The organism is Micromonospora sp. C41, from assembly GCF_018070485.1.
Classification (GTDB): domain Bacteria; phylum Actinomycetota; class Actinomycetes; order Mycobacteriales; family Micromonosporaceae; genus Micromonospora; species Micromonospora chalcea.
In genome coordinates, this window is the sequence record NZ_JAGPXP010000017.1 from 1 (window position 1) to 56,833 (window position 56,833).

Here is a 56,833-nt window from a genome sequence, read left to right on the forward strand (position 1 = left end):
GGCGCGGCGGTGGCGCGGATGCGGGTCACCCCGGCGATGCTCAACGGGCACGCGATCGGGCACGGCGGCTTCGTGTTCCTGCTCGCCGACACCGCGTTCGCGCTCGCCTGCAACAGCCACGGCCCGGGAGAGCCGGTGCGCGGCCACCCGCGCCACCAGCGGCTCGACCGTCCACCCGCCCGGCGCGACGGGCCGCAGCAGTCCGGCCGCGGCCAGGGCGCGCAGCGCCGGCGTGGCCCGGCCGGCGGGCCAGCCGAGCATCGCCTCCACCGTCGCGGCGGCGACCGGGCCGCCGGGGGCGGCGGCGGCCATCAGCACCGCCCGGTGCGTGCCGTCCAGCCGGTCCAGCCGGGCGTCCACCAGCCGCCGCGCGGCCGAGGGCACACCGGCCGGCTCGTCCGCCGGGTCGGTCAGGGCGTACGCGGTCGCGACGGCCGGATTGCCGCCGGCCAGGGGGAGCAGCCGCGCGGCGAGCGCGGCCGGCCGGCCGGTGTGGCCGAGCAGGTGCCGCAGCAGCCGTCCGGTCTCCAGCGGACTCAGCGGGCGCAGCGGGATCCGCCGGGTCCCCGGGGCGGGCAGCGGGTCGGCCGACCCGGAGCCGTACGTGGTGACCACCGCGAGCGGCAGCCCGCGGTCGCTCGCCGCGACGTGGAGCTGGCGCAGGAACCGGCGCAGCGCCGGCGCGGCCCGGTCCAGGTCGTCGACGGCCACCACCACGGGCGCGTCGGCGGCCAGGCCGAGCAGCGCCTCCCGGCAGGCCACCACGGCCCGCGCCGCCGTGGTGTCGTCGTGCGGCGCGGCCAGGAACGCGGCCAGCGCCCCGCCGCCCGGACCGTCGACGGCCACGCCCGGCAGTGGGCGCGGCGCCTCGGCCCGGGTGCGGAGCAGGTCGGCCAGGGGCGCCAGCTCGCCGGCCGGGTACGGCGGGCAGTACGCCACCCGCCGGAGTACCGGGACACCGTCCACCTGGGACACCGCGCGGATCACCTCGTGCAGCAGCCGGCTGCGGCCGCTGCCGGGCGGCCCGACCAGCGAGATCCACCGGGGACGCCGCTGCCGGAGCGCGGCGGTCACCTCCTCGGCCGCGGTGGCCAGCTCACGCCGTCGCCCGACCAGCGGGGCGCGATGCCGCGCCGGCCGGCGCCCGGCGGCCCCGGTCACCCGCCACACGTCCAGCGGCAGCGACTTGCCGGCGAGCGTCATGGTGGCCAGTGGACGCTGCTCGACCAGGCCGGCCACCGCGTCGCGGGTGACCGGGCAGACCACCACGCCACCGGGCGGCGCGTGCTCCTGGAGCCGGGCCGCGGTGGTGATGACCGCGCCGCTCGCCGCGCCGTGGCCGCCGTCGCGGGCGCCGGCCAGGTCGAGCAGCACCTCGCCGGTCGCCACGCCGACCCGCACGCGCAGCCGGACGCCGCCCGGCCGCCGCCGGTCCAGCGCGGCCTGGATGTCCAGCCCGGCCCGCACCGCCCGGTACGCGTCGAAGCCGTCCGAAGCGGACGCGCCGAACAGCGCCATCACCGCGTCGCCGACGTACTTCTCCACCACGCCCCGCCAGCGGCGCAGCACCGACGCGACGGTGCCGAAGTAGGCGCGTTGCAAGGCCCGCAGGTCCTCCGGGTCGAGCCGCTCGACCAGGCGGGTCGAGCCGACGATGTCGACGAAGAGGACGGTCACCGTGCGGCGTTCCTCCGGCACCGGCGGGCAGGCCGCGACGACGGCTTCCCGACTCCCCACGGGCGTGGTGATCAACATCGCACCCACCCTTTCCCTGGTCCGGTGCCTGACGACCTCCGAAGACTTTCACCACCGGGTTCTCGGGGGATCGGTAGGACGACGTATGTCGGCCACCCGCAACCATTAGTCGTGTAGTCGACGCGAGGAGTACGAGTCCGACCCCGAGGCCGTAGAACGGTGCGGGGCCCTGTGACTAGGCTGCGTCCCATGGCCAGCGAAGTGGACACCGCACCGCTCGTCGGCCGCACCGGCACCATGGCGACGCTGCGGTCGGCGCTCTACGACGACCTGCGGCCCGGGCAGACCGGGGCGGTGTTCCTCACCGGTGAGAGCGGAGTGGGCAAGACCCGCCTGCTGAGCGAGGTCGGTGACCAGCTGCGGCAGGCCGGGGCCCTGGTGCTGACCGGCGCCTGCCTGGACATCGGCGACGCCTCGCCGCTGCACCCGGTACGCCAGGCGTTGCGCCGGCTCGACGCCGAGCAGGGCGAGGCGCGTACCGCGTCGGCGATCCGCGGGCTGTTGCAGGTCTTCGACGAGGAGACGCCCGGCCCGGACGGCGCCGGGGCGCTGCTGGAGCGCGTCGCCCAGGGCCTGCACCTGGTGGCCGGCGGGCGGCCGCTGGTGCTCGTCCTCGACGATCTGCAGTGGGTCGACCGCAGCACCCGGCAGCTCCTGCTCTACCTGCTCGCCGGTCTGGGCGACCTGCAGCTCTCCGTGCTGGCCGCGATCCGGGCCGAGTCGCTGCGCGGCGCGCACCCGCTGCGCCGGGTCCTCACCGAACTGCGCCGGCTGCGCTCGGTGCAGGTGGTCGATCTGCTGCCGCTGGACCGGGCCGCCACCGACGAGCTGGCCGCCGCCGTGGTCGGGGCGCCGCTGCCGCCGGAGGCCGCCGACCAGCTCTGGCGGCGCAGCGGCGGCAACCCGTTCGTGGCCGAGGAACTGGCCCGCGACCGGCGCGACGGCCGCGACGGCATCTCCGACACCGTGCGCGAGGTGTTCCTGGACCGGGTCGACGCGCTGCCGCAGCCCGCGCACGCCGTGGTGCACGCGGTGGCAGTGGGCGTCGAACCGGTCGAGCACTGGCTGCTGGCCCAGGTGGTCCGGCTGCCCGAGGAGGAGCTGCTCGACGCGGTCCGCGAGGCGGTGGCGCACCGCCTGCTGGTCGGCGCCGACGACGGCTACCGGCTGCGCCACCGGCTGGTCGCCGAGGTACTGGCGAGCGAGCTGCTGCCGGCCGAGCGGGCCGCGCTGCACCGCCGCTTCGCCGAGGCGCTCACCGCCGCCCCGGGCGAGCTGCACCAGGCCCGGCTGGCCCACCACTGGCGGCACGCCGGTGAGCCGGCCCGGGCGCTGCCCGCTGCGATGGCCGCCGCCCGCGAGGCGGAGCGGCTGCACGGGTACGCCGAGGCGCACCGCCACTGGTCGGCCGCGCTGACGCTCGCCACCGAGCCACCTGCGGTGCTGCCCGACGGCGGCCGGCCCGAGCCGGTCGAGGTGGACCGGGCCGAGCTGCTCAGCCACGCCGCCGAGGCCGCGCACCACAGCGGGGAACACGCCCGCGCCCTGACCCTGCTGGAGGAGCTGGCCGCCGAGGAGTCCGGGCCGCCGGTCTGCGCGCTGCACATCCGCCGCGCCCGCTACCTGGCCGCGGCGGGCCGGTCCGCGCCGGCCGAGGAGGAGTACCGGCGGGTGCTGGCCTCGCCCGACTGCACGCCGCACGAGCGCTGCACGGCCGCGGCCCGGCTGGCCGAGCTGCTGCTGCACCTGGGCCGCTACGCCGAGGCCGGTGAGCAGGCCCGGGAGGCGCTCGCGCTCGCCGCCGACGTGCCGGGCTCCACCTCCGAGGTGGTGATGGCCAGCGCCGCGCTCGGGTTCAGCGAGGCGTTCCTGGAGGATCCGGCCGCCGGGCTGGCGGTCATGCGCCGCGCTCTGGACACCGCCGAGCGCTCCGGCGGCCCGGAGGACGTGGCGTGCGCGTACCTGCACCTGGCCGACCTGATGACCGGGCCGCTGAACATCCTCGAGGAGGGTGTGGTGGTGGCCCGCCGTGGCGCCGAGCGGGTCGCCGAGCTGGGGCTGGGCCGCACCTGGGAGACCCGGCTGCTGGCGGTGGCGACGAACGGGCTGTTCCGGGTGGGGCAGTGGGCCGAGGCGGAGAAGGCCGTCGCGGCCGCGCTGCGGCACCGCCCCTCCGGCGCCGACGCGGTCGAGCTGCTGCTGGCCCGGTGCCGGCTCTCCGTCGGGTACGGCGACGTCGAGGCGTCCGACCGTGACCTGGAGGCGGTCGCCACCATGCTGGCCGGCGGCGGCGCCCGGCACGTGCTGCCGATGCTCATCCTGCGCGCCGGCCTGTCCATGTGGCAGGGCCGGCACGACCTGGCCCGGCAGGCGGTGCAGCGGGGCCTGACCGAGAGCCGGTCCGACGACGTGATCGTGCTGGCCACGCTGGCCTGGCACGGGCTGCGCGCGGAGGCGGAGGCCGCGGCCGGCCGCACCATCGAGCCGGATCCGAACGCGGTACGCCGGCTGCGCGAGGCGGTCGACCGGGTGACCCGCAAGAGCGCCCGGGCGGGCGCGCCGGTGCGGTACGTCGCCGACGGGTTCCTGGCGCTCTGCGACGCCGAGCTGAGCCGGCTCGACGACGGCCGTGGCGACCCCGCGCTGTGGGAGCGTTCGGCGCTCGAGTGGGACCGGCGCAACCACCCCTATCCGGCGGCGTACTCCCGGTTGCGGCAGGCCGAGGCGCTGCTGGGACGGCGCAGCCGGGTGGCCACCGCGGGCAAGCTGCTGCGCCAGGCGTACGAGATGGCCCAGTCGCTCGGCGCGGTGCCGCTGACCGCGGAGATCCGTACCATCGCCTCGCGGGCCCGGGTGACCGTGGACGCCGCGCCCGGCCCCGCGCCGGTGCCCCGGCCACGGGCGGCGCCGGCCGGGCCCGCGGTGGACGAGCTGGCCACGCTCACCGCGCGGGAGCGGGAGGTGCTCGCGGCGGTCGCCGAGGGGCTGACCAACCGGGAGATCGGCCAGCGGCTGTTCATCAGTGAGCGGACCATCGGCGTCCACGTCTCGCACATCTTCGACAAGCTGCAGGTCCGCACGCGGGTGCAGGCCAGCGCGATCTTCCTGCGCAGCCGTCCGGGATAGACGTACGTCGGTAATACGTCGTTCTACCGATCCGGCGCGCGGGCGCCGGCTGGCACGCTGTGCGCCGGAGCGCCGGTGGCGTCGTGGGGGCGCCGACCATCGTGGAGGAGAAATGACCGAACCGGTCTGGGGTCCTGTGCACCAGGACATCGTCGGGTTGCTCGCCGATCACCCGGCCGACGTGCCGGCGGTCGTGGACCATCTCACCAAGCTGCAGGATCTGCTGGTCCGGCTCCCCCCGCTGGAGGAGAGCTGCCCGCTCGCCGACTTCAACAAGCTCTACCTGGTCATCACCAGCACCGTGCTCGACGGCCTGTACGACGACCGGTTCCGTGACCCGGCGTTCCTGGCCCGCCTGGACGTGGAGTTCGCGGCCCGGTACTTCGACGCGCTGCGGTTCTGGACCGACTCCAGCCCGAGCACGCCGAAGGCGTGGGCGTGCCTGTTCAAGCGGATGCGCGGCCCGGACGCCCGGCCGCTGCCCTCGGCCGCCGCGGGCGTCAACGCGCACATCAACTACGACCTGCCGTTCGCCCTGGTGACGACGTTCGACAGCCTGGACTCCGAGCCGATCGACGGCAGCGACCAGCACCGCGACTACCTGGAGATCAACAACATCTTCGCCGAGCGGATCCCGCAGCTGCGCCGGGGCTACCTGGACAACTGGCAGCTCATGATCGACATGGTGAACGGTGACATCGACGACTGGTACCAGGGCGAACTGGTGGAGTACACCCGGAACGTGGCCTGGCGCAACGCGCAGAAGATCTGGCGCTGCCGCCACGACCCGGAGGCCCGCGAGTGTGAGCGGACGCGGCTGGACGACAACGCCGCGCTGCTCGGCCGGCTGCTGCTGTCGCCCCTCGGGGCGTTCCTGCAGTAGCCGGGACGGGGGGGTTCCCGCGTCCCGCCGTCCGGGCGCGGGACGCGGGAACGCCGCCGGCGGGTGTCGGCCCCGCCGGACCGGGTACGTCGCCGCCGTGCCGCGAGACGAACCGACCCGCCGTTTCCCGTTCCGCTTCGACCCGGTCTTCCGGCTGCCCCTGGCGCTGCTCGGGGTACGTCCCGCCACGGCCTGGGTCGACTGGGGCCCGGACGGTCTGCTCGTCCGGTTCGGCCCCTGGCTGCTGCGCACCACCAGGGACAACGTCACCGGCGCCGAGCTGAGCGGGCCGTACCGCTGGTGGCGGGCGATCGGCCCGCACCTGTCGCTGGCCGACGGCGGGGTGACCTTCGGCGCCGGCCTGGCCGCCGGGGTCTGCCTGCGCTTCGCCGAGCCGGTGCCGGCACTGGCGCCCGGTCCGTGGCTGCGGCACCCGGCGGTCACCGTCACCGTGGCCGACCCGGCCGCGCTGCGCGACGCGGTGACCGCCGCCGCAGCGGATCTTTGACCGGTTCGGCCGGGCCGCGACCGGGACAACCCCTACCGTCTTTGCCAGGGGACGAAGGGGAACAGATGGGGCAGGCGGGGGACGCGGAACAGCCCAGGCGTACGCGGGAGCGGCGCCGGGAGGCGCACGCCGCCGCGGCCGCCCGGGCCGGCCGGCACGGCGACCACGCCGAGCGGTCCGGTCGTCCCGTGCCGGAGCTGCCGGAACGGGTGGCCGCCCCGGCCCGGCCGGCCCCGCCGCCCGGCCGGCTGCACCGGTGGCTGTTCGCCCACCGCGTCGAACCGGTCGGCCCGGAGGTACGGGAGCACCAGACCCGGTCGCACCCGTGGTGGCAGGTGATGTGCCTGACCGGCGTCGACTACTTCTCCACGCTGTCCTACCTGCCGGGCATCGCGGTCGTGGCGGCCGGCGCGCTCAGTCCGCTGGCCACCCTGCTGATCGTGGCGCTGACCCTGCTCGGGATGCTGCCGATGTACCGCCGCGTGGCCCGGGAGAGCCCGCACGGGCAGGGCTCGGTGGCGATGCTGGAGCGGCTGCTGCCGTTCTGGCGCGGCAAGGTCTTCGTGCTGGTGCTGCTGGGCTTCGTCGCCACCTCGTGGATCATCACGATCACGCTCTCCGCCGCCGACGCCAGCGTGCACCTGCTGGAGAACCCGGCCCTGCCCGCCGCGTTCCCGCACGGCCGGACAGCAGCGGTGCTGGTCACCGTGGCGCTGCTGCTCGTGCTCGGCTGCGTGTTCCTGCTCGGGTTCAGCGAGGCGGTGCAGGTGGCCATCCCGCTGGTGGCGGTGTTCCTGGCGCTGAACGCGGTGGTGGTGGTCGCCGGCGTGGCCGAGCTGGCCGCCGACCCGGCGCCGCTGGCCGACTGGACCGGCCGGCTGGCCGACGCCGGCGGACCCGGGGACGTCCTGGCCACCAGCGCGCTCGCGTTCCCGCTGCTGGTGCTCGGCCTGTCCGGCTTCGAGACCGGGGTGAGCATGATGCCGCTGGTGCGCGGCCGCGGCGCCGATCCGGAGCAGCGGCTGGCCGCCCGGATCCGCAACACCCGTCGGCTGCTCACCGCCGCCGCGCTGATCATGTCGGTCTACCTGATCGCCACCACGTTCGTGACCACCGTGCTGATCCCGCCCGAGGCGTTCGCGCCCGGCGGGCCAGCCAACGGCCGGGCGCTCGCGTTCCTCGCCCACGAGCATCTCGGCCAGGCGTTCGGCACCGTCTACGACATCAGCAGCATCCTCATCCTCTGGTTCGCCGGCGCCTCGGCGATGGCCGGGCTGATCAACATCGTGCCGCGCTACCTGCCGTCGTACGGCATGGCGCCGGAGTGGGGCCGCGCGGTCCGCCCGGTGGTGCTGGTCTACACCGCGATCAGCGTCGCCATCACCATCGCGTTCGCCGCCGACGTCAACGCCCAGGCCGGCGCGTACGCCACCGGCATCCTGGCGATGATGGTCTCCGGCGCGATAGCGGTGACCATCGCGGCGCTGCGGGCCGGCAGCCGCGCGGCCGGCGCCGGGTTCGCGCTGCTCACCGCCGTGCTGCTGTACGCGCTGGCGGAGAACGTGGTGGCCAAGCCGGACGGCATCACCATCTCCGGGTTCTTCATCGCCGGGATCGTCGCGGTGTCGCTGATCTCCCGCGTCACCCGGACCACCGAGCTGCGCGCCGAGCGGATCGAGTTCGACGAGGCGGCCCGCCGGTTCGTCGACGAGTCGGTGGCCCGGGACGGGCGGCTGCACCTGATCGCCAACAAGCGGCAGCGCGGGTCGGTCAAGGAGTACCGGGTCAAGGAGCGGGCGCAACGGTCGATGAACCCGGTGCCCGGCGCCGCCGACGTGCTCTTCCTGGAGATCGACGTGAGCGACCCGTCGCAGTTCAGCCAGGTGCTGCGGGTGCACGGGGTGGAGGCCGGCGGCTACCGGATCCTGCGCGCCAGCAGCCCGGCCGCGCCGAACGCGATAGCCGCGATCCTGCTGGCGCTGCGCGACGCCACCGGGGTACGCCCGCACTGCCACTTCGAGTGGTCGGAAGGGAACCCGATCGCGCACCTGCTGCGCTACCTCATCCTCGGCCGGGGCGACACGCCGCCGGTGGTACGGGAGATCATCCGCAAGTCCGAGCCGGATCCCACCCGCCGTCCCGGCATCCACGTCGGCGGCTGACCCGCCGGCTACGACCCGAGGGCGCGTACCCGGGCCAGCAGGTCGCGGGCGCAGAAGTCGAGGAAGCCGTCCGGGTCCGGGCCCGCGTTCTGCAGCACGATGTGGTCGAAGCCGGCCTCGACGTACGCGCGCGCCTTCTCCACGTGCGGCCCGGCGTCCGGGCCGACGGAGAACTGGCTGCGGATGTGGTGGTCCTCGACCCAGGTGGTGGCGGCGTCGAAGTTCACCGGGTTCGGCAGCTCGCTCATCACCTTCCAGCCGGTGACCGCCCAGCGGCTGGTCTCCTTCGCCGCGCGTACCGCCGACTCCTCGTCGGTGGCCCAGGCCATCGGCACCTCGGCGTAGCGGGGGCCCCGGCCGCCGGCGTTGCGGTACTGGTCGACGATGGACGCCTTCGGCTCGGTGGCGAACAGGCCGGTGCCCAGCTCGGCGGCCAGGCCGGCGGACTCCCGGCCGCTGGCCGCCACGGCGATCACCGGTAGGTCGTCGGGCAGGTCCCAGATCCGCGCGTCCTCCAGCTTCAGGTGCCGGCCCTCGTAGGACCGGTAGCCGCCCTGCCAGAGCAACCGGATGATCTCCAGCGCCTCGCGCAGCCGCTCGTGCCGCCCCCGTACGCTGGGGAACCCCTGCCCGACGACGTGCTCGTTGAGCCGCTCGCCGGCGCCGACGCCGAGCGTGAACCGCCCGTCGGAGATCAGCGCCATGGTCGCGGCGGCCTGCGCGACGATCGCCGGGTGGTAGCGGACGGTGGGGCAGGTGACGCCGGTGGCGAGGCCGAGCGTGCTGGTACGGGCGGCGATCGCGCCGAGCGCGCTCCACGTGAAGCAGGAATGCCCCTGCGACTCCAGCCAGGGGTGGTAGTGGTCGCTCATCTCGACGAAGTCGAAGCCGACCTCCTCGGCCCGGATCGCCTGCCGGATGAGTTCCCGGGGCCCGAACGCCTCCGAGGCGAGCTTGTAGCCGATCCGCATGCCCGGTTCTCCGTTTCCGTCGTCGGCGAACCGCTGCGGTTCCCGCCCCTCCGCCGGGCAAACCCCGGCCAAACCCAGCCTCCTAGGACGCCTTAGGGGTGGTGGCGTGCCGCGCCCCGGGCACGGAACGGCCCGCGCTCGCCGGGCGGGCGCGGGCCGGGAGGCGGTCTACTTCGAGGGCTCGGGCAGCTTGCAGTCCACCTTCGGGTTGGCGCCGATGTAGTTCAGCGGGCCGGCCACGATGGTGACCAGGATCGTGCCCGCCTCCGCGCAGTTCGTCTCGTCGTTGCCGTAGTAGCCGCGCTGACCGGCGGCGATGGCACCGATGATGAGCCAGATGACGACCAGGACGCCGAATATCGAGGTGCCGCGCATCAGTTGCCTCCACTGGGGTTGTGGTGGATTCGAGGTGGAGGCCATGTACCCCGGGCGGGTGATCCGCCAAACGGCGCGCTGGTGCCCGGCGCGGCCGATTCCGATTACCGGCGGCGCCCGCTCAGTGCGGCGGCATCGGCTCCTCCGGCGGGCGGCCCCGGCTGCGGCGGTAGTCGGCGGACGCCACCCCGGCCAGCACCAGCATCGCCCCGGCCGAGGCGTAGACCGGCGCGAGGAACAACCCGGCCGGCGCGATCGTGAGCAGCGCCAGCACCCCGCCCGGCCGGGACGACGACACCCGGCTGAACACCTCGTACTCGAAGGCGGCCCGCCCGGTCAGGAACAGCGCCGGCCCGCCGAGGATCACCGCCAGCCAGGCCGGTGGCGTGTGCCCGGTCGGCTCCAGCAGCACCAGGTCGAAGCCCGCCGCGGTGGTCACCACGCCCGCCACCATCATCAGATGCGTGTACGGCGCGGTGTTGAGGAACCGGCTCGGCTGGGCGGCCCGGGCGATGGCGTGCGGCAGCAGCTCACCGGACTTGTGCACGTAGATGCGCCAGAGCAGCAGCGTGGTGGCGAACGCGACGGTGAAGGCGGCCAGGTTCTCCACCTCGGAGTGGTGCAGGCTGAACACGGTGCCGGCGACCAGCACGGCGTCGCCGAGCGCGATGATGAAGAACTGCTGGTACCGCTCGGACAGGTGCTCGGCGGTCACGTTGCGCTGGGAGTCCGGCACCGCGCCCAGGACCGGCACCGGGTACGCCAGCCGGAATCCGAGGTAGTCGATGGCCAGGGCGCCGAACCAGAGCAAAAGCCGTGCGGTGCCGTGCGCGGCCAGCGCGCCGACCAGCCAGGGCACCGCCGACACGGCGAACCAGACGAAGATGCGCAGGGCCCGCTGGTTGCTCTGCGGGTGCCGCCGTACGGCGGGCATGAGGAACAGGCCGCGTCCGAGATGGATCGCCACGTACGTGCCGGCGAACACCAGCCCTCGGGAGCTGAACGCCTCCGGGATGGCGGTGGTCATCAGCAGCGCGCCGAACATCACCGCCACGATCAGCAGCTTGATCTCGGTGCGCTGCGGATCGTAGATGTCGGTGACCAGCGTGGTGATCGCCCAGGTCCACCAGATCGCCATCAGCATGACCAGGGACTCGGCGGCCCGCTCCCAGGACACCGACCCGACCAGGTGACGCGAGATCAACGCGAGCGCGGCCACGTAGACCAGGTCGAAGAAGAGTTCGAGCAGCGTCACCCGGCGCGGCGCCTCCGGATCGCGGACCGGCGGTCGCCGGCCGGGCTCCGGCGCTGCGGTGGGCACGACATGCTCCTGCGGGTGGCGGTTCGTGCGGCGGGCCGTGAGGGCCCCTCACCGACCGTAGCGATGCCTGTCCGCAAGCGGTCAGTTTTCCGACATACCGGTCCGGGTGGGGGTTGATGGTCGCGCGGTGACGTCACCACTTCGGGGTTCTGGTGGGGCGGGAAACGCGCCGGGCCGGTGGCGACGATCGTCACCACCGGCCCGGAACACGGAGGAGCGTCTACTCGGCACCGGCCGGGAGCACCCGATCGGCCTCAGCGCCGGCACCCGCCAGCACCTTCGCCTGCTGCGGCCAGGTGGCCAGACCCGGCGCGGAGCGCAGGCCGGCGGCCTTCACCGTCTGCCGCAGTGCAGCCTCGTCCAGCTCGGCGAGCTGCCGGTAGGTGCGGATCCCGGCGTCCTGCAGGGCGGCGGCCAGCTTCGGCCCGATGCCCTGGATTCGCCGGAAGTCGTCCGACGCGTCGGTGTCCGCCGCGGCCGGGACATTCTCGACCGAAGTACGCGGCGCGGGCACGGCGACCGGCTCGATGGCCTCGACCGGCGCGGCCTCGGTGGCCGGCGCGTCGACGGCCGTGCCGACCGCGGGCTGCTTCTCCGTGGCGGGCTCGTCCTCGGCGAGGGTTGCCGAAGCCGCCACCGGCTCGGCGTCAACGGTGGCCGAAGCCGCCACCGGCTCGGCGTCAACGGTGGCCGAAGCCGCCACCGGCTCGGCGTCAACGGTGGCCGGAACCGTCACCGAGTCGGAGTCAACGGTGGCCGGAGCCGGCCCGGCGTCGGCCGCGGGCGCGGCAACCGGCCCGGCGTCGGCCGAGGGCGACACCGGCTCGGCACCGACGGGCTCGGACTCGACCCGCTCGGAGGCAACGGGTGCGGAAACGACGGGCTCGGAAGCGACGGGCTCGGCGCTGACCGGTTCGGAAACGACCGGCTCGGAGGCAGCGGGCTCGGACACAATGGGCTCGGCGGCGACGGGCTCGGCAGTGACCGACTCAGACACGACGGGCTCGGCGGTGGCCGGCTCAGACCCGACCGGCTCGGCGGTGGCTGGCTCAGACGCGACCGGGTCGGAGGCGGCGGGGGAGGACTCGGCCGGCTCGTCGGCGGTGCGGGCGGCGGTGGCTACGGCCGGTTCGGCGGTCGCGGACTCGGTGGGGGCGGGCTCGGTCACGGTGGCGGTCGCCGGCGGCTCGTCGACCACGGCGACCGGACGCGGCTCGTCGACGGTGGCGGTCACCGCGGGGGCGCCCTCCACCGTGGGCGTCGCCGGGGCGCCGGGCCGGCGGCCGAAGAGCACCCAGCCGGCGACCAGTCCGATGAGCAGGGCCAGGATCACGAACAGCCACTGCCCGAAGCTCGACGGCATGGCCAACCTCCTTCTATGTACGTGCACGACGGTGGCGAAAGACTCGGGGCAGCTTCGCACACGCGCGCCGACGACGACAGGCAGGCTGGTGCCGGGGCGCGACTGCGGGACGGGTGGTGTCCGCCGGTGGCCGGCGAGTGACCGAGCGTGCGTCGGGAATCGAATGGTGCACGGCCGGGAGGCGCCCCGGAACCTGGGTGCCGTGCGTGGTTCCGGGGCGCCCCGTCCGTCGCCCGTGTCCGGTCAGCGGATCCGGTCGGGCGCAGGGGTGCCGGCGGCGGTCCAGCTGTAGAAGCAGCCGGCCACCGCGTCCCGGGGCGAGTCCCAGGTCGGCAGGTACGGCGAGGTGTGCGCGGACAGCCGCTTGTTCACCTGCTCGTAGAGCGGGTGGTCGCGTAGTTCCGCGGTCAGGTCGGGCGCCACGTCGACGGTCTCCATCAGATGGACGCACAGGTCGTGCAGGTAGTACAGGGACCGGTGCCGCACGCCGGTGAGGTGGGGCAGTTCCGTCGCGTCGGACTCGGCGAAGATCTGCGCCACCCGTCCCTGTGCGCCCGGCACGATCCGGCTGACCACCAACAGTCGACTCATCGTGTGACCCCCTCCGCCGCGCGGTGCTGGGCTCACCGTGCCGGTCGCGCTGTCACCTCGCCGTCACCGCGTACCCCGGGGGATTGATGGCGGTGCCGCCTTGGCGGCCCGGTCCGTGCGGCGCGGCGGCGGCGGTTCCGGGCGGCTGGCCCGCCGGATCGGCGCGAGCGTGTCGTCCAGCAGCGCGGTCATGGCCGGGGACGGTTCCAGGCGCAGTTCGCGCAGGAGCAGGTCACGGTAGACGTAGAAGGAGTGGACCGCCTCGAACGCGTTGCCCTCGGCCAGGTGGATGCGGACCACCAGGCGGTGCGGGGTCTCCCGCAGCGGTTCGGCGGCCATCGCTTCCAGCGCGGCCTCGAGCGCCTCGCCGTGCCGGCCGGCGGTGAGGTGGTTGCCGGCGAGTTCCTCCAGCATGTGCAGGCGCAGCTGGCGCAGCCGTTCGCGTTCCAGCAGCACCCAGTCGTCGTACCAGCCGGGGAGCAGGTCGTGGCGTCCGGCGCCGGCGGCGCCGCGGGGGACTGCGCCTTCGCGTACCCGGGTGGCCGTCTCCACCAGGTCGTCCACGTCGAGGCGGACGGTCGGTCCGAGGCGGACGGTGTCGCCGTCGGTGCGCAGCGGGCAGCACGGGTCCTGCCGCAGCCGCCACAGCGCGGTCCGCAGCGACGACAGCGCGCGCTCCTCGGGGGTCTCGGGCCAGAGCAGACCGGCGAGGTGGCTGCGGGTGGCGGCCGGGCGCAGGCCGATCAGGGCGATGACGCGCTGCAACCCCCGGGGTACGACCACCGGTGTGTCCTCGTGCAGCAACTGGAAACCGCCGAGCAGGTGCAGTGCCACCCGTGGGGCGGGTTCGCCCGCCGTCGGCATCCTCGATCCACCCGACACGGCGCACCCCCCAGCACCGGAACCCTCGTCCCGACCGTCGTCTCCCGGCCCGTCGCCCGCGACGCCGGTGTCGGAACGCCTCCACCACGGTCCGGAACCTCCACCGTGGCCGGGCTGACCGAGACGGAGAATATCAATGCCTGTTACTCTCAGTCAACGGTCGGTCGGCCACCTGACCGTCCGGCGCGGACCCGTAACACGCCTGTGATCTGCGAAAAAGTGTCGCCGCCCGGAATCCGGAAGGTGATCTTTCCATAGCTCACGCACAGCTCCCGTCAACGCAGCGTCACCATGTTTGTGGCGCGATGGGGTGCGGTTGACGCCCGGTAGACGGCCCTGGCGGCACCGTGTGGCAATCCGTGCGGCGCGACCGGTTCGCCGCGCACCGGGACGTACGCAGGGAGGCCGCGAATGGACCGTTCGCTCATCGTCGCCAAGGTGGTGCCCACGGCCGAGGACCGGGTGGCCGAGATCTTCGCCGAGTCCGACGCGACCGAGTTGCCCGGCCTGGTCGGTGTGCGGCACCGCTCGCTGTACCGGCTGCACGATCTCTACGTCCATCTGCTGGAGACGGAGACGCCGGCGCAGGGCGCGGTGGAGGACAACCGCGGGCACCCGGAGTTCATCCGGATCAGCGAGCGGCTGCGGCCGTACATCTCGCCGTACCTGCCGACCTGGCGCTCGCCCCGCGACGCGATGGCGCACTGCTTCTACCGGTACGACGCCCCGGCCCACCTGCACGACGCCGCCGGGCGGCTTCAGTGACCACCACCGCGCCGCGCGACGAGCAGCTGTGGTCCCGGTGCGACGGGTGCGCGTCGCTGCTCTACCGCAAGCGGCTGCGCCGCAACCTGGACGTGTGCCCGGAGTGCGGCTCGCACGCCCGGCTCGACGCGCCGGACCGGGTGGCGCAGCTCGCCGACCCGGACTCGTTCACGCCGCTGCCGGACCGGGCGGTACGCGTCGACCCGATCGAGTTCGTCGACGCGCTGCCGTACCCGCACCGGCTCGGCGCGGCCCGCGCGGCGACCGGCCTGGACGAGGCGGTGCTCTGCGGCACCGCCCGGGTGGGCGGGCACCCGGTGGCGCTGGCGGTGATGGACTTCCGCTTCCTCGGCGGCAGCCTCGGCTGCGCGGTCGGTGAGCTGATCACCCGGACCGCCGAGCGGGCCCTGGCCGACGACGTCCCGCTGGTGCTGGTGACCGCGTCCGGCGGCGCGCGGATGCAGGAGGGCGCGCTGTCGCTGATGCAGATGGCCACCGTCAGCCAGGCCCTCGCGGGGATGCGCGAGGCGGGTCTGCTGACGGTCAGCGTGGTCACCGATCCCACGTACGGCGGGGTGGCCGCCTCCTTCGCCACAAACACCGACCTGGTGCTCGCCGAGAGCGGCGCCCGGCTGGGCTTCGCCGGCCCCCGGGTGATCCGCCAGGTCACCGGCGCCACGCTGCCGGAGGGCTTCCAGACCGCCGAGTACCTGCTGCGCCACGGCCAGGTGGACATGGTGGTGCCCCGGCACGCGCTGCGCGGCCGGCTCGCCGCGCTGCTCGCCGCCGCCCACTCCGGCCGCCGCGCGCCGGTGGGTGCGCCCGCGCCGCGCCCGGCGCCGGCCGTGAGCACCGTGGCCGCCGCGCCGGACCGCGACCCGTGGGAGACGGTACGCACGGCGCGGCACCCGGGCCGCCCGACCACACTGGACTATCTGGAGACCGCGTTCGACGGGTTCGTGGAGCTGCACGGGGACCGGCTCGGCGCGGACTGCCCGGCCGTCGTCGGCGGCATCGCCCGTCTCGACGGCCGGCCGGTGATGGTGATCGGCCACCAGAAGGGACACACCACCGCCGAGCTGGTCACCCGCAACTTCGGCATGGCCAGCCCGGCCGGGCACCGCAAGGCGCTGCGGTTGATGCGTCTCGCGGCGCGGCTGCGGCTGCCGGTGGTGACGCTCGTGGACACGCCCGGCGCGGACCCAGGGGTGACCGCCGAGCAGCAGGGCCAGGCGGCGGCGATCGCGGAGAACATCCTCGCGCTCACCGTGCTGCCCACGCCGGTGGTGGCGGTGGTCACCGGCGAGGGCGGCAGCGGCGGCGCGCTCGCGCTCGCGGTCGCCGACCGGGTGCTCATGCTGGAACACGCGGTCTACTCGGTGATCAGCCCCGAGGGCTGCGCCGCGATCCTCTGGCCGGACAGCTCGGCGGCACCGCAGGCGGCCCGCGCGTTACGGCTCACCGGCGCCGACCTGTGCCGCCTCGGCGTGGTCGACGAGCTGGTGCCGGAGCCGCGGCCGGCCGCGCACGCCGACCCGGCCGGCGCGGCCGAGCTGCTGCGCCGGGCGGTCGCGGCGAACCTCGCCCCGTTGCTCACCGTGCCTCCCGCCACGCTGGTCCGCCGACGGCGTCAGCGGTTCCGCCGCTTCGGGGCGGCCCGCTCGGCCACCGCCGGTCCCGCCGCGACGGCGCGCGCCGCCGAGCGGCCGGAGGTGGCGTGATGGCCGACGTGGAGTCCGAGCAGGTGCTCGACGGGCTGCGCCGGCAGGCCCGCAAGCTCGTCGCCGACCTGGCCGGGCCGGTACGCCGGGTGCGGCTGCGCAGCGGCGAGTCGGTGCTGGAGGTCGAGTGGCACGACCCGGCGGCGCCGGCGCCGCGCGCCGGGACCGAACCGGTGGCCGCGCGCATCGATGAACCCGCCCGGCAGACGGCGCCGCCGGTCGACCGGCCGGCCGTGCGCTCGCCGGTGGTGGGCACGTTCTACCGGGCTCCCGAGCCCGGGGCGATGCCGTTCGTCGCGGTCGGCGACGTGGTCCGCCCGGGCCAGGTGGTCGGCATCGTCGAGGCCATGAAGCTGATGAACGAGGTGACCGCCGGCCAGGCCGGACGGGTGGTCGAGGTGCTGGTCGACGACGGCAAGCCCGTCGAGTACGACCAGCCGCTGATCGCCCTGGAACCGGTCACCGGACAGGACGGCTGATGTTCGACAAGGTGCTGATCGCCAACCGGGGCGAGATCGCGCTGCGGGTGCTGCGCGCCTGCCGGGAGCTGGGTGTGCGCACCGTGGTGGTGCACTCCAGCGCCGACGCCGACTCGCTGCCGGTGCGGCTGGCCGACGAGGCGGTCCGGATCGGCCCGGCGGCCAGCCGGCGCAGCTACCTCAACGCGGCGGCGATCGTGGAGGCGGCCCGGCAGACCGGCGCGCAGGCGGTCCACCCCGGGTACGGCTTCCTGTCCGAGGACGCCGACTTCGCCGAGATCTGCGCGGAGAACGGGTTGGTCTTCGTCGGCCCGCCGCCGCAGGTGATGGCCGCGCTCGCGGACAAGTCGACGGCGCGGGCGCTGATGAGCGCCGCCGGGCTGCCGCTGCCGCCGGGCAGCGTCCGGACGCTGGCGACGGCCGCCGAGGCGCAGGAGGTGGCCGCCGACGTGGGCTACCCGGTGATCGTGAAGGCCGCTGCGGGCGGGGGCGGGCGCGGCATGACTGTGGTGCGCGCGGCCGCCGAGCTGCCCCGCGCGTACGCCCGTACCCGCGCCGCCGCGCAGGTCGCGTTCGGCGACGACCGGGTGTACGTCGAGCGGTACCTCGCCGACGCCCGGCACGTCGAGGTTCAGGTGCTCTGCGACGGCCAGGGCAACGGCGTGCACCTGGGCACCCGGGACTGCTCGGTGCAGCGCCGGCACCAGAAGCTGATCGAGGAGGCGCCCGCGCCCGCGCTGCGGCAGGCCACCCTGGACACCGTCGCCGAGGTGGCGCTGCGCGGCGCGCTGTCGGTCGGCTTCACCGGGGCCGGCACCGTGGAGTTCCTGGTGGACGAGGCGGAACGCTGCCACTTCCTGGAGATCAACTGCCGGATCCAGGTGGAACACCCGGTCACCGAGATGGTCACCGGCGTGGACCTGGTGCAGGAGCAGCTGCACATCGCGTACGGCACCCCGCTGCGCCTGCGTCAGTCCGACGTCCGGCTGACCGGCGTGGCGATCGAGTGCCGGGTCAACGTGGAGGACCCGGACCGCGACTTCGCGCCCGCGCCCGGCCGGCTGGACCGGTTCCGGCCGCCCGGCGGCCCGTTCACCCGGGTCGACACCCACGGGCACACCGGCTACCTGGTCAGCCCGCACTACGACTCGCTGCTGGCGAAGGTGGCGGTCTGGGCGCCGGACCGGGACGCCGCGCTGGACCGGCTCGACCGGGCGCTGGCCGAATTCGACGTGGCCGGTCCGGGTGTGCGTACCACGATTCCGTTCGCCCGGCGGGTGCTGCGCGACCCGGCGTTCCGGGCCGCCCGGCACACCACCGCCCTGGTGGAACGCCTGCTCACCCCGCCCGCCGTGGCCACCGACGGGCCCGTCGGGAGCGCCGACAGCGCCGCCGACGCCGGGAGCGCCGACAGCGCCCCGGCCGGCGAGCGGGCCGACGGCGCCCACGCCGGCGCCGTCGTACCGCGGCTGCGGTCGGCGGTGCCCGACCCGCGCGCCGAGGCCGACCCGGCCGGCCGTACCCCCGTTCGCGCCGTGCCCGCCGCCGGCCCGACCACCTGGAGGAACCGATGACAGTCGCCCCCGACCGCCCGCTCGCCCGCGAGATCACCGACATCCTGGTCACGCACTGCGGCCTGGACCCGGACGCCGCCGCCAGCACGCCCGCCGCGAGCCTGGAGGAGCTGGGCATGGACTCGCTGGCGCTGCTCGAACTGTCCGCGGTGGTGGCCGACCGGTGGCGGGTGAAGATCCCGGAACAGGCCGGGCAGCTCAGCATCGCCGGCGTCGCCGACCTGGTCGCCCGCAAGGCCGATCCGCCCGGGCACACCGAGAACGCGGTGGAGATCGACGCGCCGCTGCCGCTGGTCTGGGAGATCACCAACGACGTGGCCCGGTGGCCCGAGTTGTTCACCGAGTACGCGGTCGCCGAGATCCTGCACCGCGACGGCGACACGGTCCGCTTCCGGCTCACCATGCACCCCGACGAGAACGGCGTGGCGTGGAGCTGGGTCAGCGAACGCACCGCCGACCCGGCCACCCGCGAGGTGCACGCCCGGCGCGTCGAGACCGGGCCGTTCGAGTACATGCGCATCCACTGGCGGTACGAGGAGATCCCCGGCGGCACCCGGATGACGTGGACGCAGGACTTCGCGATGAAGCCGACTGCACCGGTCGACAACGCCGGCATGACCGACCGGATCAACACCAACAGCGCGATCCAGCTCGCCGTGATCAAGGAGAAGATCGAGCGGGCGTACGCGGGAGGCACGCGATGACCGACACCACCACCGCCCGGGTCTCCGTCCACGACGTGCCGGCCGACCGCCGTCGCGGCGGGGAGCTGCGGGTCCTGCTCGGCCCGAAGACGGTCGGCAGTACCTCCGGTTTCATGGGCGTGGCCACGCTCGCGCCGGGGGAGCGGATCGCCGAGCACTACCACCCGTACAGCGAGGAGTTCCTCTACGTCGCCCGCGGCGCGATCACCGTCGACCTGGACGACGTGCCGGTGCCGGTGGCCGCCGGGGAGGCGCTCTACGTGCCGAAGGACGTGCGGCACCGGCTGCGCAACACCGGCGACGAGCCCGCCGAGGTGGTGTTCCATCTCGGACCGCTCGCCCCGCGCCCGGAACTCGGCCACGTCGACACCGAGAGCGCGGCCCCGCCGCCACGGGAGCCGTCGTGACCGGCCGGCGCACCGTGGTCACCGGCGTGGGCGTCGTCGCGCCCGGCGGCGCCACCCGGGACCGGTTCTGGAAGACGATCACCGAGGGCCGCACCGCGACCCGGCGGATCAGCTTCTTCGACCCGTCGCCGTTCCGCTCGCAGATCGCCGCCGAGTGCGACTTCGACCCGGACGCCGCCGGGATCACGCTCGCCGAGCGGCAGCGCGCCGACAGGTACGTGCAGTTCGCGCTCGCCTGCTCCGCCGAGGCGCTCGCGGACAGCGGTCTCGTCCTCACCGACGCGGAGCGCGAACGCGCCGGGGTGGTGCTCGGCACCGCCGTCGGCGGGACCATGGCGCTGGAGCAGGAGTACGTGCGGGTCAGCGACTCCGGCCGGCACTGGCTGGTCGACCACGCGCTCGGCGGGCCGTACCTCTATCAGGCGCTGGTGCCCAGCAGCCTGGCCGCCGACGTGGCGTGCCGGCACGGCCTGCACGGCCCCGCGCAGGTCGTCTCCACCGGCTGCACCTCCGGCATCGACGCGATCGGGTACGCCCACCAGCTCGTCGCCGACGGCGAGGCCGACGTGGTGCTGGCCGGGGCGGCCGACTCGCCGATCTCCCCGGTCACCGTCGCCTCGTTCGACGCGATCGGCGCGACCAGCCCGGACAACGACGACCCGGAGCACGCCTCCCGGCCGTTCGACGCCGACCGGCACGGGTTCGTCCTCGCCGAGGGCGCCGCCGTGCTGGTGCTGGAGGAGGCCGAGCACGCCCGACGCCGGGGCGCGCACGTCTACTGCGAGGTCGCCGGGTACGCCAGCCGCAGCAACGGCTTCCACATGACCGGGCTGCGCCCGGACGGCGCGGAGATGGCGGTGGCCATCAGCGACGCGCTGCGGCAGGCCCGGCTCGCCCCGTCGGCCGTGTCGTACGTCAGCGCGCACGGCTCCGGCACCCGGCAGAACGACAGGCACGAGACCGCAGCGTTCAAACGGGCGCTGGGGGAGACCGCGTACCGGGTGCCGATCAGCTCGATCAAGTCGATGGTCGGCCACTCGCTCGGCGCCATCGGCTCGATCGAGATGGCCGCCTGCGCGCTGGCCATCGAGTACGGCGTGGTCCCGCCCACGGCGAACTGGACCACCCGCGACCCGGAGTGCGACCTGGACTACGTGCCGAACGAGGCGCGGGAGGTGCCGGTGGACGTGGCGCTGTCGGTGGGCAGCGGGTTCGGCGGCTTCCAGTCCGCGATGGTGTTCCGCCGGCTGGCGGCGGTGCCGACATGACCGCGCGGGCCGTGGTGACGGGCATCGGTGTGGTCGCGCCCAGCGGGATCGGCGCCGAGGCGCACTGGAACACCGTGCTGGCCGGCACCCGGCGCATCGGGCCGATCACGCTGTTCGACCCGGAGCGCTACCCGACCCGGGTGGCCGGGGAGGTGTCCGACTTCGACCCGGCCGGGTTCAGCGACACCCGGCAGCGGGTGCAGACCGACAGGTGGACCCACCTCGGCTTCGCCGCGACCAGGCTGGCGCTGGCCGACGCCGGGCTGCCCGAGGTGTCGCCCGACCCGTACCAGTGGGCGGTCACGCTCGCCAGTTCCTCCGGCGGCAACCTGTTCGGCCAGCGGGAGCTGCAGCGGCTGTGGGGCGGGCCGACCCGCACCGTCGGGGCGTACCAGTCGATCGCCTGGTTCTACGCGGCCAGTGTGGGCCAGCTGTCGATCCGCCACCAGTTCAAGGGGCCGTCCGGGGTGACCGTGTCCGAGTCGGCCGGCGGGCTGGACAGCCTCGCGCACGCGGTGCGCACCGTCCGCCGGGGCACGCCGGTGGTGATCGCCGGGGCCACCGAGTGTCCGCTGAGCCCGTACGCGCTCGCCTGCCAGCTGCGCTCCGGCCTGCTCAGCGACGTGTCCGACCCGCAGGCCGCGTACCGGCCGTTCGACGTCGCGGCCAGCGGCTACGTGCCGGCCGAGGGCGGCGCGGTCTTCGTGGTCGAGGAGCTGGGACACGCGCTGGCGCGGGGCGCCCGCGTCTACGGGGAGATCACCGGCTGGGCCGCCACCCACGACGCCGCGCCCACCGACCCGACCACCGGCCCCGACCCGGCGCACTACGCCCGGGCGCTGCGGCTGGCGCTGGAACGCGCCGGGGTACGCCCGCACGACGTGGACGTGGTCTGGCCGGACGCGCTCGGGGTGCCCGCGTACGACCGGGCCGAGGCGACCGCGTTGCGTGCCGTCTTCGGCGACCGGACCCCGCCGGTGACCACCCAGAAGCCGCTGACCGGCCGGGCGCACCAGGGTGGGTCCGCGCTGGACGCGGCCACCGCGCTGCTGGCGTTCCGCCGCGGGATGCTGCCCGCCTCGGCCGGCCCGGACGAGCCCGCGCCCGGCTGCGAGCTGACGTTCCTGCGGCAGCCCCGCCCGCCGCGCAGCCGGATCGCGCTGGTCGGCGCGCGCGGCTTCGACGGGTTCAACAGCGCGCTGGTGCTGCGCGGCGCCGCGCCCCCACCGGCGGGCGAGCGCTGAGCGGGGCCACCCGGGAGCGTCGTCGCCCGCCGTCCGCGCGGGAGCCCGCGCGCACAGCATCCGGCGGCCGGCGGACTACCTTGCCGGCGTGGCCCCGATCCTGCCTGTCCGATCGAGCCTGAGCAATCCACCCAGCCGCTGTTTTGGATCTAGCCATTTGCATCTGGCGATGCAGAAGAGGGTCGTCGTAGGGTTCCGCCATACCCCGAACGACGTACCCGCTGGGCGGATCCGCCCAGTTCCTCATTGGAACGGTGGCTGGTCGTGACTGCACATCCCGTGGCGGAAGATCCTGCCTCGACGACGGTGGACTGGGTGGACGACATCCTGTTCACCGGCCGCGACACCGACGTCTGCCTGCGCCTGCCCGAACCGGTGGACAAGGGCACGCTGCGCCGGCTCGTCGGCGAGGCGCAGGACCGGCTCGCCGAGGCCGGGCTGCGCGCCGGAGGCGCCGCCGCGCTGCGTCTGCCGCCCTCGCTGGCGTACGTGGCGCACCTGCTCGCCACCTGGCGTACCGGCGCCCAGGCGGTGCTGCTGGACCACCGGCTCACCGACCACGAGGTCGACCAGGCGCTGCGCCGGCTCAGCCCGCAGGTGGTGGTCGCCCCGGTGCGCTCCGGCGGCGGCGCGCTGCGGATCTTCGTCGACGTCACCGCCGGCGTCAGCGCGTACTCCGACCGCCCGGCGGGCAGCCCGCACGCGGTCATCCAGCTCAGCTCCGGCTCCACCGGGCCGTCCAAGGTGATCGGCCGCACCGCCGCCGACCTGGTCGGCGAGGTGCGCCGCTACACCCGCATCGACGGCGTCGCGCTGCCCGGCGAGCGGATCATCCTGCTGCCCAGCATGGTGCACGTGCTCGGCCTGGTCGGCGGCCTGCTCTACGGGCTGCACGCGGGCGTCGAGCTGTGCCCGCCGGAGCGGCTCAGCGGCGACGCGATCCTCGCCGCCGTGGCCGCCCAGGACACCCCGGCCACTGTGCTCGGCGTGCCGTTCCACATCGGGCTGCTCGCCTCCACCACACCGGCCGGGCCGCTGCCGCAGCTCAAACGCATGACCACCGGCGGTGAGCTGGTGAGCGCCGCCGTGGCCAATGCCTTCACCGACCGCTACGGCGTGCCGCTGGGCAACATGTACGGGATGACCGAGGTCGGCGTCATCGGCACCGACCTGTACGGGCGGCACCGCCCCGCCATCGCGCCCGCCCCCGGCATCGAGGTGCGCGAGCGTGACGGCGAGCTGTGGGTCAGCTGTCCCGCCAACCCGTACGTCGGACTGGCCGACCCGACCCGGTGGGCCGACGGCTGGCTGCACACCCGCGACGCCGGGGTGGTCGACCCGGACACCGGCCTGGTCACCATCAAGGGCCGGCTGGACTCGCAGGTGTCGGTGGGCGGCCTGAAGGTCGACCTGACCGAGGTGGAGGCCACAGTGGCCGGGCTGCCCGGCGTCGTCGCCGCGGTGGTGGTCTGGGACGACGGCATCACCGCGTACGTCCAGGCCGACGGCTCGCTGACCGAGGAGACGCTGGACAAGCTGATCGCCGAGCGGCTGGCCGGCTTCAAGCGTCCCCGCACGCTGCGGCTGCTCGACCAGATGCCCCGCACCACCACCGGAAAGCTGGTCCGGTCGGTCCCGGCGCTGCGGGACGCGGCGTCGTGACCGGACCGCTGTACGAGCCGCGCAACCGCCGGACTTCCGCCGGACGTCCGATCCACCCCGATTCCCGACCCGCCCCGGCCGAGCGGCGCGCCACCCGCGCGTCCGAGCCGGCCGGTCCACACGCACACGGTGTCCCGACCGGGCACCGTCAGCCGGTACACGGAGAAGAGGTCTGAACCCATGCGAGACCAGGTCCGCACTTTCGTCGTCGAACAGCTCGCCGACATGAACTACGACGTGGACGAGCTCGACGACGACACCACGCTCGGCCCTTCCGGCGTCGACCTGGAGTCGCTGGCCCTGGCCGACCTCGCGGTCCGCGTCGAGGACCGGTACGGCGTGAAGTTCGCCGACGACGAGTCGGAGAAACTGGCGCTGATGACGGTCGGCGAGTTCACCACGATGGTCGCCGACCGGGTGGCCGCGAACAGCGACAAGTCCTGATGTCCGGTCAGCCCGACCTGGGGCGAGCTGACCTGGTGAGCATGCTCGCCGAACTGACCGCGAAACCCGCCGACCAGGTGCCGGACCGGCTCGGCTCGATGGAGCTGGCCTGGCTGGTGCACATGGTCGAGCAGCGCCACGACCGCCGGCTGGACCTGAGCGACGACGAACTCGCCGGCATCCGCACCGTCGACGACGCGCTCGCGGTGTTCCGCGGCGCGCTGACCGCTCCCGCAGATGGCTGAGCGGGAAACCGTACGGATCACCGGCACGTACGCGCTCAGCGCCCTCGGCAGGGGCGCGGACGCGCTGCTGGCCGGGGTGCTCACCGGCGCCCCGGCGTTCGGACCGGTGCGCCGTTTCGACACCACCGGCCGCCGGGTCACGGTGGCGGCCACAGCGCCGGACGTCGGCACGCTCGCCGACGAGCTGGCCGACGCGATCGACGCCGCCGCCGGGGCCGCCGGGCTGGACCGGGCCGGGCGCGCCGGGTCGGCGCTGTTCCTGGCCACCCACGGCGGGCCGCACTCGCTGCCCGTACCGCAGGGGCGGGACGCGCCGACGGTGCCGGCGCTGGCCGGTCACCTGGCCGCGCGGTGCGGCCTTGGCGGGCGGACCCGGATCTACACCACGGCCTGCGTGTCGGCGAGCAGCGCGGTTGCCGACGCCGCCGCGCTGATCCGCCGGGGCGACCTGGAGCGGGTCGTGGTCGCGGCCGGTTACCTGGTCGAACCGGACCAGTACGCGCTGTTCGACGCCGGGCGGGCGCTCGCCGCCGACGGCGCGGTACGCCCGTTCAGCGCCGGGCGCAAGGGACTGCTGCTGGGCGACGGGGTGGCCGCTGTGGTGCTGGAGTCGGCGAGTGCCGCCGCCCGGCGGGGCGCCGAGACGGTGGCGACGGTGGCCGGGTGGGGGCGGGCGGGGGACGCCTACCACGCGTGCCAGCCGCACCCGGAGGGGCTGGGGCTGGCCCGGGCGGTCGAGGCGGCGCTGCGCCGCGGCGGGCTGCCCCCGGACGCGGTCGGTTATGTCAACGCCAACGCCACCGGCACCCCGTTCAGCGACGCCTCCGAGGCGGCGGCGCTGACCCGGGTGTTCGGCGACGACGCCGGGCGGCTGCCGGTCAGCTCCACCAAGTCGGTGCACGGGCACGCGCTGGAGGCGTCCGGGCTGCTGGAACTGCTGGTCACCGTGCTGGCCCTGCGGCACGGCAAGCTGCCGGTCACCGCCGGCTGGCTCGGCCCGGACCCGCAGTGCCCGCTGGACGTCATCCGCGACGCCCCGCGCCCCGCGCGCACCGCACACGCCCTGACCCTCAACGCCGCCTTCGGCGGCGCCAACACCGCACTCCTGGTGAGCACCTCATGACCGCCTCCACCCCAAGGCCTCCGCGATCTTGCACTTCCGGCCCCGGCAAAACGGGCACAACGCCCGCCGAGAGGGCGCCAACCGCAAGATCGCGCAACGACGCGGAGGCGCGGTGGCCCGAGGACGGGGATGAGGGGCCGGCGGGGGTGCCGGGGTTTGTGCACTCGGCGTTCGCGCCTCTCGTGGTGGCGGTGGCCGAGCGGTGCCTCGCGCGGCGCTACGGCACCGGGCCGCTGCCGCCGGGCAACGGCACGGCGGTGGTGCTGGTCAGCGCCGGCGGGGACACGGCCAGCGCGGCGCACGTCCGGGCCGCGGTGGACGCCGGTGACCGGATCGGGCCGCTGTTCTTCTTCCAGTCGGTGCCGAACAGCGTGGCCGGGCACGTCGCGGCGCGCTGGGGACTGGACGGGCCGGTGGTGTGCCTGAGCCCGACCGGCGACCCGCGGGCCGAGGGGGAGGCCGAGGCGGACCTGCTGCTGCACGACGGCGACGCCGCACAGGCGTTGCTGATCCTGATCGAACTGGCACCGGACGGTACGCCGGGCAAGGCGACCGCGGTGCTGCTGGGGGAGGGAACACGTCAATGAGGACGAAGGGACTGCGCGGCGCGCTCGCAGCCGACGCGGAACTCGGCGCGGGCAACGTGCTCGCCCGGGTGCTGGCCCACGGCGCCGACCCGGACGGGCCGGGGCTCACATTCGACACCGAGGTCGACGGCCACCCGGCCGAGACCCCGCTGACCCTGGGGCGGCTCGACCGGATGGTCGCCGCCCGGGCGGCCTGGCTGCACGGACTCGGCGTGAAACCCCGCGACCCGGTCGCCGTCTGGGCCGGTACGGCCGCCGACATGGTGCTGTCGTTCCTGGCGCTGACCCGCCTCGGCGCCATCCCGGCGCTGATGAACGGCAGGCTGCGCCCCGAGATCGCCGCCGAGTACATCCGCCGGCTGCGCGCCGCCGGGGTGCTCGCCGACGCCGCGCACGCGCAGGCGCTGGCCGGGCACGACCTGGGCGCGCCGATGCTCGGCGAGCCCGCGCAGGCCGGGACCGGCGACCCGGACGCGGCGCCCGCGCACTACCGGCACCACCCGGACGACCCGATCGTCATCACCCACACCTCCGGCACCACCGGAGTGCCGAAGGCGGTGCTGCACTCGCACGCCAGCCTGTTCGCCGCCACCCGGCACCTGCTGTCCATGCCGCAGGCGCAGGGCACCACGCGCATCCTCAACGCGCTGCCCGCCCCGCACACCGCCACCGTGCTGATGGTCAACCAGGCGCTCGGCAACCGGGCGGAGATGTTCCTGCTCTCCGAGCAGGGCGGCGAGCGGGTGCTCGACGCGATCCAGCGGTGGCGCCCCGACGGCGTGTTCGGCTTCTCCGTCACCTGGGCCGAGCTGGCCCGCTTCGACCTGTCCGGCTACGACCTGGACTCGGTGCGGCTGTGGTTCAACACCGGCGACTGCTCGCACGAGCCGCACGTACGGCGGCTGGTCGCGGTGGGCTCCCGCGACGTGGTGACCCGTCAGGGCGTGACCCGGGTACCCGGGTCGGTGTTCATCGACGGCCTGGGCTCCAGCGAGATGGGCCACTCGATGTTCCACATCACGCACACCTCCGACACCGACAGGTACGGCCGCTGCGTCGGCCGCCCGTACCGGTTCACCAAGGTCGCGGTGCTCGACACCGACGGCAACGAGCTGCCGCCCGGGCAGGTCGGCTGGCTCGGCATCGACTCGCCGTCGCTGTTCCGCGGCTACTGGAACGACTCGGTCACCACGTACCGGTTCCGGCTGCGCGGCTGGTACCTCACCGGCGACCTGGTGTACGCCGACGAGGACGGCCGCTACTACCACCTGGACCGGGCGGTCGACTCGGTCGAGGCGGGCGACGGCAAACGGTTCTTCACCGCGCTGTCCGAGGAGCGCATCCTGGCCGCCAGCCCCGACGTGACCGACTGCACCGTGGTGATCGTCAAGGCGGACGACGGCACGGTCACCACCGACGTGCTGCTGGAACTGGCCGCCGGCGCCGACCCGGACGCGGACCGTACCGAGCGGATCCGTACCGCGCTGGGCCCGGACGTGGGCGCCACGCTGCGCCGGATCGTCCCGGTGCGCGCCGACGACATCCCGGTCACCGTCACCGGCAAGGTACGCAAGGTGGCGCTGCGCGAGCGCTATCTGACCGAGGCGCCGTCGTGACCGCCGTCGTCACCGGCATGGGCCTGTTCACCCCGGCGGGGCGCGGCGTGGCGGACACGTTCGACGCGCTGCTCACCGGCCGCTCCGGGCTGCGTCGCCCGCCCGAGGGACACCCGGCGGCGGGCAGCCTGGAGGTGGCCGGCGTGCTGCCGGACATCGACCCGCGCAGCGTCGCCTCCGGACCGGAGACGAAGGTGCTCGACCGGGTGGTGCTGCTGGCCCTGATCACCGCCGCCGAGGCGCTCGCCGACGCGGGTATCGAGGTGGGCCGCGACGTCGACCCGGAGCGCATCGCGGTGATCGTCGGCGGTGTCGGCGGGATGTCCACGCTGGAGGGGCAGGTGCTGGCGCGGGCCGCCCGGGGCCGGGCGGCGGTCAGCCCGTATCTGCTCACCGGCATCCTGCCGAACATGCCGTCGGCGCGGATCGCCATCGCGCACGGCATCCGCGGCTACAGCTCGTCGGTCGGCACGGCCTGCGCCTCCGGCGCCCAGGCGGTCGCCGACGGGGTACGCCTCATCCGCTCCGGCGAGGCCGACGTGGTGGTGTGCGGGGCGAGCGAGGCGCCGCTGTTTCCCACGTTCGCCGACACGTTCGGCAACGCCCGGGCGCTGGCCCGGGGCTGGGACGAACCCACCGAGGCGAGCCGCCCGTTCGACAAGCGGCGCAACGGGTTCGTGCTGGCCGAGGGCGCGGCGCTGCTGGTGCTGGAGCGCGCCGGGCACGCCGACGGTCGGGGCGTGCGCGGCTACGCCGAGGTCGCCGGTTTCGGGGCGAACACCGACGCGTACCACCCGACCGCGCCGCGCCCGGACGGCGCGGGAGCGGCCGCGTGCATGCGCCGGGCGCTGGCCGCCGGCGGGATCGGGCCGGGCGACGTCGGGTACGTCAACGCGCACGGCACCGGCACCAAGCTCGGTGACGTCGCCGAGACGATCGCCTTGGCCGAGGTGTTCGGCCTCGGCGGCGTCCCGGTCAGCTCCACCAAGGCGCTCACCGGGCACCTGCTCGGCGCATCAGGGGTGCTGGAGGCCGCCGCCACCGCGCTGGCGCTCGAAAGTGGCCTGCTGCCGCCCACCTACCACCTGGACGACCCGGACCCGGAGTGCGAGGCGGACCACGTCCGCGCCGTGCCCCGGCCCACCCGGGCCGACCACGCGCTGACGAACTCGTTCGGGTTCGGCGGCCAGAACGTCAGTCTGCTCCTGCGCCGGCTCTCCGGGCCGGCCCGCCGGGCCGCCACCCCGGCCGCCGGCTGACCGGACTCCAGTCCCGGGCGTCCGTCCGGGTCGCGATCACGGGGGGAACAGGGGAAGCCCATGACCATCAACGGGATAGACCATCTCGAACTGTACGTGGGAGACGCCCGGCAGGCGGCCTTCTACTTCGACAACGCCGTCGGTTTCCGGCTGCGCGGGCAGGGCGGGCCGGAGACCGGGCTGGACGGGCAGCGTTCGCTGCTGCTGGCCCAGGCCGGCATCCGGCTGCTGCTGACCACCGGGCTGTCCGCCGAGCACCCGGCAGCCACGTACGTGCACCGGCACGGCGACGGCATCGCCGTGGTGGCGCTCGCCGTCGACGACGCCGCCGGGGCGTACGCGGAACTGGTGGAACGCGGCGCGACACCGCTGAGCCCGCCGCGCACCTTCACCGGCGCGGACGCCGAGGTCGTGGTCGCCGAGGTCGGCGGTTTCGGCGACGTGGTGCACCGCCTCGTCCAGCGCAGCGGTGACCCGGAGGTGTTCCTGCCCGGGGCGATCGAGCCGGTGGCCGCGCCGGACGGCGACGAGCTGCTGGCCGAGGTGGACCACCTGGCCGTCTGCGTACCGCCGGGGCAGCTCGACGAGATCGTCGCGCACTACGAGAAGGTGTTCGGCTTCGCCGACATCTTCACCGAGCACATCGAGGTCGCCGGTCAGGCGATGAACTCCAAGGTGGTGCAGAGCCCGTCGGGGAAGGTCACGCTGGTGCTGCTGGAGCCGGACACGAGCGCCCGGCCCGGCCAGATCGAGGACTTCCTGCGCTGGCACGCCGGCGCCGGAGTGCAGCACCTGGGGCTGCGCACCGACGACATCGTCACCGCCGTCGGCGCGCTCGCCGGGCGCGGGGTGCGGTTCGCCAGCACGCCCGGCGCCTACTACGACGGCCTGGAGCAGCGGGTCGGCCGCCTCGACGCGCCGGTGGACCGGCTGCGCGAGCTGAGCATCCTGGTCGACTCCGACCACGACGGGCAGCTGCTGCAGATCTTCACCGAGTCGATGCACGTGCGCCGCACCCTCTTCCTCGAACTCATCGAGCGGCGCGGGGCGCGCACCTTCGGCAGCGGCAACATCAAGGCGCTCTACGAGGCCAAGGAACGCGAGCTGGCCGCGGCGGGGGCGACCCCTGCTGCCGCGGCCGGAGGGGTAGGGGCATGACCACCATCGATCCCGGGCTGACCGCCGAGGAGGAGGCGCTGCTTCCCTCCGACGAGGACGTCCGGCACTACGCCGAGCACGGCTGGTACCTGTCGAAGAAGCTGCTCACCGACGACGAGGTGGACGAGCTGGTCGCCGCCACCGACAGCTACTACGCCGGGGAACGCGACCGGCGGCTGCCGGTGCGGCCGCCGAAGCTGGCCTACTGGGAGCCGGCCAAGGGCGACGTGCAGCGGCACAACGACTACGTGCACCACGAACACGACGGCATCGCGCGCATCCTGCGCAAACCGCTGATCGGGGCGGTCGCCGCCCGGCTGGCGCAGGCCACCGAGATCCGCATCTTCCAGTCCACGCTGATCTGGAAGCCGCCGATCGCCGGTGAGCCGTCGAACATCGTGCCCTGGCACTTCGACAAGCACTACTGGGCGTCCTCGTCGTCGGAGAACATGCTCACCGCGTTCATCCCGTTCCACGACTGCGGCGAGGAGATGGGCACCATCACCATGGTCGACGGCTCCCACCGCTGGCGGGAGATCGGCGCCGACGACACGGTGGTGCGGCACTTCGCCGACCGGGACCGCGACCAGCTCGAAGTCATGCTCGCCGAGAACGCGGCGTACAACGGGGCGACGATCCGCAAGATCCCCATGGTGATCCCCAAGGGACACATGAGTTTCCACCACTGCCGCACCTACCACGGCAGCGGTGCGAACGTCAGCGGGCGGCCCCGCCGGGCCATCTCGCTGCACCTGCAGGACGGCGACAACGCCTGGCGGGAGTATCCGCTCTCCGACGGCACGCTCGCCGCGTACAACCACGACGTGCTGGTCCGCCGCACCCACGAGGGCCGGCCGGACTACGCGGACCCCGATTACTGCCCGGTCATCTGGCGCGACCGCGCCCAGCAGGGAGGCTGACAATGTCACGGTACGACTGGGGTAAGACGCACCCGGGCATCGAGCGACTCGAGCGGGCGGTGACCGAGCGCCGCGACGTGGTGGTCAAGCACCCGCTCTACGCCAACCTCGACACCCACGACGCGCTCGTCACGTTCATGGAGCACCACGTCTTCGCGGTCTGGGACTTCATGTCCCTGCTGAAGTCGCTGCAGCGGCAGCTCACCTGCGTCACGGTGCCGTGGATCCCGACCGGCCCGACCGGCAGCCGCCGCCTGATCAACGACATCGTCATGGTCGAGGAGAGCGACGAGCTGGGCGACGGCTACATCAGCCACTTCGAGCTGTACGTGCAGGGCATGACCGAGGCCGGCGCCGACACCACGGCCGTGAACAAGCTCGTCGACCTGCTGCGCGACGGCACGCCGGTCACCGAGGCGCTCGGCGCGGCGGGCGTACCCGCGGCGTCGGCCGCGTTCGCCGGCACCACCTGGCGGATCATCGAGACCACCCCGGTGCACTGCCAGGCCGCGGCGTTCGCGTTCGGCCGCGAGGACCTCATCCCGGAGATGTTCACCCAGGTCGTCGCCGTCAACGAACGCAGCAACCGGCTCAACAAGTTCGTCGACTACCTGGAGCGGCACATCGAGGTCGACGGCGAGCAGCACACCCCGATGGCCATGCAGATGCTGGCCGACCTGTGCGGCGACGACGACACCAAGTGGCAGGAGTGCGCCGACACGGTGAACGCCGCGCTGGCCGCCCGCGCCCGCCTCTGGGACGACATCCTCGCCGCCGTCAAGGAGGGCCGTCCGGCGTGACCGGCTCCGACCCGCTCCGGCTCTACCGGACGGTCCGGCTGATCCGCCGCTTCGAGGAGCGCGCGATCGAGCTGGTCCGCGCCGGACAGATCGTCGGTGGCATCCACCCGTACCTCGGTCAGGAGGGGATCGCCGCCGGCGTCTGCGCGGCGCTGGACCGCGAGGACCTGGTCACCGGCACCCACCGCGGGCACGGGCACGTGCTCGCCAAGGGCGCCGACCCGGCCCGGATGCTGGCCGAGCTGTGCGGCCGGGTCACCGGGCTCAACCGGGGCCGGGGCGGGTCGATGCACGCCGCAGACTTCGGCGTCGGCGTCCTCGGCGCCAACGCCATCGTCGGAGCCGCCGGCGCGATCCTCACCGGAGCGGTGTGGGAGCGCCGGCGGCGCGGCGCCGACATCGTCGGCGCCACCTTCTTCGGCGACGGCGCGGTCAACGAGGGCATGCTGCTGGAGGCGTTCAACCTGGCCGCGCTCTGGCGGGTGCCGGTGCTGTTCGTCTGCGAGAACAACGGCTACGCCACCACCATGCCGGTCGAGGGCGCGGTCGCCGGCACCATCGCCGGGCGGGCTGCCGCCTTCGGCATGCCGGCGGCCGCCGTCGACGGGCAGGACCCCGAGGCGGTACGCGAGGTCACCGCCGCCGCCGTCGCGCGGATGCGCGCCGGCGGCGGCCCCGAGCTGGTCGAGGCCCGCACCTACCGCTTCGACGCCCACCACACGTTCGAACATCAGGTACGCCTCGACTACCGGCCGCCGGAAGAGGTGGCCGAGGGCCGGTCCCGCGATCCCGTCGACATCGCCGGAGCGCGACTCGACCCGGCGGTACGGGCCGAGGTGGACGCCGCCGTCGAGGCGGAACTGGACGCCGCCGTCGAATACGCGCTCGCCGGTCCGCACCCCGACCCGGCGACCGCCCTGGACCACCTGTACGCCAGCGGGCTCACCGCCCGGACCGGAGGTGGCTGATGCCCCGGCTCTCCTACCGCAGGGCGCTCACCCGGGCGCTCGCCGACGAGATGGCCCGCGACGAGTCGGTCGTGGTGCTCGGCGAGGACATCCGGGTGGCCGCCGCGAACGTCACCACCGGCCTGCTGAAGAAGTTCGGCCCGGAACGGGTCCGCGACACGCCCCTGTCCGAGCAGGCGTTCACCAGCTTCGCCACCGGCGCGGCGCTGGCCGGGGCCCGCCCGGTGGTGGAGTTCCAGATCCCGTCGCTGCTGTTCCTGGTCTTCGAGCAGATCGTCAACCACGCGCACAAGTTCCCGCTGATGACCGGCGGCCAGTGCGCGGTGCCGGTCACCTACGTGGTGCCCGGCTCCGGCTCCCGCACCGGCTGGGCCGGGCAGCACTCCGACCACCCGTACGCGTTGTTCGCCCACGTCGGGGTGACCACAGTCGTACCGGCCACCCCGGCCGACGCGTACGGGCTGCTGGTCTCCGCGATCCGCTGCGACGACCCGGTGGTGGTCTTCGCCCCGGCCGGCGCGCTGGACCTGCGCGCCGACGTCACCGACCTGACGCCGGTGCCGCTGGGCCGCGGGATCGTCCGCCGCCCCGGCGCTGACGTGACGGTGGTGGCCGTCGGGCACCTGGTGCACGACGCGCTCGCCGTCGCCGAGGAACTCGCCGGGCAGGCGTCGGTGGAGGTCTTCGACCCCCGCACGCTCTACCCCTTCGACTGGGACGGCCTGGTCGAGTCGGTGAGCCGCACCGGGCGGCTGGTGGTAGTCGACGACGGCAACCGCTCCTGCGGCATCGCCGGGGAGATCATCGCCACCGTGGTCGAGCGGGTCCGGCTAGCCGCGCCACCCCGGCGGGTCACCCGCCCCGACGGTGCCGTGCTGCCCTTCGCCCCGGCCCTGGACCGGGCCGTGCAACCCGGCCGCGACCAGCTCACCGCCGCCATCCAACTGACCCTCAAGGACGGATGAACGATGGACCCGAACTACACGTGGCCGCCACTCGGCCAGGCGTGGACCGACCTGCCCGAGTCCACCCGTACCGCGATGGTGACCACCGGCGCCGCGGCCTGGGAGAAGATCTTCCACGGCCGGGCCACGTACAACAAGCAGTGGCGGCTGGCCCGTCCGCCCGTCTTCACCGCCGACGCGTTCGGCGAGCTGAACGAGGTCTGCGACCGCATCGCCCAGCTCATCCTGGAAGCCTGCCGGCGCCGTGCCCGCACCGCCGGTGAGCTGCAACGGCTCCTCGACGTGCCGGAGGGGGAGACCCGGCTGCTCGACCCGGACGAGGAACTGCACGAGGGGCTGCTCGCCGCGTACCGGCCGGACGTGCTGTTCTCCGGCGGCGTGCCGTGCATCGTCGAGTACAACATCGACAGCAGCCTCGGCGGCGGCTTCGACGCCGACACCGTCATCCAGCGGTACGCCGAGCTGTACCGTACCCATGACCTGCTCGACGGCGCGCGGCCCGCGCCGTCCCTGCTGGACCAGCGGTTCGCCGCCATCCGGGACACGCTCGGCCTGGCCGACGGCGCGCGGGTGGCGCTGCTGATGGACTTCGACGCCGACTACCCGGGACTGGACGACCCGGAGACGTTCATCCGGATCCTGTCCCCGCTGATCGACCAGGCCCGCCCGTTCGGCATCGACCTGGTCATCGCCCCGGTCGCCACCGCCGGCCTGGACGCGCAGAGCCGCCTGGTCGTCGGCGGCGCCCCGGTGGACGCCCTGTTCCGGCTGTTCGTGCCGAACCGGGTCACCCCCAGCCCCGGCCTGGACGCGGTCGCCGGCGCGCTCGCCGCCGGCACGCTGCCGATGTTCGTCAGCAGCGCCGCCTGGCTGCTCAGCAACAAGCTCAACTACGCCTGGCTCTGGGAGGACCTGGACCTGCTGCCTGAGGACGACCGGACGCTGATCCGCCGGTACGTGCCGCACACCGTCGCGCTCACCGCCGACCAGCTCGACCGGGCGCTGGCCGAACAGGCCGACCTGGTGGCCAAGCCGGCCGGCGGATCGGCCGGGCACGGAGTGCTGATCGGCCGCGAGATGACGGCTGTCGCGTGGGCGGACGGGGTGCGCGCGGCGATCGCCGAGGGCGGCAACATCCTGCAGCGCTACCACGAGGCGGACCGGGTGGCGATGGACTTCGTGCAGATCGAGACCGGTGAGACGGTCACCGCCGATGTCCCGTACAGCCTCGCCCCGTACCTGTTCGGCCGTACCGGTTCCGGCGCGCTGGCCCGGGTCGGCTACCCGGGCTGCGACGAGGTCCTCAACCTCGCCCGCGGCGTCCTCCTGACCGGCATCCTCCTAACCGACTGACCCCCTCCCCGCCTGCCCGCTTCGTTGATCAAGGAGTTCGTGTCCTCATCGGGGCGCGTGACCGACCCCAAACTCCTTGGTCAACAACGTGGATCCGGGCCGAGGGCGCCGGGCGCGGGTGAGGGGGAGGGGAGGGGGAGGGCGCGGTCAGGGGTGGGGGAGGTGGGTGGCCAGGACTCTCAGGGTTTCGGCTGTGGCTATCGCGTCGCTGCGGGCGCTGCCGTGCCGCCCGTCGCTGCTGTACAGCGACGGGTCGGCCACCAGCGGATGGTCGGTCAGGTGCACGTGCAGCGTCCCCAGCCGCTCGGCCACGCCCCGGGTGTGCCGCGACAGCCGGCGCATCCGCTCGCCCAGGCCCGCGCGCAGCGTCTCCGGCACGGCTGGGCTGTGCGAGACGTCGAACATGCCCACAGTGATCACGTCCGCCCCCGCTTCCCGCAGCGCGGTGATCATGGCGGTCAGTTCGGCGTCGACCGAGTCCGGGTCGTAGGCGGACCGGAACGCGTCGTTGCCGCCGCACACCACCAGTGCGAGATCCGGTGCGAAGGCCAGCGCGTCGGCCAGCTGGACGGCCCGCACCTCGTGCGCGCGCAGCCCGCGCCGCCCCAGATTCAGGTACGCCAGCTCCGGCCGGACGGCGCGCAGCTCGGCGGCGATCCGGTCGGCCCACTGGAGGTCCGGGTAGCCGTCGACCGGCTCGCACAGTCCTTCCGCGACGCTGTCGCCGAGCACCACGAACCGGCGCCACGGGTGCCCGCGCAGCAGCTCGGTGGCCTCGCCCGGACGCAGGCACCACGGATCAGTCGCCTCGGTCAACGTCGATGCCATGATCGGCAGGCTAGCCGAGCGCCCGGCGCGGCAAAAGAGGCTCAGCTCAGCAGGGTCAGCAGTTCGCCGGGCCGGGACAGGCGGAGGTCGGCCGGTTCGGCCGGATCGTACTGATGGCCCCACGCGGCGGCCACCGCCACCGCGCCGCTGCTGCGGGCGGCGCGCAGGTCCAGCGGCGAGTCGCCCACGTACGCGGCCCGGCCGGCCGGCACGCCGAGCCGCCGGCAGGCCACCTCGACGCCCTCGGGCGCCGGTTTGGGGCGGGTGACCTGGTCGCCGCCGAGCACGACCCGGAAGTGACCGAGCAGGCCGACCCGGTCGAGCATGATCTCCGCCGCCCGGTGGCTCGCGCCGGTGAACACGCCCACCGGCACCCGGGCGGCGAGGTCGGCGAGCATCTCCGCGACTCCGGGGTAGACGCTCACCCGCCCGGCCGTCGCGGCCAGTTCGGTGTGGTAGCGGTCGAGGTCAGCGGCGGTGGCGGGGCGCCGGAGCAGGTGCGTCAGCAGGTCGGACGGTGAGCCGATCGAGTAGCCGGCGATGACCTCGGCGTCGGTGTACGACGGGCCGCCACCGGCCCGCACCGCCGCCCGGTACGCCGCCGGCACCACTTCGTGCGACTCGATGAGCGTGCCGTCCATGTCGAAGACGACGGCGTCCACCGGGCGGCTCACGCGGCCCCGGCCCGGTGCGCGGCGGCGAGCCGCTTCGGCGCGCGGGCGTGCCACGCCTCGGTGATCAGCTCGGTCAGGTCGTCCACGGCGATCCGGTCGAGCCGGACCAGCACCGCCGGGTAGCCGTCGAGGTGCGGCGTGGTGAAGTAGACCGCCGGGTCGTCGGCGAGCAGCGCCTCCTTGGCGCCCAGGTCGGGCACCCGGGCGCCGAGGATCGGGCCGTCCGGCGCGGCGTCGCCGAGCGCTTCGAGGTCGCTGCGGCGCAGCGGCCGGTCCCAGACGAACATCTTGTCGCGCACCCGCCAGGCGGGCAGGTCGTCGTACGAGCCGCGCTCGGTGGTCTCCGGCAGGGCCAGCGCGATGCGCCGCACGTCGTCCCAGGTCGCCATGGCCCCGACCCTACCGCCGCCCACCGACACCCCGGCTCAGACCGGTGTGGGGGTCGCCGGTTCCGGGGCCGGGCGGCGGGACGCGCGGGTCAGCAGCAGCGGCCCCACGGTCAGCACCAGGCAGACCACCGACATCACCAGCAGCGCCGGGGTGAGGTCGAGCAGCGCCACCGACCAGCCGCCGAGCAGCGCGCCGACGGGCAGGCCGAGGAACGCCACCGACCCGGAGATGCCCAGCACCCGGGTCTGCAGCTCGCCCGGCACCCGCTGGTAGAGCGCCGCGCCGAGCAGCGGGTTCACCGCCGCGATGCCGATGCCGGACAGGAACGTCACCACGAGCACCACGACCAGGTCGTCGCTGAGCGCCAGCGCGAGCAGCCGGGGCGCGCCGCTGAGCGTCAGCCCCACCGCGAACGTCGTCCCGGCGGGCAGCCGGGTGCCGAACATCGTGAACAGCACGTTGCCCAGCAGCGCGCCGCCCGAGAACACACCGAGCAGCAGGCCGAAGCCGGCCGGGTCGCCGAGCACCTGGTTGACCCAGAGCGGGATCCAGACCGCGACGCTGGCGTTGGCGAACATGTTCGACACCGAGACCACCAGCAGCATGATCATCAGCGTCCGGTCGGTGCGCAGGTACGCGAAGCCGCCGCGCAGCGCCCGCAGGTAGGGCTCCCGGGGTGCGGGTTGCGCCGGCGCGGGCGGCCGGACCAGCACGCCGATGAGCAGCGCGCAGACCGCGAACGTGGCCGCGTCGATCCAGATGGCCCGGGTCAGCCCGACCCAGTCGATGAGCAGTCCGCCGAGCACCGCGCCGAACAGCGTCATGCCCCGGGCCAGGCCGTCGTAGGCGCTGGTGAGCCGGATCAGCGGCACCCCGGCCCGCTCGGCGGCCGGTTTGAACAGTACGTGCTTGACCCGGTCGCCGATGCCGCGCAGCCCGCCGGCGACCGCCACCAGGACCAGCAGCGTGCCGAACCCGAGCCAGGGGGCCAGCGCCACCACCGCCATCGCGACGGCGCTCGCCGCGTCCACGAACACGGAGGTACGGCGTACCCCGAAGCGGTCCGCCCACGGCGTGGCCAGCGCGCTGGAGAGCATGTACGGCAGCGTCTCCGCCGCCGCGACGAGTCCCATCTTGGTGGGGCTGCCGGTGGTCTCCAGCACCAGCCAGGGGATGGCCACCACGGAGATCCGGGTGCCGAGGTTGGACAGCAGGTCGGCGCCGACCAGGGTGTACAATTCCCGGCGCGGGTTCATGCCGAGCTGCCGATCACGGTGCCCAGCGTGTCGGCGTCGGCGGGATGCGCGGCGGCGTACCGGGCCCGAAGCGCCCGTTTGTCCACCTTCGCGGACCGGTTCAGCGGCAGCGCGTCCACGAACTCCACGGCGCCGGGCGCCCACGTCTCGCTCAGCTCCCGCACCACCAGCGCGATCAGCTCCTCGCCGGTCACCGACGCGCCGGGCGCCGGCACCACGTACGCGTACGGCAGCTCCCCGGCCACCGGGTCCGGCACGCCGATCACGGCGGCGGCCCGCACCTCGGGATGGCCGGCGAGCACGTCCTCGATCGGGCGGGAGTAGATCGGCCAGCTGCGCGCCCGGGTGAGGATCCGGTCCTGCAACCGGTCGACCAGGTAGAGGTAGCCGTCGGCGTCGAGGTGGCCGATGTCGCGGGTGCGGACCCAGCCGTCGACGAGCGTCTCCGCGGTCAGCTCCGGCCGGCCGTGGTAGCCGGCGAAGCTCAGCTTCGTCCGGACCCACACCTCGCCGTCGTCGCCGGGCGGCAGCACCCGGCCGTCGGCGTCGCGGATCTCCACCGTCACGTCGCCGTACGGGCGGCCGCAGGAGCGCAGACGCTCCGGGTGCTCCGGGTCCTCGGTGAGCCCGGGCAGCGCGCAGATGACCACCGCCTCGCTGAGGCCGTACACGATGCGCAGGCACGGGCCGAAGCGGGCGATGGCCTGGCGCAGCCGGGCGGGCGCGGCGGGCCCGGCGCCCACGTTGAACATGAACATGGCGGAGAAGTCGGCGCCCGGCAGGTCGGGGTGGTCGAGCACCTCGTAGAGCATCGGCGGGGTGACGAATGTGGAGGTGAGCCGCTCGGCGTCCACTGTCGCGATGAACGCGGCCGGGTCCCACTGCTCGCGCAGGAACAGCACGCCGCCGGTGAACAGGTTGAACAGCGTGGTGATCTGGCCACTGGCCAGCCACATCGGTGAGTGCGACAGGTGCCGCAGCAGCGGGAACCCGGCGCCCCGGAAGTCGGCGGCCAGGGCGAGGATCTGCCGGTAGAAGCTCTCCCGGTGGTGCACCAGCTTCGGCGTGCCGGTGGTGCCGCTGGTCTGCAGGAACGACTCCGGCGCGGGTGCGTCGGCGGGCAGCTCAGCCGCCGGCTCGCCGGCCGTCGCGGTCAGGTCCGGTCCGGCGCCGCCGGGGCCGAGGCAGAGCACCGGTACGCCGGACAGCCCGGCCGCGATCTGGACCGCCTGCGGGTCGCGCGGGTCGTACACGAACGCCTCCGGCGCGGACAGCGCGACGAACTCGTCGACCTCCCGCCGCGAGGTCACCGGGGCGACCCACATGCTCCGGCAGCCCAGCAGGTGCAGAGCCAGTTGCAGCAGCGGACCCTCGACCGTGTTGCCGAGCATCACCAGCACGGCCGCGCCGGGGCGTACCCCGTGCCGGCGCAGCGCGGCGGCCAGGCCGCGCACCCGCGCGGCGACCTGGGGGTAGGTGAGGCGGCGTCCGCCGCCGACGAGCGCCTCCCGGTCGCCGAAGCCGGCGAAGAGCTCCAGCGCCTCGTGCACATAGTTCGGCCGGTCGGTCATCGGGCAGCCCCCATCATGGTCCGCGAGCGGCGTCCGGCCAGGTCAGGGCCGGGACATGACGGCAGGTGCCAGGTCGGCGACCGCACCGCCGCCAGCTTCCGAGCCTAGGCAGCGGCGGTCCACCGCGGACAGAGCCGATCGTCGCTGCGTCCCGCGACGTGGGCATTTGATCATGTCGATCAGGTTGATTGACGCTCGTCACCGCCGGAAGCTAGTTTCCGGTCCATCGCCCGGGCCGGTGCCGCCGACCGCGTCACGCCCGGGGCTGCCGACCATGGAGGATCGATGCCGACCCCGAAGAGATGGCACGTCATAGCTTCCGCCGTAACGCTGCTGATCGCCGCCACCCCGGCGGTCACCGCGAGCGCCGGCCCGACCGACACCGACCGCGCCGGGCACGGGCGCGCCGAGTGGGCCGGGACCTGGGCCGCGGCGGTGACCCGCGGGAACACCGTGGGCCTGACCGAGACCGGCCTGAACAACCAGAGCATCCGGATGACCGTGCAGACCTCGGTGGGCGGGCCGCGCCTGCGGGTGCGGCTGACCAACCTCTACGGCCAGCAGGCCATCCAGGTCGGCCGCGCCACCATCGCCCGGCCGAACACCGCCACCCCCGACGACCTGTCCGACATCGTCCCGGCCAGCGTCCGTCAGCTGACCTTCTCCGGCGCCGGTTCGGCGACCATCAACAAGGGTGCCGAGCTGCTCAGCGACCCGGTGGCCTTCCCGGTGGCCGAGCAGGAGGACCTGGTGGTCACCCTGTACTTCCCGGTGCTCACCGGGCCGGTCACGTTCCACGGCCAGTCCCGGGTCACCAACTTCATCGGCGCCACCGACCTCACCTCGGCGGCCGACGGCGCCGGCTTCACCATCCGGCCCAACTGCTGCTGGATGTTCCTGTCCGGCATCGACGTGGAGCGCAAGGTGACGCCCGGCTCCGTGGTGGTGCTCGGCGACTCCATCAGCGACGGCAACGGCAGCACCGTCAACGCCGACCGCCGCTGGCCGGACCTGCTCGCCAAGCGGCTGATCGACGCCCGCCCGGAGCCGCGTACGCCGGGCGTGCTCAACCTCAGCCTGGCCGGCAACCGGCTCAACCACGAGGGCACCGAGCCCGGCGCGGGCGACTTCCCCGGCTACTACGAGCTGGGCCCGAACGCGCTGGCCCGGCTCAACGAGGACGTGTTCCCGCAGACCGGGGTGCGTACCGTCATCACCCACCTGGGCATCAACGACATCTGGATGAACGGTGACAGCCCGGAGGCGATCATCGCCTCGCTGCGCCAGCTCAACCGGCAGGTCCAGGCGCGCGGCCTGACCAGCATCGCCGGCACGCTCATGCCGTACGAGGGCAACGGCGGGCCGGGCGTATGGACGCCGGAGAAGGACGCCACCCGGCAGGCCGTCAACACCTGGCTGCGCGGGCCCGGCCGGGCCGAGTTCGACGGCGTCGTCGACTTCGACGCGGTGATGCGCGACCCGGCGCAGCCCAGCCGGCTGCTGCCGGCGTACGACTCGGGTGACCACATCCACCCGAACGACACCGGAGCCGCGGCGATGGCGAACGCGGTGCCGTTGAAGCTGCTCGGACTGTGACACCGGGCGGGGGCGGCGGTCGACACGACGCCGCCCCCGCCGCCGTTTTCCTGGGGAGGAAAGACAGTGGACGTCAGCGAGATCCTAACCGGGCTCTACAGCGAACAGGGCCGGCAGAACCCCTATCCCTTCTACGCGGCCCTGCACGAGCACGGGCCGATAAACGCCGTTCCGGCCCGCGCCGAGCACAGCACCGTCAGCGCGGTGGCCGGCGGGTACGACATGGTGGACCAGATCCTGCGCGATCCCGGCTGGTACAAGGGCTTCCCGCCCGGCTGGGAGGAGCAGGAGATCCTGCGGACGTTCCTGACGTCGATGATGTTCGTCAACCCGCCCGACCACGCCCGGATGCGCGCGGTGTTCGCGAAGACGTTCACCCCGCGCCGGCTGGTCGCGCTGGAGCCGGTGATCGAGCGGGTCGTCGCCGAACGCCTGGACCACCTGGCCGAGGTGGGCGCCGACGGGCACGAGGTGGACTTCGTGGCCGACTTCGCGTACCCGGTCCCGGCGCTGGTGATGGCCGAGTTCATCGGCCTGCCCCCGGCCGACCTGGCCTGGTACCGGCAGCGGGTCGACTGGATCGACGAGTACATGGACGTGTCCGGCAAGACGCCGGAGCGGCTGGCCCGGGCCAACCAGGCCGCCGAGGAGCTGCGCGTCTACTACCGCGACCTGATCGCCCACCGGCGCCGTACGCCCGGTCACGACCTGATCAGCGGGCTGGTCGAGGTGCTCGACGCGGGCGGCGTCGACCTCACCGAGGACGAGTTGATCAGTAACCTGATCGTGCTGTTCAACGCCAGCTTCGTCACCACCGTCTACATGTTCAGCAACGGCCTGCCGCTGCTGCTGGAGCACCCGGACGTGACCGCCGCGCTACCCGGTGACGACGCGCTGGCCCGGGGCTGCGTGGAGGAGGTGCTGCGGATGGAGAGCCCGGTGCACTTCCTGGCCCGCTCCGCGCCCGCCGGCGTCGACCTCGGCGGCGTGCCGGTCGACCGGGACGACAACGTGCTGCTGCTGATCGCCGCCGCCAACCGCGACCCGGCCCGCTTCCCCGACCCGGACCGCTTCGACCCGCGCCGTCCCGGCCCGCCGTCACTGGCCTTCGGCGTCGGGCTGCACTTCTGCCTCGGCTCGGCGGTGTCCCGGCTGGAGGGCCGGCTGGCGCTGCCGCGCCTGTTCGCGCGCTTCCCGCGGCTGGCCGTCACCCAGCCGTACACGTACAGCGGGAGTCTGTTCCTGCGCGGCATCGACAAGCTCTTCGTCACCACAGGGGAGGCCGGATGACACTCGATCCGCAGGTGGTCGCGTGGCGGACCGCGCGGGCCGCCGCCGGGACCGTGCCGCTCTACACCCAGACCCTGGCCGAGGCCCGCGCCGCCGACCTCGCCGCGATCCGTGCCGGCTCCGGCGCGGTCGAGCCGGTCGCCGAGGTACGCGACACGACGGTGCCCGGCCCGGCCGGGCCGCTGCCGGTGCGGATCCACCGGCCGGACGGCGACGGCCCGCTGCCGACGCTCGTCTACTTCTTCGGTGGCGGCTGGACCCTCGGCAGCGTCGACACCGCCGACGGAATCTGCCGGCGGCTGGTCAACCTGACCGGCGCGCAGACCGTGACGGTCGGCTACCGGCTCGCCCCGGAGCACCCGTTCCCGGCGGCGGTGGAGGACTGCCACGCCGCGGTGCGGCACCTCGCCGCGCACGCCGCTGAGTTCCGCGTCGACCCGGACCGGCTGGCGGTCGGCGGGGACAGCGCGGGCGGGAACCTGGCCGCCGCGGTGACGCTGCTGGCCCGCGCCGACGGCGGTCCCCGGCTCGCCGCCCAGCTGCTGGTCTATCCGAACACCGACCAGCGGCCCGGGCACCGCCCCGGCGACGACGAGGACCCGATGCTGTTCAACAGGCACTCGGTGGGCTGGTACCGGAGCCACTACCTGGCCGACCCGGGCGACGCGGCGCACCCGCTGGCGTCTCCGCTGCTCGCCGAGGACCTGGGCGGCCTGCCCCCGGCGCTCGTGATCACCGCCGGGTACGACCCGCTGTGCGCCGAGGGCCTGCGGTACGCCGAGCGGCTGGGCGAGGCCGGCGTGCCCACCGAGACGGCCCACTACCCGGGGATGGTGCACGGGTTCTTCGCCATGCCCGGCGTGTTCGACGCGGGCCGGCAGGCCCAGGAGCGGGCCGCCGCCTTCCTGCGCCGCACGTTCGGGCTCGACCGCACGCCCGGCGCGGGCGAGTCCGCTGCGGGCGTGGACCCGGCCGGGAACACGGTGGGCGCGGGCGGCCATGGCTGACCCGGCACGCGACACGCAGCCGCCCGCCGACGCGGCGGACGGCTTCGTGCCGCCGGTCAGCCTGGCCGACTTCGCCGCGCTGGCCCGGGCGGTGCTGCCGCCCGACGTGTGGGACTTCGTCGACGGCGGCAGCGGCGCCGAGACCGCCCTGGCCGCGAACCGGGCCGCGCTCGATCGGGTGGCGGTGCTGCCCCGGATGCTGGCCGGCGTGGACGACCCGTCCACCGAGGCGGCGCTGCCCGGCGGCCGGGCCGCGTTGCCGGTGGCTGTCGCGCCGATGGCGTACCAGCGGTTGCTGCACCCCGACGGCGAGCCCGCGCTCGCGGCGGCGGCCCGCGCGGCGGGCGTGCCCTACGTGGCCAGCACGCTGGCCAGCACGCCGATCGAGGAGATCGCGGCGACCGGCGCGACGGTGTGGTTCCAGCTGTACTGGCTGCGCGACCGGGCGCTGGTGGCCGACCTGCTCGACCGGGCGTCGGCGGCCGGCTGCGCGGCGGTGATGGTGACTGTGGACGTGCCGGTGCTCGGGCGGCGCCTGCGCGACGCCCGCAACGGGTTCGCGCTGCCGCCGCACGTCACCGCCGCGAACCTGCCCGGCGGCCGGGACGACCTGGCGCACCAGGGCACCCCCGGCGTGTCGGCGGTGGCGGTGCACACCGGCGCGGTCTTCGCCCCGGCGCTGAGCTGGGCGGACCTGGAGTGGCTGCGGGAGCGTACCCGGGTGCCGTTGCTGGTCAAGGGCATCCTGGACGCGCGCGACGCGGTCCGCGCGGCGGACGCCGGCGTGGACGCCGTGGTGGTCTCCAACCACGGCGGACGGCAGCTCGACGCCGCCCCGGCCAGCGCGAGCGTGCTGCCCGAGGTGGTCGAGGCGGTCGACGAGCGGTGCGCGGTGCTGCTGGACAGCGGCGTCCGCGGCGGCGTCGACGTGCTGCGCGCGCTGGCGCTCGGCGCGGACGGCGTGCTGCTGGGCCGGCCGCTGCTCTGGGCCCTGGCCGCCGGTGGCCGGGCCGGCGCCGAGGCGGCGCTCGCGCTGCTCGCGGCGGAACTGCGCGACGCGCTCATCCTCAGCGGCTGCCCGGACCCGGCCTCGGCCCGGCGGCTGCGCACCCGGATCGGAGGCTGACGTGGAACCGGTCGACCTGGCCGTCACGGCGCTGCACGGCAGTGTCGGCGACCCGGCGCTGAACTCGATGAACTTCCTCAACGAGGTGGCGCAGCACTACCCGGACGCGGTGTCGCTGGCGGCCGGGCGGCCGTACGAGGAGTTCTTCGACTCGGCGGTGCTGCACACGTACCTGGACCGCTTCCGCCGCCACCTCGCCGAGGACGTCGGGCTGGACCGGGCCGGCGTGGACCGGACGCTGCTGCAGTACGGCCGGACCAAGGGCGTCGTGCACCACCTGATCGCCCGGCACCTCGCCGTGGACGAGGGGCTCACCGTCGACCCGGAGTCAATAGTGGTGACCGTCGGCTGCCAGGAGGCGATGTTCCTGGTGCTGCGCGCGCTGCGGACCGGCCCGGCGGACGTGCTGTTCGCTGTCGCGCCCACGTACGTCGGGCTCACCGGCGCGGCCCGCCTGGTCGACCTGCCCGTGCGCCCGGTGGCCGGCGGACCGGACGGCGTCGACCTGGCCGACCTGCGCGCCGGGGTGCGCCGCGCCCGCGCGGAAGGGCTGACGCCCCGGGCCTGCTACGTGATGCCCGACTTCGCCAACCCGTCCGGCGTCAGCATGGGCACCGGGCAGCGGCGGCGGCTGCTGGAGCTGGCCGCCGAGGAGGACCTGCTGCTGATCGAGGACAACCCGTACGGCCTGTTCCCGGCCGACGGCACCGCGCGGCGGCCCACGCTCAAGGCGCTGGACACCGCGCGCCGGGTGGTCTACCTCGGCTCGTTCGCCAAGACCGTGCTGCCCGGGGCCCGGGTCGGCTACGTGGTCGCCGACCAGCGGGTGGGGGAGGCCGACGGCACAGTGGTCCCGTTCGCCGACCACCTCGCGAAGATCAAGAGCATGGTCACCGTGAACACGTCACCGATCAGCCAGGCGGTGATCGGCGGCGCGCTGCTGGCGCACGACTGCTCGCTGGTGGCCGCGAACGTGCGGGAACGGGCCGCGTACGCCCGCAACCTGCGCCACCTGGTCGACGGCCTGGCCCGGCGCTTCCCGGCCGGCGGCCCGGTCACCTGGACCGTCCCGGCGGGCGGCTTCTTCGTGGTGGTGAGCGTCCCGTTCCCGGTCGACGACGCGCTGCTGCACCGCTCGGCTCGCGAGTACGGCGTGCTCTGGACGCCGATGGCCCACTTCTACGATGCGGGCACGCCGGTGAATGCGTTGCGGCTGTCGGTGAGCGCTGTCACACCGGAGTCGATCGATCTCGGGCTGGACCGGCTCGCCGCGCTGGTCACGGACACCATGGCCGGCAGCGTGACGCCGGAGTGTCAGGGTTCCGGCACACTACGTGTTTCCTGACGCTGTTCGTCTGTTGATAATGGACCAATGGTTGCCTGGGAGTACGCGTTGCTCGTTCGTCGGTATCAGGGTCAGGGACGCAATTTCCACGTCTCGTTCGTGTGGTACGGCCCGGACGGGTCACGCACCGACGTGACCGCGTACGGCGACACCGCCATCGCGCACCTGAACCGGGTCGGCCGGGAGGGCTGGGAACTGGTCTCCGCCGCCGAGGACGTGAACAACGTGCAGGGCAGCACCGAGGTCCACCGCTACCACCTGAAGCGCCCGCTGCGCTGACCCCGTAACCGCCGGCACCCCGGGAGACTCCTTCTCCCGGGGTGCCGCTTCGTGTTGTCGGGTGCTCAGCCCAGGTCGACCGAGGGGTAGAGCGGGAACGGCGTGAGCAGGTCGGCGGCCTGCTTGCCGACGGACTCGGCGACCGCCGGGTCCAGCACGTACTTCGCCTTCGACGGCGCGCCGTCCGGGCCGGTGCCGGGCGTGGTCTGGCTGAGCACGGTGTGGATCAGTTCGGCGGTGGCGTCCATCTCCGCGGCGCCGAGGCCCCGGGTGGTCAGCGCCGGGGTGCCGATGCGGATGCCGGAGGTGTACCAGGCGCCGTTCGGGTCCTGCGGCACCGAGTTGCGGTTGGTCACGATGCCCGAGTCCAGCAGCGCCTGCTCGGCCTGCCGGCCGGTCAGGCCGTAGCCGGACACGTCGATGAGCACCAGGTGGTTGTCGGTGCCGCCGGTGACCAGCGTCGCGCCCCGGCGCAGCAGCCCGTCGGCGAGCGCCTGCGCGTTGTCCACGATCCGCTGGGCGTAGTCGGCGAAGTCGGGGCGGCGTGCCTCGGCCAGCGCGACCGCCTTGGCGGCCATCACGTGCGGCAGCGGCCCGCCGAGCACCATCGGGCAGCCCCGGTCGACCTGGTCGGCCAGTTCCGGGCCGCAGAGCACCATGCCGCCGCGCGGGCCGCGCAGCGACTTGTGCGTGGTGGTGGTGACGATGTGCGCGTGCGGCACCGGGTCGAAGTCGCCGGTGAAGACCTTGCCGGCGACCAGCCCGGCGAAGTGGGCCATGTCGACCATGAAGGTGGCGCCGACCGAGTCGGCGATCTCCCGCATGATCCGGAAGTTCACCTTCCGCGGGTACGCGGAGTAACCGGCGACCAGGATCAGCGGCTTGAACTCGCGGGCCGCCTCGGCCACCCGGTCGTAGTCGATCAGGCCGGTGGCCGGGTCGGTGCCGTAGCTGCGCTGGTCGAACATCTTGCCGGAGATGTTCGGCCGGAAGCCGTGGGTGAGGTGCCCGCCGGCGTCCAGCGACATGCCGAGCATCCGCTGGTTGCCCAGCTCACGGCGCAGCGCGAACCAGTCGGCCTCGGTGAGGTCGTTGACCTGCCGGGCCTGCGCCTTGCGCAGCGCGGGGGACTCGACCCGGTCGGCCAGGATCGCCCAGAACGCGACCAGGTTGGCGTCGATGCCCGAGTGCGGCTGGACGTAGGCGTGCGACGCGCCGAACAGCTCGCGGGCGTGCTCGGCGGCGAGCGCCTCGACCGTGTCGACGTTCTGGCAGCCGGCGTAGAAGCGGCGCCCGACGGTGCCCTCGGCGTACTTGTCGCTGAACCAGTTGCCCATGGCCAGCAGCGTCGCCGGGGAGGCGTAGTTCTCGCTGGCGATGAGCTTGAGCGACTCGCGCTGGTCGGCCAGTTCCGCGGCGATGGCGTCGGCGACGCGCGGCTCGACGCCGCGGACGACCTCCAGCGCACTGCGGAAGGCGGTGGACTCGGCGTTGCGCGACATGCGACCTCCAGGTGACGTGCGGAAGGCCCAGGCGCTCGGCATGCGTCCTCATGACGAGGCCGCTCCCCGATGGTGCTCCATCTCCACGCGCCAGTCACGGCCCGTGCCGATCCTACCGGCCCGGCCCGGACCTGCGGGGTTGGGCCGCCCGTCCCGGCGACTGAACCCCGCGACGCGAGCGGGACCGCCCCTCTGCCTCGGGGCGGTCCCGCTCGCGTCGCGCGGCCGGTGTCAGGCGACCACGGCATCGAGGGACTTCTTCAGCGCCTTCGGGGCGGTCGGCGTCTTCGGGGCCTTCGGGCGCAGGTCGAGCATCCGCTGGCCGATCTCCTGGAGCTGGTTACGGCCGAGCGCCTCCCGGACCTTCGGGAACCACTCCTGCTCCTCCTCCTCGACGTGGTGCAGCACGTTCTCGATCAGCACCGTCGTCTTGGCGTTGAACCGCTCGTCGTCGGCGTCCATGGTGAACAGCTCGAAGCAGAGCACGTCCGCGACGTGGTGCTCCTCGTACGACTCCAGGATGTCGTCCTCGACGTCGGGCACCAGCTTGCGGACCTCCGGGTACATCACCTCGTTCTCCAGGTAGGTGTGCACCGTCAGCGCCTCGAGGATCTGCTCGACGATCTTCCCGCGCTTGCTCGCCGGTCCCTCCTCGGCCTCCTGGAAGGCCTTGAACAGGCGGCGGATCTCCTTGTGGTCCTCCTTGAGCAGGACGATCGCGTCGGTGGACACCGGTTACCTCCTATAGTCGGCTGACGCTGCCCCCCTACCCGGGGCCCGACCAGGACAAACAGACCGGGCCCGGCGCGCTCGCCGGGCCCGGTCCACGCGGGTACGGGTTACTTCACCGCGTTGTACGCGTCCACGACACCGGCGCCGTAGAACCCGTTGCGCTTCCCGCCGGAGCAGGTCGCGTCGTACGCGTTCGGGCCCGCCGGGATCAGCGGCACCGGGTTGTACACGCCCGCCGGGCAGGACTTCGCCACCGCCGTGCGCTCCAGGAACGAGGAGAGCTGGCCCGGCGTCATGCCCGGGTGCGCGGACAGCGCCAGCGCCGCGACGCCCGCGGCGTGCGGGCCGGACATCGAGGTGCCCTGCTTGTAGCCCCACCCGTTGGTACGGGTGGCGGTGTTGAAGGTGGTGGACAGAATGCCGTCGGTGGACGTCGAGCGCGCGCCCTGGGTCCGGAACCGGGTGTCGCCACCGGGTGCGGTCACGTCGATCACGCCCTGGCCGTACGAGGAGTAGTAGCTCTTGTCACCGGTCGGGCCGACGGCGGCGACGGTCACCACGCCCGGCGCCTCGGCCGGGAGGACCAGGCAGGCGTTGGTGAGGTTCGCGCGCTCCTCCGGCGTGCCGTTGTTCGGGCTGCCGGTGTCGGTGATCTTGTGGGCCAGGTCGAAGTTCGCGTTGCCGGCCGACGCCACGTGCAGCACGCCCTGCGACTGCGAGTAGCGCAGCGCCCGCTGCACTGCCTGCCACACCGGACGCTGGCGGGCGTCGTTGCGGCAGTTCAGCTGCCACGGGTCGATGTAGTAGCTGTTGTTGGTGAGCTGGAAGCCGTGCTCGGCGGCCCACATGAACCCGCAGACCGCGGCCTCCGGGAAGATGTAGCCGTCGTCGTTGACCACCTTCACGGCGGCGACCTTCACACCCGGGGCGACGCCGGTGACGCCGACGCCGTTGACCGCGGCGGCGATGGTGCCCGCCACGTGGGTGCCGTGGTCGCTGGTGGTCGGGTTCCACGCCGGCTCGGCGGTGTCGGTGACGCCGCCGACGCAGGACGTGCTCTTGTCCTTGGCGATCTGGGTCGCCAGGTCCGGGTGGCTGCTGGAGATGCCGCTGTCCAGCACGCCCACCACGACCGACGGGCTGCCGCCGGTCACCGCGTGTGCCTGCGGGACGCGGATCATGTCCATGTCCCACTGCTGGCCGTACAGCGGCTCGGCGGTCGGGTCGCCCGCGGCGCGGACCACGTCGGCGGCCGGGACCTCGACCGTCTCGCCCTCGTCGAGGGCGGTGCCCAGACCGGCGGTGGAGGCGACCGACTCGACGCCGGCACCGGCCACGCGGGTGGCGAAGTCCGGGGCGGAGGAGCGCGCGACGAGCACGCCGATCTTGTCGTACGCGGCCACGACAGCGCCGTCGGCGGCGGCCACCCGCGCGGCGGCCTTGGCGGTGCCGTTGCCCTGCGGGGCGAGGACCAGGTACGACGTCTCCGGTCCGGCGGCCGCCACCGGCGCCGGGACGCCGATCAGGGCGAGACCGGCGCCGAGCGTCACGGCGGACGCGGCGGCGAATGTCTTGCGACGGAGATTGTTCACACAGACTCCCAGGGGGTTGGTGCGGCCGGGCCGCTCCCTGGACGGGGGTACGGCCCGGTGGAGACGCGCAGGCTGCACGCCTCGCCGCAACAGCGCCCACCGACGGCGGGGTGTTACACGCCTCACCCCGCCGAGCTGTGGATCGTCAGACCGTGGCGATCGTGTACGGGATCTCGTCGAGCAGTTCCCGGGCGAGGAAGCCGATCCGCCCGTACCGGGGGACCAGCCGCTGCCCGCTGACCGCGTGCGCGAACGCCGCCCAGCAGGCGGCCTGCGCCGGGTCGGCGCCCCGGGAGAGCAGGCCCGCGAGCAGCCCGGCCCGCACGTCGCCGCTGCCCGAGGTGCCCAGCCCGGCGTCACCGCTCTCCTCCCGCCAGGCCCGGCCGTCCGGCGTCGCGATGTGCCCGTAGAGCGAGACGACCGCGTCGTACCGGCCGGCCAGTTCCACCGCCTCGGCGTCCAGGTCGTCGCCCGGATCGCGGCCCAGCAGGTGCTTCGCCTCGGTCAGGTTGGGGGTGAGCACCACCTTGCGGCCGGACCCGGCCAGCAGGTCCGGGGCGTGGCTGAGCGCGCCCAGCGCGTACGCGTCGAGCACCAGCGCGGTCTCCCGGCCGGCCGCGTCCAGGACCAGGCGCAGCAGCTCCCCGGTGGTCTCGATGTCGGTCAGGCCGGGTCCGACCGCCACCACGTCGGCCTCGGCGACCAGGCCGCGGAGCAGGTCGCCCGGGTCGCCGCGGACCGCGCCGTCACCGGTCTCCGGCAGGCCGACCACGAGCGCCTCCGGCACCTGGATGCTCAGCGACGCCGCCGTCGACTCGGCCGCGGCGAGCTGGAGCACGCCGGCCCCGGCGCGCAGCGCGGCCACCCCGGCGAGCAGCACCGCGCCGGGGGTGAACCGGGAGCCGCCGACCACCAGCACGGTGCCGCGCGCCTCCTTGCCGCCGGTGGGCACCGGCAGCGCCCAGTCCCGCAGCAGCGCGGGGGTGATCACGTCAGACCGGCTCGGCATTGACCTCGTCCTCCCTGGTGGGCGTCGCCCCCTGCCGGTGCAGGTGGGCGACGTCGTTGAACACGTCCGGCACGAGCCGGCCGGTGTCGTCGGCGTGCCAGCCGGTGACCGAGCAGTTGGCGATCACGTGCTCGCGGGTCAGCGCCATCAGCTCGGCCTCGGTGAGCCCCTCCACCAGGTAGCGCAGCAGGAAGACCAGCGCGTCGTGGCCGAACAGCAGTACCCGGCCCCCCTCGTGGTCGCGGCGCAGGTCGCCGAGCAGCGCCCGCAGCCGCAGCGCCACGTCGGTCCAGGACTCGCCGCCGGGCGGGCGGTAGTAGAACTTGCCGAGCCGGGTACGCCGCCGCGCCTCCTCCGGGTAGCGCCGGTTCACGCCGTGGCCGGTGAGCCCGTCGAGGACGCCCAGCTCCCGGTCGCGCAGCCGCTCGTCGACGCTGGCCGGGATCCCGGTGCCGTGCAGCGCCAGCTCGGCCGTGCGCACCGCCCGCAGGTACGGCGACACCACCGCGACGTCCGGCCGTTGCGAGTCCGGCAGCCCGGCCAGCCACCGGCCGGTCGCCCGCGCCTGCTCCTCGCCGGTGGGCGACAGCGGCACGTCCGCGTCCCGGTGGCTGAGGTCGATCAGCTCGGCGCCGGACGTCTCGGCCGCCGTGGCCGCGACGTTCGCCGTGCTCTCACCGTGCCGGACGATCCAGAGCGATGCCAACTCCGCCATGCGGCTCCCGGTACCCGGGCCCGACCGGGGATAACCGTGCCGGACCGGCCCGGCGCGGGACTGCGCGGCCGTGCATCGACCCGGCACAATGTCCCACGACGCGGGACGGACGGCCCGGGTACGAGGGAGGCGCACATGGCGACTGTGGTGCGGGGGCTGCGGGAGGCGCTGGTGCTCTTCCTGATCGCGGTCCTGGTGATCGCGGCGGCGGTCGGCATCTGGGTGGCCGTCGGCGGCGGCGACTTCACGCACCGGCTCGGCGTCGCGTTCATGATCGTCGGCGCCGTGATCGGGATGACCGGTGACCTCACGTTGAGCCGCATCGGCATGCTGCCGGCCCGGTCGGCGTTCGGCCTCGCGCCGGAGCGGGAGGACGGCGGCGGCGGGCGGGTGCTCACCGGCGTCGGCATCTTCCTGTTCGTCTCGGTGCCGCTGATCGTCGTCGGGGCGCTGCTGATCACCTGAGCGGTTCTCACGCTGTCGGTGCCGCCGGTTATGGTCCCCGCACACTGCGGGCGATCAAGGAGACGGTGTGCGCAGATTCGAGTTCGTGGGCGGCGGTTCGGCCAAGTTCTGGGAGGTCGGGCAGCGCGACGCGACGGTGACGGTCCGCTATGGATCCCTCGGCGCGCAGGGCCGCACCCAGGTCAAGGAGCTGGGTTCGCCGGCCGAGGCCGCCGCGCACGCCGACCGGCTGATCGCGGAGAAACTGCGCAAGGGGTACGCCGAGGCGACCGCCGCGCCCTCCGCCGGGCACACCGGCGCGCCGGCCGTCGGGCCGGCCGGGCCGAGCCACGAACCGGAGGCGACCGTCGCCGATCCGGCCGGCGCTGGTTCGGCCGGCAGCGACCGGGCCGGGACGCCGTCGGCCGCGTCGCCCGCCGGCGACCTGCCGGACGAGGACGCGTTCGAGGTCCCGGCCGGCTGGCGACGGATGCTGGCCCCGCGCCGGGGCGGCGCACCGGGCCCGACCCTGCCCAGCGCCGCGAAGGGGCGGGCCGCCGGGCGGAAGGTGCTGGACTCGGTGGCCGACCAGGTCGCCGCCATCGCCCGGGCCACCACCGACCCGGAGCTGGGTCCGGCGCTGCGCGGCTACCTCGACGGCGAGCCCGGTCCGCTGGGCGGTGCCGCGCTGGTGGCGGCGGTGGCCATGGCGCTCGGCTATCACGGGCGCGACCAGCAAGGGCTGGCCCTCGGCGACCTGCTGGCCATCGATCTCGGTCCGGCCGGTGCGGCCGTCGCCGCGACCGAGCAGATCACCGTGGCTGCCGCCGGGTCGATGTCCCCGCTGCCGCTGAACCGCATCAGGGCGGAGAAGTCGCAGAACTACGGCCACTGGCGGCTGCGCCAGTCCGTGCTGCGCCGGGTCCGCGCCCATCTCGCGGCGGCCGGCGACGACGACTACGCCGCGGCCCGCGCCGCGCTGGTCCCGTACCGGTCCGGGCCGTTGGCGACGCGGGTGGTCACCTCGTTCCTGCTGCCGACCGAGCGGGAGTGGGTGGCCCGGGACGCCGCCGACGTGGCGCGCGACGGGGGCCCGCTGCTCGCCGAGCTGCTGCTGGGCGCGGTCGACGAGGTGGACGCGATCCACGCCCTCAGCGGGCACCTGGCGGTCTACCGGCTGATGTACGACCAGGCGCCGATCGTCACCGCCACCGCGGCGGTCGGGTCGCCGATCGCGCCGCTGCTGACCGAATGGTTCGACCACGAGCACGCCGGCGCGGACGCGCGGCAGCGGCTGGCGTCGCTGCTGGCGGCCCTGCCCGGCGACGAGCCGATGGCGGCGCTGCTCGACCGGCTGGACCGTAGGTACGTGCCGCCCGCGGTGACGGAGATGCTGCGCCGCTTCCCGGTGCGCGGCGTGCGCCTGCTGTCCGCCGCCGCCGAGGGGCGCAGCCCGGCTGCGCGGGAGGCAGCCACGTTGCTGCGCGCCCACGTGCTGGCCAACCCGGCCGCTGTCGAGGCGGCGCTGCCGACGCTGGCCCCGGCACAGCGGGAGCGAATCGAGCGGATCCACGACGACGCCTCCGCGCTGCCGGCCGCCGGGCCGGACCGGCTGCCGCCGGTGCTGGTGTCCCCGCCCTGGTCGGTCCGCCGCCCACGTTCCGCCCCGCCGGTGGTGGACGGGCTGGCCCGTCCCGCCGGGTCCGCCACGGCCTGGCTGCCGGGCGAGCGGGAGCGGTGGGCCGCGGTGGTGCCCCGCTGGTCCGGCTGGTGGCGGGGTGACGACCTGACCGTGCTGGCCGCCGAGGTCGCCGCCGGGCGAGCCGGATCGTCAGCGGCGATCCACTTCTTCGTCCGGGCCACCGAGGAACTGGCCCGGCCGCTGCTGCCGGCCTGGCGGCCCACCGAGTCCTGGGGCGCCGACGAGTGGATGTCCCGCCTCGCCGGGCGCTACGAGCTGGACGCGCTGCCCACCGCGCTGCACCTGGCCCGTACCGCGCCGAAGAGTGTCGGCGAGGTGCTGCTGCCGTACGCCGACGGCGAGGTCGCCGACCTGATGGCCGACTGGCTCGACCGGCTCAAGACGGCCCGCCCGGTCGCCCGGGCCTGGCTGCGGCGGCACCCGGAGTACGCCGTGCGGGCGCTGCTGCCGGCTGCCCTGGGCGCGCCCGGCCCGCGCCGCCGGGCCGCCGAGCGGGCGCTGCGCCTGGTCGCCGCCGAACACCGCGACACGCTCCTCGGCGTGGCCCGCGAGCACGGCGAGGAGGCGCTCGCCGCCGCCACGGCGATGCTCGACGCGGACCCGCTGGCGCAGCTCCCGGCCCGGATGCCGAGCCTGCCGGCGTGGCTGGACCCGGCGGTGCTGCCGCAGGTGCTGCTGCGGGACCGTTCGGCGGCGCTGCCCGCCGAGGCGGTACGCCACCTCTGCACGATGCTCGCCATCTCCGCGCCCGGCGAGCCGTACCCGGGGGTGGAGATCGTCCGCGCGGCGTGCGACAGCGACTCCCTGGCGGAGTTCGGCTGGGCGCTGTTCGAGAGCTGGCAGGCCGCCGGCGCGCCGTCGAGGGACGGCTGGGCGTTCACCGCGCTGGGGCTGCTCGGCGACGACTCGACCGCGCGGCGGCTCGCGCCGTTGGTCCGGGCCTGGCCGGGTGAGAGCCAGCACGCCCGGGCGGTGACCGGCCTGGAGGTGCTGGCGCAGATCGGCACCGACGTGGCGCTGATGCACCTGTACGGCATCTCGCAGAAGGTGAAGTTCCGCGGCCTGCGGGAGCAGGCGGCCCGCAAGGTCACCGAGGTCGCCGACGGGCTGGGGCTGACGCCCGAGCAGCTCGGCGACCGGCTGGTGCCCGACCTCGGGCTGGACGCCGACGGCAGTCTGGTCCTCGACTACGGGCCGCGCCGGTTCACCGTCGGCTTCGACGAGCAGCTCAAGCCGTACGTGGTGGACGGCGCCGGCGCCCGCCGCAAGGACCTGCCCAAGCCCGGCGCCCGGGACGACGCCACGCTCGCGCCCGCCGCGCACAAGCGTTTCGCCGGCCTGAAGAAGGACGTGCGCACGCTCGCCGCCGACCAGATCCGCCGCTTCGAGACGGCCATGGTGACCGGGCGGCGCTGGCCGGCCACGGACTTCCGCCGCTACTTCCTGTCCCACCCGCTGCTGTGGCACGTCGTGCGCCGGCTGGTCTGGGCCACTGTGGACGACGCCGGTCAGGTGGTCACCGCGTTCCGGGTCGCCGAGGACCGCACGCTCGCCGACGTCGACGACGAGACGTACGCGCTGCCGGATGACGCCACCGTCACCATCGCGCACCCGCTGCGCCTCGGCACGGCGGTGCCGGCCTGGGCGGAGGTCTTCGCCGACTACGAGATCCTCCAGCCGTTCCCGCAGCTCGGCCGCGACGTGCACCGGCTGGACGAGGCCGAGCGCGCGGAGAAGCTGCTGCGGCGGCACGCGGGCGTCACGGTCCCGGCCGGGCGGCTGCTCAGCCTGGAGCGGCGAGGCTGGCGGCGCGGCGACCCGCAGGACGCCGGCATCCAGAGCTGGCTGGAACGCGAGGTCCCCGGCGGCGGGGCGGTGGTGATCGACCTCGACCCCGGCATCGCGGTCGGGATCGTCGACATGTTCCCCGACCAGAAGATCGAGGCGATCTGGGTCAACGACGTGCCGTACGGCGGCTGGTTCCAGCGCGACGGCAAGGTCCGCCTCGGCGACCTGGACGACGTCACCGTCTCCGAGGTGCTGCGCGACCTGGCGGAGGTGACCCGGTGACCGCGCTCGACCCGACCGTCGAGCGGGCCCAGCGGCCTCCGGCCGAGGTGCGGTACGCCGACGAGCTGGCCGCGCTGGCCGCGAACGACAGTGACCCGCGCCCGCCGGGCTGGCGGCTGAGTCTGCGCGCCGCGCGCCGGTTCATCCTAGGTGACCCGGCGGCCGGGATCCGGCGCAAGTTCGTCGGCGACCCGTCGCTGATCGACCGGGCGCTGGTGGCGCTGGCGACCAGCCGCGGGCTGATGCTCGTCGGCGAGCCCGGCACCGCCAAGTCGCTGCTGTCGGAGCTGCTCGCGGCCGCGGTCAGCGGCGACTCCACGCTCACCATCCAGGGCGGCGCGGCCACCACCGAGGACCAGATCCGCTACTCGTGGAACTACGCGCTGCTGGTCGCCGACGGTCCGTCGCCGCGCGCGCTGGTGCCGGCGCCGCTGCTGCGCGGCATGGCCGAGGGGCGGGTGGTCCGCTTCGAGGAGATCACCCGCTGCCCGCTGGAGGTGCAGGAC

At 74.4% G+C, this 56,833-nt stretch carries 50 protein-coding genes, 2 pseudogenes and 1 riboswitch (1 of these 53 cut by a window edge); of the genes and pseudogenes, 35 read left to right on the top strand and 17 right to left on the bottom strand.

Annotation, left to right across the window (positions count from 1 at the left end):
• Window positions 1-126, top strand: a pseudogene (locus tag KBX43_RS31615) (phenylacetic acid degradation protein PaaD); the annotation flags it as partial.
• A gap of 495 nt (window positions 127-621) precedes the next feature.
• On the opposite strand, the pseudogene KBX43_RS31620 reads toward KBX43_RS31615, so the two are convergent.
• Window positions 622-1,755: pseudogene (locus KBX43_RS31620) on the bottom strand (adenylate/guanylate cyclase domain-containing protein); the annotation flags it as partial.
• A gap of 189 nt (window positions 1,756-1,944) precedes the next feature.
• On the opposite strand from KBX43_RS31620, the gene KBX43_RS18935 reads away from it, so the two are divergent.
• The 4 genes from KBX43_RS18935 (at window position 1,945) to KBX43_RS18950 (ending at window position 8,434) form a co-directional block, all read left to right on the top strand.
• A complete protein-coding gene (locus KBX43_RS18935; RefSeq protein ID WP_210886102.1) occupies window positions 1,945-4,881 on the top strand; it encodes a LuxR family transcriptional regulator in 2,937 nt (978 codons plus the stop codon).
• 112 nt (window positions 4,882-4,993) lie between these two features.
• Window positions 4,994-5,764, top strand: coding sequence for a DUF5995 family protein (locus KBX43_RS18940; RefSeq protein WP_043323591.1), 771 nt, complete (start codon window positions 4,994-4,996; stop codon window positions 5,762-5,764).
• A gap of 97 nt (window positions 5,765-5,861) precedes the next feature.
• Complete coding sequence (locus tag KBX43_RS18945) at window positions 5,862-6,272, top strand: hypothetical protein (protein ID WP_043323592.1); 411 nt, start codon at window positions 5,862-5,864, stop codon at window positions 6,270-6,272.
• Between the two features lie 65 nt (window positions 6,273-6,337).
• Window positions 6,338-8,434: an APC family permease gene (locus KBX43_RS18950; protein ID WP_210886105.1), complete on the top strand. Its 2,097-nt coding sequence runs from the start codon at window positions 6,338-6,340 to the stop codon at window positions 8,432-8,434.
• Window positions 8,435-8,442: 8 nt separating this feature from the next.
• Here the strand turns inward: KBX43_RS18950 and KBX43_RS18955 are convergent, their stop codons facing one another.
• The 6 genes from KBX43_RS18955 to KBX43_RS18980 all read right to left on the bottom strand — a co-directional run bounded on the left by KBX43_RS18955 (window position 8,443) and on the right by KBX43_RS18980 (window position 13,919).
• Window positions 8,443-9,405 carry a TIGR03557 family F420-dependent LLM class oxidoreductase gene (locus KBX43_RS18955; RefSeq protein ID WP_166455926.1) on the bottom strand — a complete coding sequence of 321 codons (963 nt, stop codon included), beginning with the start codon at window positions 9,403-9,405 and terminating at the stop codon, window positions 8,443-8,445.
• A gap of 168 nt (window positions 9,406-9,573) precedes the next feature.
• Window positions 9,574-9,780, bottom strand: a complete 207-nt coding sequence (locus KBX43_RS18960; RefSeq protein ID WP_030504423.1) for a hypothetical protein — start codon at window positions 9,778-9,780, stop codon at window positions 9,574-9,576.
• Between the two features lie 121 nt (window positions 9,781-9,901).
• Window positions 9,902-11,101 carry a low temperature requirement protein A gene (locus KBX43_RS18965; RefSeq protein ID WP_210886108.1) on the bottom strand — a complete coding sequence of 400 codons (1,200 nt, stop codon included), beginning with the start codon at window positions 11,099-11,101 and terminating at the stop codon, window positions 9,902-9,904.
• 220 nt (window positions 11,102-11,321) lie between these two features.
• On the bottom strand, window positions 11,322-12,464 hold the full coding sequence (locus KBX43_RS18970; RefSeq protein WP_210886110.1) for a helix-hairpin-helix domain-containing protein: 1,143 nt from the start codon (window positions 12,462-12,464) through the stop codon (window positions 11,322-11,324).
• A gap of 243 nt (window positions 12,465-12,707) precedes the next feature.
• A complete protein-coding gene (locus KBX43_RS18975) occupies window positions 12,708-13,055 on the bottom strand; it encodes a TcmI family type II polyketide cyclase (protein WP_030504426.1) in 348 nt (115 codons plus the stop codon).
• Window positions 13,056-13,118: 63 nt separating this feature from the next.
• Complete coding sequence (locus KBX43_RS18980; RefSeq protein ID WP_104115211.1) at window positions 13,119-13,919, bottom strand: BTAD domain-containing putative transcriptional regulator; 801 nt, start codon at window positions 13,917-13,919, stop codon at window positions 13,119-13,121.
• A 429-nt stretch (window positions 13,920-14,348) separates the two neighbouring features.
• On the opposite strand from KBX43_RS18980, the gene KBX43_RS18985 reads away from it, so the two are divergent.
• The 21 genes from KBX43_RS18985 to KBX43_RS19085 all read left to right on the top strand — a co-directional run bounded on the left by KBX43_RS18985 (window position 14,349) and on the right by KBX43_RS19085 (window position 35,199).
• Window positions 14,349-14,702, top strand: coding sequence for a TcmI family type II polyketide cyclase (locus tag KBX43_RS18985; protein ID WP_043323608.1), 354 nt, complete (start codon window positions 14,349-14,351; stop codon window positions 14,700-14,702).
• Window positions 14,699-16,423, top strand: coding sequence for an acetyl-CoA carboxylase carboxyltransferase subunit alpha (locus tag KBX43_RS18990; RefSeq protein ID WP_210886113.1), 1,725 nt, complete (start codon window positions 14,699-14,701; stop codon window positions 16,421-16,423). Before KBX43_RS18985 ends, KBX43_RS18990 begins: the two co-directional genes overlap by 4 nt.
• A complete protein-coding gene (accB, locus tag KBX43_RS18995) occupies window positions 16,423-16,902 on the top strand; it encodes an acetyl-CoA carboxylase biotin carboxyl carrier protein (protein ID WP_210886153.1) in 480 nt (159 codons plus the stop codon). The genes KBX43_RS18990 and accB overlap by 1 nt, the downstream gene beginning before the upstream one ends.
• The gene (locus tag KBX43_RS19000; RefSeq protein ID WP_210886155.1) at window positions 16,902-18,476 is read left to right on the top strand and encodes an acetyl/propionyl/methylcrotonyl-CoA carboxylase subunit alpha; all 1,575 of its coding nucleotides are present in this window, start codon (window positions 16,902-16,904) and stop codon (window positions 18,474-18,476) included. Before accB ends, KBX43_RS19000 begins: the two co-directional genes overlap by 1 nt.
• On the top strand, window positions 18,473-19,180 hold the full coding sequence (locus tag KBX43_RS19005; RefSeq protein ID WP_069088549.1) for an SRPBCC family protein: 708 nt from the start codon (window positions 18,473-18,475) through the stop codon (window positions 19,178-19,180). The genes KBX43_RS19000 and KBX43_RS19005 overlap by 4 nt, the downstream gene beginning before the upstream one ends.
• On the top strand, window positions 19,177-19,587 hold the full coding sequence (locus KBX43_RS19010) for a cupin domain-containing protein (RefSeq protein ID WP_018784080.1): 411 nt from the start codon (window positions 19,177-19,179) through the stop codon (window positions 19,585-19,587). Before KBX43_RS19005 ends, KBX43_RS19010 begins: the two co-directional genes overlap by 4 nt.
• Window positions 19,584-20,855, top strand: coding sequence for a beta-ketoacyl synthase (locus KBX43_RS19015; protein ID WP_064445763.1), 1,272 nt, complete (start codon window positions 19,584-19,586; stop codon window positions 20,853-20,855). The genes KBX43_RS19010 and KBX43_RS19015 overlap by 4 nt, the downstream gene beginning before the upstream one ends.
• Window positions 20,852-22,099 carry a beta-ketoacyl synthase N-terminal-like domain-containing protein gene (locus tag KBX43_RS19020; protein ID WP_210886158.1) on the top strand — a complete coding sequence of 416 codons (1,248 nt, stop codon included), beginning with the start codon at window positions 20,852-20,854 and terminating at the stop codon, window positions 22,097-22,099. Before KBX43_RS19015 ends, KBX43_RS19020 begins: the two co-directional genes overlap by 4 nt.
• A gap of 264 nt (window positions 22,100-22,363) precedes the next feature.
• Window positions 22,364-23,761 carry a class I adenylate-forming enzyme family protein gene (locus KBX43_RS19025; protein ID WP_064446474.1) on the top strand — a complete coding sequence of 466 codons (1,398 nt, stop codon included), beginning with the start codon at window positions 22,364-22,366 and terminating at the stop codon, window positions 23,759-23,761.
• Between the two features lie 180 nt (window positions 23,762-23,941).
• A complete protein-coding gene (locus tag KBX43_RS19030; protein ID WP_043323623.1) occupies window positions 23,942-24,205 on the top strand; it encodes an acyl carrier protein in 264 nt (87 codons plus the stop codon).
• Window positions 24,205-24,450: a hypothetical protein gene (locus KBX43_RS19035; protein WP_043323626.1), complete on the top strand. Its 246-nt coding sequence runs from the start codon at window positions 24,205-24,207 to the stop codon at window positions 24,448-24,450. The genes KBX43_RS19030 and KBX43_RS19035 overlap by 1 nt, the downstream gene beginning before the upstream one ends.
• Window positions 24,443-25,573 carry a beta-ketoacyl synthase gene (locus KBX43_RS19040; RefSeq protein WP_209962127.1) on the top strand — a complete coding sequence of 377 codons (1,131 nt, stop codon included), beginning with the start codon at window positions 24,443-24,445 and terminating at the stop codon, window positions 25,571-25,573. The genes KBX43_RS19035 and KBX43_RS19040 overlap by 8 nt, the downstream gene beginning before the upstream one ends.
• Before the next feature lie 146 nt (window positions 25,574-25,719).
• Window positions 25,720-26,160: a beta-ketoacyl synthase chain length factor gene (locus KBX43_RS19045; protein WP_210886161.1), complete on the top strand. Its 441-nt coding sequence runs from the start codon at window positions 25,720-25,722 to the stop codon at window positions 26,158-26,160.
• Complete coding sequence (locus KBX43_RS19050) at window positions 26,157-27,776, top strand: class I adenylate-forming enzyme family protein (protein ID WP_210886165.1); 1,620 nt, start codon at window positions 26,157-26,159, stop codon at window positions 27,774-27,776. Before KBX43_RS19045 ends, KBX43_RS19050 begins: the two co-directional genes overlap by 4 nt.
• Window positions 27,773-29,035, top strand: coding sequence for a beta-ketoacyl synthase (locus tag KBX43_RS19055; RefSeq protein WP_210886179.1), 1,263 nt, complete (start codon window positions 27,773-27,775; stop codon window positions 29,033-29,035). The genes KBX43_RS19050 and KBX43_RS19055 overlap by 4 nt, the downstream gene beginning before the upstream one ends.
• A gap of 60 nt (window positions 29,036-29,095) precedes the next feature.
• Window positions 29,096-30,193, top strand: a complete 1,098-nt coding sequence (gene hppD, locus KBX43_RS19060; RefSeq protein ID WP_113972838.1) for a 4-hydroxyphenylpyruvate dioxygenase — start codon at window positions 29,096-29,098, stop codon at window positions 30,191-30,193.
• Window positions 30,190-31,113, top strand: a complete 924-nt coding sequence (locus KBX43_RS19065) for a phytanoyl-CoA dioxygenase family protein (RefSeq protein WP_043323636.1) — start codon at window positions 30,190-30,192, stop codon at window positions 31,111-31,113. Before hppD ends, KBX43_RS19065 begins: the two co-directional genes overlap by 4 nt.
• Window positions 31,114-31,115: 2 nt before the next feature.
• Window positions 31,116-31,913, top strand: a complete 798-nt coding sequence (locus KBX43_RS19070) for a DUF3050 domain-containing protein (protein WP_013286631.1) — start codon at window positions 31,116-31,118, stop codon at window positions 31,911-31,913.
• Window positions 31,910-32,881, top strand: coding sequence for a thiamine pyrophosphate-dependent dehydrogenase E1 component subunit alpha (locus KBX43_RS19075; protein WP_210886183.1), 972 nt, complete (start codon window positions 31,910-31,912; stop codon window positions 32,879-32,881). The genes KBX43_RS19070 and KBX43_RS19075 overlap by 4 nt, the downstream gene beginning before the upstream one ends.
• Entirely contained in the window at window positions 32,881-33,846 is a 966-nt protein-coding gene (locus tag KBX43_RS19080; protein ID WP_064445768.1) for an alpha-ketoacid dehydrogenase subunit beta, read from the top strand. Before KBX43_RS19075 ends, KBX43_RS19080 begins: the two co-directional genes overlap by 1 nt.
• A 3-nt stretch (window positions 33,847-33,849) precedes the next feature.
• Complete coding sequence (locus KBX43_RS19085) at window positions 33,850-35,199, top strand: hypothetical protein (protein WP_064445769.1); 1,350 nt, start codon at window positions 33,850-33,852, stop codon at window positions 35,197-35,199.
• A 147-nt stretch (window positions 35,200-35,346) separates the two neighbouring features.
• Here KBX43_RS19085 and KBX43_RS19090 read toward each other — a convergent pair whose 3' ends face one another.
• The 5 genes from KBX43_RS19090 to KBX43_RS19110 are packed head-to-tail and all read right to left on the bottom strand — an operon-like array spanning window position 35,347 to window position 39,918.
• Entirely contained in the window at window positions 35,347-36,027 is a 681-nt protein-coding gene (locus KBX43_RS19090) for an SGNH/GDSL hydrolase family protein (protein ID WP_210886186.1), read from the bottom strand.
• 41 nt (window positions 36,028-36,068) lie between these two features.
• Window positions 36,069-36,701, bottom strand: a complete 633-nt coding sequence (locus tag KBX43_RS19095) for an HAD family hydrolase (protein WP_210886189.1) — start codon at window positions 36,699-36,701, stop codon at window positions 36,069-36,071.
• Complete coding sequence (locus KBX43_RS19100; RefSeq protein WP_064445772.1) at window positions 36,698-37,090, bottom strand: MmcQ/YjbR family DNA-binding protein; 393 nt, start codon at window positions 37,088-37,090, stop codon at window positions 36,698-36,700. Before KBX43_RS19100 ends, KBX43_RS19095 begins: the two co-directional genes overlap by 4 nt.
• A 36-nt stretch (window positions 37,091-37,126) precedes the next feature.
• A complete protein-coding gene (locus KBX43_RS19105; RefSeq protein ID WP_209962115.1) occupies window positions 37,127-38,347 on the bottom strand; it encodes an MFS transporter in 1,221 nt (406 codons plus the stop codon).
• Window positions 38,344-39,918 (bottom strand): class I adenylate-forming enzyme family protein, encoded by a 1,575-nt coding sequence (locus tag KBX43_RS19110; RefSeq protein WP_210886192.1) that lies wholly within the window; start codon window positions 39,916-39,918, stop codon window positions 38,344-38,346. Before KBX43_RS19110 ends, KBX43_RS19105 begins: the two co-directional genes overlap by 4 nt.
• A 285-nt stretch (window positions 39,919-40,203) precedes the next feature.
• Between KBX43_RS19110 and KBX43_RS19115 the strand changes: the two genes are divergently transcribed.
• The 6 genes from KBX43_RS19115 to KBX43_RS19140 all read left to right on the top strand — a co-directional run bounded on the left by KBX43_RS19115 (window position 40,204) and on the right by KBX43_RS19140 (window position 46,561).
• Window positions 40,204-41,514: an SGNH/GDSL hydrolase family protein gene (locus KBX43_RS19115; RefSeq protein ID WP_043323654.1), complete on the top strand. Its 1,311-nt coding sequence runs from the start codon at window positions 40,204-40,206 to the stop codon at window positions 41,512-41,514.
• A 66-nt stretch (window positions 41,515-41,580) separates the two neighbouring features.
• Window positions 41,581-42,804: a cytochrome P450 gene (locus KBX43_RS19120; RefSeq protein WP_210886195.1), complete on the top strand. Its 1,224-nt coding sequence runs from the start codon at window positions 41,581-41,583 to the stop codon at window positions 42,802-42,804.
• A complete protein-coding gene (locus KBX43_RS19125) occupies window positions 42,801-43,811 on the top strand; it encodes an alpha/beta hydrolase (protein ID WP_247677534.1) in 1,011 nt (336 codons plus the stop codon). The genes KBX43_RS19120 and KBX43_RS19125 overlap by 4 nt, the downstream gene beginning before the upstream one ends.
• The gene (locus KBX43_RS19130; RefSeq protein ID WP_210886198.1) at window positions 43,804-44,937 is read left to right on the top strand and encodes an alpha-hydroxy acid oxidase; all 1,134 of its coding nucleotides are present in this window, start codon (window positions 43,804-43,806) and stop codon (window positions 44,935-44,937) included. The genes KBX43_RS19125 and KBX43_RS19130 overlap by 8 nt, the downstream gene beginning before the upstream one ends.
• 1 nt (window position 44,938) lies before the next feature.
• Window positions 44,939-46,282, top strand: a complete 1,344-nt coding sequence (locus KBX43_RS19135; RefSeq protein WP_210886201.1) for a PLP-dependent aminotransferase family protein — start codon at window positions 44,939-44,941, stop codon at window positions 46,280-46,282.
• A gap of 27 nt (window positions 46,283-46,309) precedes the next feature.
• Window positions 46,310-46,561 (top strand): hypothetical protein, encoded by a 252-nt coding sequence (locus KBX43_RS19140; protein ID WP_013286617.1) that lies wholly within the window; start codon window positions 46,310-46,312, stop codon window positions 46,559-46,561.
• 65 nt (window positions 46,562-46,626) lie between these two features.
• On the opposite strand, the gene KBX43_RS19145 is transcribed toward KBX43_RS19140, so the two are convergent.
• From KBX43_RS19145 to KBX43_RS19165, 5 genes are all read right to left on the bottom strand, one after another.
• Window positions 46,627-48,063, bottom strand: coding sequence for a glycine hydroxymethyltransferase (locus KBX43_RS19145; protein ID WP_030499908.1), 1,437 nt, complete (start codon window positions 48,061-48,063; stop codon window positions 46,627-46,629).
• 18 nt (window positions 48,064-48,081) lie between these two features.
• A riboswitch (ZMP/ZTP riboswitch) is annotated at window positions 48,082-48,171 on the bottom strand.
• 123 nt (window positions 48,172-48,294) lie between these two features.
• Window positions 48,295-48,795, bottom strand: a complete 501-nt coding sequence (locus KBX43_RS19150) for a hemerythrin domain-containing protein (RefSeq protein ID WP_030499909.1) — start codon at window positions 48,793-48,795, stop codon at window positions 48,295-48,297.
• Window positions 48,796-48,902: 107 nt separating this feature from the next.
• Window positions 48,903-50,387 carry a S8 family serine peptidase gene (locus KBX43_RS19155; protein ID WP_210886204.1) on the bottom strand — a complete coding sequence of 495 codons (1,485 nt, stop codon included), beginning with the start codon at window positions 50,385-50,387 and terminating at the stop codon, window positions 48,903-48,905.
• Between the two features lie 145 nt (window positions 50,388-50,532).
• The gene (locus KBX43_RS19160) at window positions 50,533-51,396 is read right to left on the bottom strand and encodes an NAD(P)H-hydrate dehydratase (RefSeq protein ID WP_187693083.1); all 864 of its coding nucleotides are present in this window, start codon (window positions 51,394-51,396) and stop codon (window positions 50,533-50,535) included.
• Window positions 51,380-52,111, bottom strand: a complete 732-nt coding sequence (locus KBX43_RS19165) for a histidine phosphatase family protein (protein WP_043323666.1) — start codon at window positions 52,109-52,111, stop codon at window positions 51,380-51,382. The genes KBX43_RS19160 and KBX43_RS19165 overlap by 17 nt, the downstream gene beginning before the upstream one ends.
• 135 nt (window positions 52,112-52,246) lie before the next feature.
• Between KBX43_RS19165 and KBX43_RS19170 the strand changes: the two genes are divergently transcribed.
• The 3 genes from KBX43_RS19170 to KBX43_RS19180 form a co-directional block, all read left to right on the top strand.
• Window positions 52,247-52,576, top strand: coding sequence for a hypothetical protein (locus KBX43_RS19170; RefSeq protein ID WP_043323668.1), 330 nt, complete (start codon window positions 52,247-52,249; stop codon window positions 52,574-52,576).
• 67 nt (window positions 52,577-52,643) lie between these two features.
• Window positions 52,644-56,327: a DUF4132 domain-containing protein gene (locus tag KBX43_RS19175; RefSeq protein WP_210886206.1), complete on the top strand. Its 3,684-nt coding sequence runs from the start codon at window positions 52,644-52,646 to the stop codon at window positions 56,325-56,327.
• Window positions 56,324-56,833: the 5' end (the start) of an AAA family ATPase gene (locus KBX43_RS19180; protein WP_210886208.1), read on the top strand. 594 nt of this gene lie beyond the right edge of the window; the window shows 510 of its 1,104 coding nt (coding positions 1-510); its start codon is at window positions 56,324-56,326; its stop codon lies beyond the right edge, outside the window. Before KBX43_RS19175 ends, KBX43_RS19180 begins: the two co-directional genes overlap by 4 nt.

Excerpts from the sequence above, each read along its gene's own strand:
- KBX43_RS18950 (WP_210886105.1), top strand. The coding sequence starts at position 6,338 with ATGGGGCAGGCGGGGGACGCGGAACAGCCCAGGCGTACGCGGGAGCGG.
- KBX43_RS19080 (WP_064445768.1), top strand. The coding sequence starts at position 32,881 with ATGCCCCGGCTCTCCTACCGCAGGGCGCTCACCCGGGCGCTCGCCGAC.
- KBX43_RS19030 (WP_043323623.1), top strand. The coding sequence starts at position 23,942 with ATGCGAGACCAGGTCCGCACTTTCGTCGTCGAACAGCTCGCCGACATG.
- accB (WP_210886153.1), top strand. The coding sequence starts at position 16,423 with ATGGCCGACGTGGAGTCCGAGCAGGTGCTCGACGGGCTGCGCCGGCAG.
- KBX43_RS18940 (WP_043323591.1), top strand. The coding sequence starts at position 4,994 with ATGACCGAACCGGTCTGGGGTCCTGTGCACCAGGACATCGTCGGGTTG.
- KBX43_RS19130 (WP_210886198.1), top strand. The coding sequence starts at position 43,804 with ATGGCTGACCCGGCACGCGACACGCAGCCGCCCGCCGACGCGGCGGAC.
- KBX43_RS19040 (WP_209962127.1), top strand. The coding sequence starts at position 24,443 with ATGGCTGAGCGGGAAACCGTACGGATCACCGGCACGTACGCGCTCAGC.
- KBX43_RS18975 (WP_030504426.1), bottom strand. The coding sequence starts at position 13,055 with ATGAGTCGACTGTTGGTGGTCAGCCGGATCGTGCCGGGCGCACAGGGA.
- hppD (WP_113972838.1), top strand. The coding sequence starts at position 29,096 with ATGACCATCAACGGGATAGACCATCTCGAACTGTACGTGGGAGACGCC.
- KBX43_RS19100 (WP_064445772.1), bottom strand. The coding sequence starts at position 37,090 with ATGGCGACCTGGGACGACGTGCGGCGCATCGCGCTGGCCCTGCCGGAG.
- KBX43_RS19125 (WP_247677534.1), top strand. The coding sequence starts at position 42,801 with ATGACACTCGATCCGCAGGTGGTCGCGTGGCGGACCGCGCGGGCCGCC.
- KBX43_RS19170 (WP_043323668.1), top strand. The coding sequence starts at position 52,247 with ATGGCGACTGTGGTGCGGGGGCTGCGGGAGGCGCTGGTGCTCTTCCTG.
- KBX43_RS19065 (WP_043323636.1), top strand. The coding sequence starts at position 30,190 with ATGACCACCATCGATCCCGGGCTGACCGCCGAGGAGGAGGCGCTGCTT.
- KBX43_RS19110 (WP_210886192.1), bottom strand. The coding sequence starts at position 39,918 with ATGACCGACCGGCCGAACTATGTGCACGAGGCGCTGGAGCTCTTCGCC.
- KBX43_RS19010 (WP_018784080.1), top strand. The coding sequence starts at position 19,177 with ATGACCGACACCACCACCGCCCGGGTCTCCGTCCACGACGTGCCGGCC.
- KBX43_RS18935 (WP_210886102.1), top strand. The coding sequence starts at position 1,945 with ATGGCCAGCGAAGTGGACACCGCACCGCTCGTCGGCCGCACCGGCACC.
- KBX43_RS18970 (WP_210886110.1), bottom strand. The coding sequence starts at position 12,464 with ATGCCGTCGAGCTTCGGGCAGTGGCTGTTCGTGATCCTGGCCCTGCTC.
- KBX43_RS19070 (WP_013286631.1), top strand. The coding sequence starts at position 31,116 with ATGTCACGGTACGACTGGGGTAAGACGCACCCGGGCATCGAGCGACTC.
- KBX43_RS19115 (WP_043323654.1), top strand. The coding sequence starts at position 40,204 with ATGCCGACCCCGAAGAGATGGCACGTCATAGCTTCCGCCGTAACGCTG.
- KBX43_RS19050 (WP_210886165.1), top strand. The coding sequence starts at position 26,157 with ATGAGGACGAAGGGACTGCGCGGCGCGCTCGCAGCCGACGCGGAACTC.
- KBX43_RS19145 (WP_030499908.1), bottom strand. The coding sequence starts at position 48,063 with ATGTCGCGCAACGCCGAGTCCACCGCCTTCCGCAGTGCGCTGGAGGTC.
- KBX43_RS19000 (WP_210886155.1), top strand. The coding sequence starts at position 16,902 with ATGTTCGACAAGGTGCTGATCGCCAACCGGGGCGAGATCGCGCTGCGG.
- KBX43_RS18955 (WP_166455926.1), bottom strand. The coding sequence starts at position 9,405 with ATGCGGATCGGCTACAAGCTCGCCTCGGAGGCGTTCGGGCCCCGGGAA.
- KBX43_RS18980 (WP_104115211.1), bottom strand. The coding sequence starts at position 13,919 with ATGCCGACGGCGGGCGAACCCGCCCCACGGGTGGCACTGCACCTGCTC.
- KBX43_RS19020 (WP_210886158.1), top strand. The coding sequence starts at position 20,852 with ATGACCGCGCGGGCCGTGGTGACGGGCATCGGTGTGGTCGCGCCCAGC.
- KBX43_RS19105 (WP_209962115.1), bottom strand. The coding sequence starts at position 38,347 with ATGAACCCGCGCCGGGAATTGTACACCCTGGTCGGCGCCGACCTGCTG.
- KBX43_RS19160 (WP_187693083.1), bottom strand. The coding sequence starts at position 51,396 with ATGCCGAGCCGGTCTGACGTGATCACCCCCGCGCTGCTGCGGGACTGG.
- KBX43_RS19140 (WP_013286617.1), top strand. The coding sequence starts at position 46,310 with ATGGTTGCCTGGGAGTACGCGTTGCTCGTTCGTCGGTATCAGGGTCAG.
- KBX43_RS19165 (WP_043323666.1), bottom strand. The coding sequence starts at position 52,111 with ATGGCGGAGTTGGCATCGCTCTGGATCGTCCGGCACGGTGAGAGCACG.
- KBX43_RS18985 (WP_043323608.1), top strand. The coding sequence starts at position 14,349 with ATGGACCGTTCGCTCATCGTCGCCAAGGTGGTGCCCACGGCCGAGGAC.
- KBX43_RS19090 (WP_210886186.1), bottom strand. The coding sequence starts at position 36,027 with ATGGCATCGACGTTGACCGAGGCGACTGATCCGTGGTGCCTGCGTCCG.
- KBX43_RS19035 (WP_043323626.1), top strand. The coding sequence starts at position 24,205 with ATGTCCGGTCAGCCCGACCTGGGGCGAGCTGACCTGGTGAGCATGCTC.
- KBX43_RS18960 (WP_030504423.1), bottom strand. The coding sequence starts at position 9,780 with ATGCGCGGCACCTCGATATTCGGCGTCCTGGTCGTCATCTGGCTCATC.
- KBX43_RS19085 (WP_064445769.1), top strand. The coding sequence starts at position 33,850 with ATGGACCCGAACTACACGTGGCCGCCACTCGGCCAGGCGTGGACCGAC.
- KBX43_RS19005 (WP_069088549.1), top strand. The coding sequence starts at position 18,473 with ATGACAGTCGCCCCCGACCGCCCGCTCGCCCGCGAGATCACCGACATC.